The 56,359-nt window shown below is 62.9% G+C and carries 56 protein-coding genes and 1 pseudogene (1 of these 57 running past the window's edge); 38 read left to right on the top strand and 19 right to left on the bottom strand.

Features of this window, described 5'->3' with window-relative positions:
• Positions 1 to 17: 17 nt before the first annotated feature.
• The 7 genes from JQ624_RS05060 to JQ624_RS05030 are packed head-to-tail and all read right to left on the bottom strand — an operon-like array spanning position 18 to position 5,659.
• Entirely contained in the window at positions 18 to 887 is an 870-nt protein-coding gene (locus JQ624_RS05060) for a fumarylacetoacetate hydrolase family protein (protein ID WP_212417742.1), read from the bottom strand.
• Positions 887 to 1,549 (bottom strand): polysaccharide deacetylase family protein, encoded by a 663-nt coding sequence (locus JQ624_RS05055; RefSeq protein ID WP_212417741.1) that lies wholly within the window; start codon positions 1,547 to 1,549, stop codon positions 887 to 889. Before JQ624_RS05055 ends, JQ624_RS05060 begins: the two co-directional genes overlap by 1 nt.
• Before the next feature lie 11 nt (positions 1,550 to 1,560).
• Positions 1,561 to 2,361 carry an ABC transporter permease gene (locus JQ624_RS05050; RefSeq protein ID WP_212417740.1) on the bottom strand — a complete coding sequence of 267 codons (801 nt, stop codon included), beginning with the start codon at positions 2,359 to 2,361 and terminating at the stop codon, positions 1,561 to 1,563.
• Positions 2,362 to 2,368: 7 nt separating this feature from the next.
• Positions 2,369 to 3,166, bottom strand: coding sequence for an ABC transporter ATP-binding protein (locus tag JQ624_RS05045; RefSeq protein ID WP_249129392.1), 798 nt, complete (start codon positions 3,164 to 3,166; stop codon positions 2,369 to 2,371).
• Positions 3,145 to 3,897 carry an ABC transporter permease gene (locus JQ624_RS05040; protein WP_212417738.1) on the bottom strand — a complete coding sequence of 251 codons (753 nt, stop codon included), beginning with the start codon at positions 3,895 to 3,897 and terminating at the stop codon, positions 3,145 to 3,147. The genes JQ624_RS05045 and JQ624_RS05040 overlap by 22 nt, the downstream gene beginning before the upstream one ends.
• 9 nt (positions 3,898 to 3,906) lie before the next feature.
• Positions 3,907 to 4,878: an ABC transporter substrate-binding protein gene (locus JQ624_RS05035; RefSeq protein ID WP_212417737.1), complete on the bottom strand. Its 972-nt coding sequence runs from the start codon at positions 4,876 to 4,878 to the stop codon at positions 3,907 to 3,909.
• A 52-nt stretch (positions 4,879 to 4,930) separates the two neighbouring features.
• Positions 4,931 to 5,659: a GntR family transcriptional regulator gene (locus JQ624_RS05030; protein ID WP_212417736.1), complete on the bottom strand. Its 729-nt coding sequence runs from the start codon at positions 5,657 to 5,659 to the stop codon at positions 4,931 to 4,933.
• A 207-nt stretch (positions 5,660 to 5,866) separates the two neighbouring features.
• Here JQ624_RS05030 and JQ624_RS05025 point away from each other — a divergent pair, with 207 nt between their 5' ends.
• The 3 genes from JQ624_RS05025 (at position 5,867) to JQ624_RS05015 (ending at position 8,786) form a co-directional block, all read left to right on the top strand.
• A complete protein-coding gene (locus tag JQ624_RS05025) occupies positions 5,867 to 6,307 on the top strand; it encodes a MarR family winged helix-turn-helix transcriptional regulator (protein WP_212417735.1) in 441 nt (146 codons plus the stop codon).
• The gene (locus tag JQ624_RS05020) at positions 6,304 to 7,086 is read left to right on the top strand and encodes an enoyl-CoA hydratase (protein ID WP_212417734.1); all 783 of its coding nucleotides are present in this window, start codon (positions 6,304 to 6,306) and stop codon (positions 7,084 to 7,086) included. The genes JQ624_RS05025 and JQ624_RS05020 overlap by 4 nt, the downstream gene beginning before the upstream one ends.
• A gap of 86 nt (positions 7,087 to 7,172) precedes the next feature.
• Positions 7,173 to 8,786, top strand: a complete 1,614-nt coding sequence (locus JQ624_RS05015) for a GMC family oxidoreductase (protein WP_212417733.1) — start codon at positions 7,173 to 7,175, stop codon at positions 8,784 to 8,786.
• Between the two features lie 13 nt (positions 8,787 to 8,799).
• Here the strand turns inward: JQ624_RS05015 and hemE are convergent, their stop codons facing one another.
• Entirely contained in the window at positions 8,800 to 9,846 is a 1,047-nt protein-coding gene (gene hemE / locus JQ624_RS05010) for a uroporphyrinogen decarboxylase (RefSeq protein ID WP_212417732.1), read from the bottom strand.
• A 133-nt stretch (positions 9,847 to 9,979) separates the two neighbouring features.
• On the opposite strand from hemE, the gene JQ624_RS05005 reads away from it, so the two are divergent.
• Positions 9,980 to 10,201, top strand: a complete 222-nt coding sequence (locus JQ624_RS05005; RefSeq protein ID WP_212417731.1) for a hypothetical protein — start codon at positions 9,980 to 9,982, stop codon at positions 10,199 to 10,201.
• 22 nt (positions 10,202 to 10,223) lie between these two features.
• On the top strand, positions 10,224 to 10,358 hold the full coding sequence (locus JQ624_RS39270) for a hypothetical protein (RefSeq protein ID WP_283816897.1): 135 nt from the start codon (positions 10,224 to 10,226) through the stop codon (positions 10,356 to 10,358).
• A 69-nt stretch (positions 10,359 to 10,427) separates the two neighbouring features.
• On the opposite strand, the gene JQ624_RS05000 is transcribed toward JQ624_RS39270, so the two are convergent.
• Entirely contained in the window at positions 10,428 to 10,643 is a 216-nt protein-coding gene (locus JQ624_RS05000; RefSeq protein WP_212417730.1) for a SlyX family protein, read from the bottom strand.
• Positions 10,636 to 11,388 (bottom strand): rhodanese-related sulfurtransferase, encoded by a 753-nt coding sequence (locus tag JQ624_RS04995; protein ID WP_212417729.1) that lies wholly within the window; start codon positions 11,386 to 11,388, stop codon positions 10,636 to 10,638. The genes JQ624_RS05000 and JQ624_RS04995 overlap by 8 nt, the downstream gene beginning before the upstream one ends.
• Positions 11,389 to 11,565: 177 nt before the next feature.
• Between JQ624_RS04995 and ggt the strand changes: the two genes are divergently transcribed.
• The 9 genes from ggt (at position 11,566) to JQ624_RS04950 (ending at position 19,800) form a co-directional block, all read left to right on the top strand.
• Positions 11,566 to 13,152: a gamma-glutamyltransferase gene (gene ggt, locus JQ624_RS04990; RefSeq protein WP_212417728.1), complete on the top strand. Its 1,587-nt coding sequence runs from the start codon at positions 11,566 to 11,568 to the stop codon at positions 13,150 to 13,152.
• Positions 13,153 to 13,253: 101 nt separating this feature from the next.
• Positions 13,254 to 14,504, top strand: coding sequence for an FAD-binding oxidoreductase (locus JQ624_RS04985; protein ID WP_249129391.1), 1,251 nt, complete (start codon positions 13,254 to 13,256; stop codon positions 14,502 to 14,504).
• Positions 14,505 to 14,657: 153 nt separating this feature from the next.
• A complete protein-coding gene (locus JQ624_RS04980; RefSeq protein ID WP_249129429.1) occupies positions 14,658 to 15,050 on the top strand; it encodes an FKBP-type peptidyl-prolyl cis-trans isomerase in 393 nt (130 codons plus the stop codon).
• 7 nt (positions 15,051 to 15,057) lie between these two features.
• The gene (locus JQ624_RS04975) at positions 15,058 to 16,059 is read left to right on the top strand and encodes a D-2-hydroxyacid dehydrogenase family protein (protein WP_212417848.1); all 1,002 of its coding nucleotides are present in this window, start codon (positions 15,058 to 15,060) and stop codon (positions 16,057 to 16,059) included.
• Between the two features lie 154 nt (positions 16,060 to 16,213).
• Positions 16,214 to 16,738: a cupin domain-containing protein gene (locus JQ624_RS04970; RefSeq protein ID WP_212417726.1), complete on the top strand. Its 525-nt coding sequence runs from the start codon at positions 16,214 to 16,216 to the stop codon at positions 16,736 to 16,738.
• A gap of 41 nt (positions 16,739 to 16,779) precedes the next feature.
• Complete coding sequence (locus JQ624_RS04965) at positions 16,780 to 17,517, top strand: enoyl-CoA hydratase/isomerase family protein (RefSeq protein WP_212417725.1); 738 nt, start codon at positions 16,780 to 16,782, stop codon at positions 17,515 to 17,517.
• A gap of 159 nt (positions 17,518 to 17,676) precedes the next feature.
• Entirely contained in the window at positions 17,677 to 18,696 is a 1,020-nt protein-coding gene (locus tag JQ624_RS04960; protein ID WP_212417724.1) for an alpha/beta hydrolase, read from the top strand.
• Positions 18,697 to 18,853: 157 nt separating this feature from the next.
• Positions 18,854 to 19,285 carry a VOC family protein gene (locus tag JQ624_RS04955; RefSeq protein WP_212417723.1) on the top strand — a complete coding sequence of 144 codons (432 nt, stop codon included), beginning with the start codon at positions 18,854 to 18,856 and terminating at the stop codon, positions 19,283 to 19,285.
• A 26-nt stretch (positions 19,286 to 19,311) separates the two neighbouring features.
• Positions 19,312 to 19,800, top strand: a complete 489-nt coding sequence (locus tag JQ624_RS04950; protein WP_212417722.1) for a VOC family protein — start codon at positions 19,312 to 19,314, stop codon at positions 19,798 to 19,800.
• A gap of 142 nt (positions 19,801 to 19,942) precedes the next feature.
• Here JQ624_RS04950 and JQ624_RS04945 read toward each other — a convergent pair whose 3' ends face one another.
• Positions 19,943 to 21,073, bottom strand: a complete 1,131-nt coding sequence (locus JQ624_RS04945; protein ID WP_212417721.1) for a hypothetical protein — start codon at positions 21,071 to 21,073, stop codon at positions 19,943 to 19,945.
• A gap of 2 nt (positions 21,074 to 21,075) precedes the next feature.
• Complete coding sequence (locus tag JQ624_RS04940) at positions 21,076 to 21,789, bottom strand: FecR domain-containing protein (RefSeq protein ID WP_212417720.1); 714 nt, start codon at positions 21,787 to 21,789, stop codon at positions 21,076 to 21,078.
• Positions 21,790 to 22,038: 249 nt separating this feature from the next.
• Between JQ624_RS04940 and JQ624_RS04935 the strand changes: the two genes are divergently transcribed.
• Both JQ624_RS04935 and JQ624_RS04930 read left to right on the top strand, forming a co-directional pair.
• Complete coding sequence (locus JQ624_RS04935; protein ID WP_212417719.1) at positions 22,039 to 23,301, top strand: phospholipid carrier-dependent glycosyltransferase; 1,263 nt, start codon at positions 22,039 to 22,041, stop codon at positions 23,299 to 23,301.
• Positions 23,302 to 23,425: 124 nt separating this feature from the next.
• Entirely contained in the window at positions 23,426 to 25,042 is a 1,617-nt protein-coding gene (locus tag JQ624_RS04930; protein WP_212417718.1) for an ATP-binding protein, read from the top strand.
• A gap of 71 nt (positions 25,043 to 25,113) precedes the next feature.
• Here JQ624_RS04930 and JQ624_RS04925 read toward each other — a convergent pair whose 3' ends face one another.
• On the bottom strand, positions 25,114 to 25,746 hold the full coding sequence (locus JQ624_RS04925) for an OmpA family protein (protein WP_212417717.1): 633 nt from the start codon (positions 25,744 to 25,746) through the stop codon (positions 25,114 to 25,116).
• A gap of 650 nt (positions 25,747 to 26,396) precedes the next feature.
• Between JQ624_RS04925 and JQ624_RS04920 the strand changes: the two genes are divergently transcribed.
• The 6 genes from JQ624_RS04920 to JQ624_RS04895 all read left to right on the top strand — a co-directional run bounded on the left by JQ624_RS04920 (position 26,397) and on the right by JQ624_RS04895 (position 33,962).
• Positions 26,397 to 26,645, top strand: a complete 249-nt coding sequence (locus JQ624_RS04920) for a hypothetical protein (protein ID WP_212417716.1) — start codon at positions 26,397 to 26,399, stop codon at positions 26,643 to 26,645.
• 60 nt (positions 26,646 to 26,705) lie between these two features.
• Positions 26,706 to 27,878, top strand: coding sequence for a winged helix-turn-helix domain-containing protein (locus JQ624_RS04915; RefSeq protein ID WP_212417715.1), 1,173 nt, complete (start codon positions 26,706 to 26,708; stop codon positions 27,876 to 27,878).
• A 340-nt stretch (positions 27,879 to 28,218) separates the two neighbouring features.
• Positions 28,219 to 29,325 carry an efflux RND transporter periplasmic adaptor subunit gene (locus JQ624_RS04910; protein WP_212417714.1) on the top strand — a complete coding sequence of 369 codons (1,107 nt, stop codon included), beginning with the start codon at positions 28,219 to 28,221 and terminating at the stop codon, positions 29,323 to 29,325.
• A 126-nt stretch (positions 29,326 to 29,451) separates the two neighbouring features.
• Positions 29,452 to 32,592, top strand: a complete 3,141-nt coding sequence (locus tag JQ624_RS04905) for an efflux RND transporter permease subunit (protein WP_212417713.1) — start codon at positions 29,452 to 29,454, stop codon at positions 32,590 to 32,592.
• 19 nt (positions 32,593 to 32,611) lie between these two features.
• Positions 32,612 to 33,217, top strand: coding sequence for a TetR/AcrR family transcriptional regulator (locus JQ624_RS04900; RefSeq protein WP_212417712.1), 606 nt, complete (start codon positions 32,612 to 32,614; stop codon positions 33,215 to 33,217).
• Positions 33,218 to 33,338: 121 nt separating this feature from the next.
• On the top strand, positions 33,339 to 33,962 hold the full coding sequence (locus tag JQ624_RS04895) for a flavin reductase family protein (RefSeq protein ID WP_212417711.1): 624 nt from the start codon (positions 33,339 to 33,341) through the stop codon (positions 33,960 to 33,962).
• 177 nt (positions 33,963 to 34,139) lie between these two features.
• On the opposite strand, the gene JQ624_RS04890 is transcribed toward JQ624_RS04895, so the two are convergent.
• Positions 34,140 to 34,562 (bottom strand): GFA family protein, encoded by a 423-nt coding sequence (locus JQ624_RS04890; RefSeq protein ID WP_212417847.1) that lies wholly within the window; start codon positions 34,560 to 34,562, stop codon positions 34,140 to 34,142.
• 83 nt (positions 34,563 to 34,645) lie between these two features.
• Positions 34,646 to 35,344: a helix-turn-helix domain-containing protein gene (locus JQ624_RS04885; RefSeq protein ID WP_212417710.1), complete on the bottom strand. Its 699-nt coding sequence runs from the start codon at positions 35,342 to 35,344 to the stop codon at positions 34,646 to 34,648.
• Between the two features lie 230 nt (positions 35,345 to 35,574).
• On the opposite strand from JQ624_RS04885, the gene JQ624_RS04880 reads away from it, so the two are divergent.
• Positions 35,575 to 36,090, top strand: a complete 516-nt coding sequence (locus JQ624_RS04880; protein WP_212417709.1) for an SRPBCC family protein — start codon at positions 35,575 to 35,577, stop codon at positions 36,088 to 36,090.
• A gap of 174 nt (positions 36,091 to 36,264) precedes the next feature.
• On the top strand, positions 36,265 to 37,257 hold the full coding sequence (locus tag JQ624_RS04875) for a L,D-transpeptidase family protein (RefSeq protein WP_212417708.1): 993 nt from the start codon (positions 36,265 to 36,267) through the stop codon (positions 37,255 to 37,257).
• A gap of 27 nt (positions 37,258 to 37,284) precedes the next feature.
• Here the strand turns inward: JQ624_RS04875 and JQ624_RS04870 are convergent, their stop codons facing one another.
• On the bottom strand, positions 37,285 to 38,595 hold the full coding sequence (locus JQ624_RS04870; RefSeq protein ID WP_212417707.1) for a serine hydrolase: 1,311 nt from the start codon (positions 38,593 to 38,595) through the stop codon (positions 37,285 to 37,287).
• A gap of 272 nt (positions 38,596 to 38,867) precedes the next feature.
• On the opposite strand from JQ624_RS04870, the gene JQ624_RS04865 reads away from it, so the two are divergent.
• Positions 38,868 to 40,106: an SMP-30/gluconolactonase/LRE family protein gene (locus JQ624_RS04865; RefSeq protein ID WP_212417706.1), complete on the top strand. Its 1,239-nt coding sequence runs from the start codon at positions 38,868 to 38,870 to the stop codon at positions 40,104 to 40,106.
• A gap of 63 nt (positions 40,107 to 40,169) precedes the next feature.
• Here JQ624_RS04865 and JQ624_RS04860 read toward each other — a convergent pair whose 3' ends face one another.
• Positions 40,170 to 40,364, bottom strand: coding sequence for a PEP-CTERM sorting domain-containing protein (locus JQ624_RS04860; RefSeq protein WP_212417705.1), 195 nt, complete (start codon positions 40,362 to 40,364; stop codon positions 40,170 to 40,172).
• Between the two features lie 52 nt (positions 40,365 to 40,416).
• Here JQ624_RS04860 and JQ624_RS04855 point away from each other — a divergent pair, with 52 nt between their 5' ends.
• The 6 genes from JQ624_RS04855 to JQ624_RS04830 all read left to right on the top strand — a co-directional run bounded on the left by JQ624_RS04855 (position 40,417) and on the right by JQ624_RS04830 (position 48,446).
• Entirely contained in the window at positions 40,417 to 41,634 is a 1,218-nt protein-coding gene (locus JQ624_RS04855; protein ID WP_212417704.1) for a helix-turn-helix transcriptional regulator, read from the top strand.
• A gap of 220 nt (positions 41,635 to 41,854) precedes the next feature.
• The gene (locus JQ624_RS04850; protein ID WP_212417703.1) at positions 41,855 to 42,121 is read left to right on the top strand and encodes a hypothetical protein; all 267 of its coding nucleotides are present in this window, start codon (positions 41,855 to 41,857) and stop codon (positions 42,119 to 42,121) included.
• Positions 42,122 to 42,374: 253 nt separating this feature from the next.
• The gene (locus JQ624_RS04845; RefSeq protein ID WP_212417702.1) at positions 42,375 to 44,642 is read left to right on the top strand and encodes an acyl-CoA dehydrogenase; all 2,268 of its coding nucleotides are present in this window, start codon (positions 42,375 to 42,377) and stop codon (positions 44,640 to 44,642) included.
• Positions 44,642 to 45,925 (top strand): acetyl-CoA C-acetyltransferase, encoded by a 1,284-nt coding sequence (locus JQ624_RS04840; RefSeq protein ID WP_212417701.1) that lies wholly within the window; start codon positions 44,642 to 44,644, stop codon positions 45,923 to 45,925. Before JQ624_RS04845 ends, JQ624_RS04840 begins: the two co-directional genes overlap by 1 nt.
• Positions 45,926 to 45,927: 2 nt before the next feature.
• Positions 45,928 to 48,021 carry a 3-hydroxyacyl-CoA dehydrogenase NAD-binding domain-containing protein gene (locus JQ624_RS04835; protein WP_212417700.1) on the top strand — a complete coding sequence of 698 codons (2,094 nt, stop codon included), beginning with the start codon at positions 45,928 to 45,930 and terminating at the stop codon, positions 48,019 to 48,021.
• Entirely contained in the window at positions 48,018 to 48,446 is a 429-nt protein-coding gene (locus JQ624_RS04830) for an acyl-CoA thioesterase (RefSeq protein ID WP_212417699.1), read from the top strand. The genes JQ624_RS04835 and JQ624_RS04830 overlap by 4 nt, the downstream gene beginning before the upstream one ends.
• A 135-nt stretch (positions 48,447 to 48,581) precedes the next feature.
• On the opposite strand, the pseudogene JQ624_RS04825 reads toward JQ624_RS04830, so the two are convergent.
• Positions 48,582 to 48,881, bottom strand: a pseudogene (locus JQ624_RS04825) (glycine zipper domain-containing protein); the annotation flags it as partial.
• A gap of 142 nt (positions 48,882 to 49,023) precedes the next feature.
• Between JQ624_RS04825 and JQ624_RS04820 the strand changes: the two are divergent.
• Positions 49,024 to 49,212, top strand: coding sequence for a hypothetical protein (locus JQ624_RS04820; RefSeq protein ID WP_212417845.1), 189 nt, complete (start codon positions 49,024 to 49,026; stop codon positions 49,210 to 49,212).
• Between the two features lie 24 nt (positions 49,213 to 49,236).
• On the opposite strand, the gene JQ624_RS04815 is transcribed toward JQ624_RS04820, so the two are convergent.
• Entirely contained in the window at positions 49,237 to 49,692 is a 456-nt protein-coding gene (locus JQ624_RS04815) for a nuclear transport factor 2 family protein (protein WP_212417698.1), read from the bottom strand.
• Between the two features lie 229 nt (positions 49,693 to 49,921).
• Here JQ624_RS04815 and JQ624_RS04810 point away from each other — a divergent pair, with 229 nt between their 5' ends.
• The 6 genes from JQ624_RS04810 to JQ624_RS04785 all read left to right on the top strand — a co-directional run.
• Complete coding sequence (locus JQ624_RS04810; protein ID WP_212417697.1) at positions 49,922 to 50,752, top strand: DeoR/GlpR family DNA-binding transcription regulator; 831 nt, start codon at positions 49,922 to 49,924, stop codon at positions 50,750 to 50,752.
• Positions 50,753 to 51,038: 286 nt separating this feature from the next.
• Positions 51,039 to 52,583, top strand: a complete 1,545-nt coding sequence (glpD, locus tag JQ624_RS04805; protein WP_212417696.1) for a glycerol-3-phosphate dehydrogenase — start codon at positions 51,039 to 51,041, stop codon at positions 52,581 to 52,583.
• On the top strand, positions 52,580 to 53,719 hold the full coding sequence (locus tag JQ624_RS04800; protein WP_212417695.1) for an ABC transporter ATP-binding protein: 1,140 nt from the start codon (positions 52,580 to 52,582) through the stop codon (positions 53,717 to 53,719). The genes glpD and JQ624_RS04800 overlap by 4 nt, the downstream gene beginning before the upstream one ends.
• Before the next feature lie 12 nt (positions 53,720 to 53,731).
• On the top strand, positions 53,732 to 54,817 hold the full coding sequence (locus JQ624_RS04795) for an ABC transporter ATP-binding protein (RefSeq protein ID WP_212417694.1): 1,086 nt from the start codon (positions 53,732 to 53,734) through the stop codon (positions 54,815 to 54,817).
• Entirely contained in the window at positions 54,817 to 55,719 is a 903-nt protein-coding gene (locus JQ624_RS04790; protein ID WP_212417693.1) for a carbohydrate ABC transporter permease, read from the top strand. Before JQ624_RS04795 ends, JQ624_RS04790 begins: the two co-directional genes overlap by 1 nt.
• Positions 55,719 to 56,359 carry the 5' portion of a carbohydrate ABC transporter permease gene (locus JQ624_RS04785; RefSeq protein ID WP_212417692.1) on the top strand. Its footprint extends 166 nt past the window's final position, so only the first 641 of its 807 coding nucleotides appear in the window; it begins with the start codon at positions 55,719 to 55,721; the stop codon falls past the right edge of the window. The genes JQ624_RS04790 and JQ624_RS04785 overlap by 1 nt, the downstream gene beginning before the upstream one ends.

The following is a 56,359-nucleotide window of genomic DNA, read 5'->3' as shown; positions in this document are numbered from 1 at the left end:
TGTTATTACCGCTCACTTCAGGCGGCGCGTGTCGCAGCCGCCGCAACCTCGTCCTTGACCGGGTTGCGCAGCACGCCGATGCCGGAGACCTCGACCTCGACCACGTCGCCATCCTTCATCCAGAGCGGCGGCGTGCGGTAGGCGCCGACGCCGCCGGTGGTGCCGGTCACAATGACGTCGCCGGGCACGAGCTCGGTGAAGGTCGAGCAATAGGCGATCAGGGCAGGGACGTCGAACACGAGGTCCGAGATTGGTGCGGCCTGCACCTCGACGCCGTTGAGGCGGGTCGCGATGGTCTGCTTGCTGATGTCGGGGATTTCGTCCGTCGTGACCATCCACGGTCCGAACGCGCCGGTGCCGACGAAATTCTTCCCCGGCGCGAATTGGGAGGTGTGGCGCTGCCAGTCGCGGATGCTGCCGTCATTGTAGCAGGCATAGCCTGCAACATGCGCCAGCGCGGCCTCGCGCGAAATGCGGCGGCCTGCCTTGCCGATGATGACTGCCATCTCGCCCTCATAGTCGAACCGCTCGGACTCCAGCGGCCGGATCATCGGCTGACCGCCGCCCACTTGGCTGTTGGCAAAGCGGGTGAAGATCATCGGGTGCGGCGGCGTGGGATGGCCGCTTTCGGCGAGATGCGTGGCGTAGTTGACGCCGATGCAGAAGATCTTGTCCGGATCGGGAACGGTCGGCAGCAGCTCGATTTCGGCGAACGCGTAGTCCGGCCGCTCGCCTTGCAGCGCTTTCAGCGCGTCAAGCGATCCGTTCGCAAGCAGCGCCTTCAGGGTTGGCCAATGCTTCAGCCGCTTGCCGGCGTCGATGACACCGGCATTTGTCACCAGGCCGTAGGTCGCGGTCTGACCTGCCTTGAAACTTGCGATCTTCATTATTCGGTACCTTCTTCGATAGAGGACGCATAGGGTTCAATGGACCGTACGATCTCGCCCGAACGGATCGGAACGCAATCGGGCGGAAAGTCCTGATGGAAACGCGCGCCGGCTTTCCCGGCGCGGTCGATAAAGCGTTCGAGATGGTTCATCGCGCCGCTCGGCAGATCGTGCAGGACCATGAGGCTCCATGGCTGCGACCGGCATTGTCCGATGGCGCGGTCGGCCCAGCCGTCGGGATCGTCCCAGTCGCGCGGGATGGCGTTCCAGAGCACGCAGCTATGCTTGTTGCGCGTGAGATATTCGACCACGGAAGGCTTCAACAGCCGCTCGTCGAGATTGCCGCCGCCGCCGAACGGCCGGAACCAGCGCTGCGCGTGCGCGAGGTCGCCGATCGCGGCCTGCGTCCTGCCGATCTCATGCTGTGCCGCATCGGGATCACGTTGCTCCCCAAGTGGCACCGAGTGCGTAAAAGTATGATTGCCGATCCAGTGACCTTCGTCATGCGCGCGAACCGCAAGCCGGCGACGTTCGGGGTCGCCAAGCTTCTCGCCGATCACGAAGAAGGTCGTCCTGATGCCGCGTTCGCGTAAAGTATCGAGCACACGCGGCGTCACGCCGGGCTCGGGACCATTGTCGAATGTCAGCGTCAGGTCGAACACGCAGCCCTCCGTCAGGTCGCAGGCTGGATGGCGCCGGCGGTGATCTCGTCGGCGGCGCGCTGGCCGGCGCGTGACCCCGTCTGCCAGATTGCGGCCTTGCGCTCGATCCATTTGATCACGGCGTTGAAGGCAATCGCCATCGCGAGCACCAGCAGCACGCCGGCGAAGACATGCGGGCTGTCGAGAATGGTGCGGTAGCGCGAGATCAGATAGCCGATGCCGGCGGATGAGATCAGCATCTCGGACACGACAACGCCGACGATCACGAGCGCGCCGCCGACCCGCAGTCCCGACAGCACGGTCGGGATTGCCGCGGGGATAATCACGCGAACCAGCCGCTGGCTCAGCGTCGCACCCATGCTGCGTGCGGCGAGCAACAGCTGCGGATCGATGGTCTGGATCCCGGCAGCGGTGGCGAGCATCGTCGGCAGAAATCCATAGATCGAGGCGAACGCAATCTTGGATTCCGAACCGATGCCGAGCCAGACGGTGAATACCGGATAGAGGATGACCAGCGGTACCGCATAGAGGCTCGAGACCATCGGCATGATCAGGATGCGCGGTCGCGGCAAGCTGCCGACGATGGCGCCGAGCAGGATGCCGCCACCGCAGGCGAACGCCATCGAGATCGCGACCTCGTAGAGCGTCACGGCAAGGGCATGGCCGTATTCGCTCCCCTCGTTCCATCCGGCGGCGAGCGTCGAGGACAGTGAGGGCAGAAACAGCTCGGGAATGAAGCCCGTGCGCGGCAGGATCTCCCACAATGCGATCAGGCCGATCACGATCAATCTGCGAAGCGTCGCTGCGGTCATCACTGCCTCACGCCGATTTGCGGATATGCCGCCAGATGCGGTCGCGCAGGCTGCCGAAGGCGTCGCCGCTCAGCATTTCGTAGGTGCGTGGACGGGGCAGCGAGACCTGCAGATGGTCGACGATGCGGCCGGGGCGCGGCGACATCACGATCACCTCGTCGGCGAGATAGACCGCCTCCGTCAGGCTGTGTGTGACGAACACCACCGTCTTGCCGGTGGCCGCCCAGATCCGCAGCAGTTCGTCGCCCATGGTCATGCGGGTCTGTTCGTCCAGCGCGGCAAACGGCTCGTCCATCAGCAGCACCGGCGGGTCCTGCACCAGGCCGCGGGCAATCGAGACGCGCTGCTTCATGCCACCGGAGAGTTCGTGTGGATGGCGTTTTCCAAAACCGTCGAGGCCGACGAGTTTGAGCGCATCCCGCGCCTTGGCGCGGCGTTCGTTCCTGGCGACGCGGCGCAGCGCCAGCGGAAATTCGACGTTCTCTTCCGCCGTCAGCCAGGGAAACAGGCTGGCTTCCTGAAACACCACGCCGACGCGGTTCGGATCGGGCTCGGGGATCGGCGCGCCGCTGATGGTGATGGTGCCCGAGGTCTGCTGGCGCAGCCCGGCCATCATCATCAAAAGCGTGGACTTGCCGCAGCCGCTCGGGCCGACCAGCACGACGAAGCGGCCGGGCTTGACGTCGAACGAGACGTCCTCAAGCGCAACGACGTCCTGCGTTGTGGTCCTGAAGATCTGCCCGACATTGCGGACCTCGATCGCGCCGGCCGGCTTCAGCGGGGTTATGTTCGCCAATGGCTGCATCGTGTTTCCACCCATCTGACCAGTTCATTGAAGGCGATCGCGATCACGGCGATCATCACCACGCCGGCCAGCAATTGCTTCATCTGGAAATTCTCGCCCCAGGTCGCGATCTGATGGCCGATGCCGTCGCGTGAGGCGTACATTTCGGCGAGGATCACGCCGGTGAGGTTGAAGATCATCGAGATCCGCAGCGCCTCCAGCAGAACGGGGAGCATGCTTGGCAGATAGACGCGAAACGCGGTCTGCATCGGCGTCGCGCCATAGGACCGCGCCACGGTCAGATGCTCCACCTTCACCGACTCCACCGCCGTCGTGGTCGACATGATCACGATGAAGATGGTCGAGAAAAAGCCGAACCCGACCTTTTGCGCAAAGCCCACCCCGAACACGAGGATGAACATCGGCAGGAAGATCGATTTCGGGATGCTGAAGGCGAAGAACAGCAGCGGCTTCGCGACATCGGCAAAATAGCGGTTCTCCGCGATCAGGAACCCGATCAGCGCGCCGACGGGAACGGCGAGCGCAAACGCGGTCACCACCTCGGTCGCGGTGACCGCGAGATCCTTGCGCACGCTCGCCCGCTGCAGCAGATCGCCGAGTGTCGCCAGCGTGTCGAAGGCGGAGGGGAGCAGGCGCGGGTTGACGAGGCCGGTCCGCGACAGGATTTCCCATATCGCAAACAGCGCCACCACGATGGCGATCCGTGCCGCCTTTACGCCTAATCCGCGCATCGCGCCGCCTCAGGGCTTGGTCGGAACCGGCTTGAACTGCGTCGAGATGATTTCGGCGGCGGGCCCAAGGTCCTTCATGCCGCCGGCCTTGGCCATGTCGAGCGCGAGCTGGAGCTGCTCCGGAATCTTCGCACCCTCCATGCTGCCGTCGGTTTCCAGCTTCATGATCGTGTTCTCATATTCCAGCACCGCAATCTCGGCGGGAATTTCATAGAGCTCGGTGATCAGCTTGACGGAGGCTTCCTTGTTGGCGCGCATGAACATCAGCGCGCCGTACAGCGCGTTCAGCGTCTTCTGCACCATCTGCGGCTTGTCCTGCACGTATTTGTCGAGCGCGATCCAGCCGGCGGCGAGGTTCGGCGGCACCTCCTTGGAAAAGTCGAGGATGGTGCGCGCTTCGCCCGACTTGGAGATCTGGAAGCTCAGCGGCGAGTAGACCACGGCCGCATCGACATTGCCGGCGAGCAGGTTCGGCACCAGGCCGCCGCCGCCGACGGGCACGCGGGTGAATTCGATCTTCTTGTCCTGCTGGGTCCACAGCGCCAGCAGGTCGGAGCCGGAGCCCGCGGAGGTGATCGCGACCTTCTTGCCTTTCAGATCGTTGACGCCGAGCGTCGATTTCAAAAGCGTCATCAACTGCCAGCCGTAATAACCCGTGGCGGCACTGGCGAGCACCTTGGAGTTCACGCCCTTCTTGCGCCCGGCCGACACCAGCGAGGTGGCGTCGAGGATGACGTCGGCTGCGCCCGCCGCCATCGCCTCGAACGTCTCGGCGCCGCCGCGATAGATCGTCAGCTCCGCCGCGATGCCTTCCTTCTCGAACAGTTTTTGGCGCACCGCGGTTTCCGCGATCGTGGTCGGCCAGTAAGTCTTGGTGGGAAGGCCGATGCGGACAGTGTCGGCGGCTTGCGCGATCCCTGATGCGCCAAGCACGGTGGCTGCCGCGATGGCTGTCAGGATGTGGCGTCGCGTGATCTTCATTGTGACGTTTCCCTTTGTTTTTTCTTGATTGGCTTGGTCTTCGAGCGGTCGGTCAGGCGGTGTCGCCACCTCCGAGCGTTTTCGGTGTAGCGAGTTCGACGAGATGCATGGTCTTCATGAAATGCTTCGAGAGCGCCGCGACTGCGGCATCGGCATCGCGCTTGAGTGTGGCCCGCACGATGGTGGCGTGTTCGGCCTCGACGTTGCGGGATTTTTCGGTGTTGCGCCGGATCGCGAGCCTCCGGTAGCGCTCGCTCTGCTCGTGCAGCACGTCGCGAAAACCGAGCAGCCATGGCGAGCCGCAGGCACCCACCAGCGTGCGGTGAAAGACGCGGTGCCGCACCACCCATTCCTCATAGTGATGCGTCGGATCGTCGGGATAGGTGTGGGGAACGGCGCAGAGCGCCGCGAACGATTTTTCCACCGCGGCAAGCCATGTCGCGTCGCCGCGCTCGATCGAGCGCCGCAACGCCAGCCCTTCGATATCGACGCGGGTTTGCGTCACGTCCCTGAGGTCGGCGGGCGATACCGGGCTGACGCGAAAACCGCGCTGGTCGGATGCCTGCACCAACCCGTCCGCGACCAGCCGCGACAGCGCCTCGCGCACAGCAGCGAGGCTGACCGAAAACTGCTTGGCGAGACCAGCAATATGCAGCTTCTGGCCGGGCAGCAGCCGAGTCGAAAGAATATCCGCGCGCAGCCGCTCCTGAACCGCAGACGTCAGGCTTCGCGGCCGTTCGGTGCCAAGGCTTTCGCCGAAACCCAACCCGATACTGCTCATGGCGGCGCAGATTGGCGAGGGAAGGGGATGTCGTCAATCGAAAATCGATTTTCTGGCTAGCACATTGGCCATGCTCTAATTTTCTAATCCGGCCGCGGCGCCAAACGCCGCTTTCCGGGATCGGGTTCAGAAAATCATGGTGGACAATCGCCGGGTGCTGACATAGATAGTTCGCATGCGAAATAAATTCCCGGGCTCGGTTTTCGTATGACCGCGCGACGCGAGCATCGGCTGGTTTTCCTGCTCAGCGTCGCGCAGCGCCGGCTGCAGCGTTGGATCGCGGCGCAGACCCAGCAAAGCGGGGTCACGGCCGCGCAGTCCGGGTTGCTGTTCGTCCTGGGTCAGCGCGACGGCGTGCTGATGGGCGAGGCGGGCGCAGCGCTCGATCTCGGCCCGCCCGGCATCAGCGGGCTCGTTGACCGGATGACGGCGGCGAACCTGATCAGGCGGCGCGCCGATCCGGACGACGGACGGGCGTGGCGCCTGTGGCTGACGCCCGCCGGTCGTGCGGCGCTGGCACAGTCGAAGGCGGGCCTTGCCGAGGTCAATGTGCGCCTCACAGAAGGATTTACCGACGCCGAGATCGATATCGTCGCACGTTGGCTCACCAGCCTGCAGAGCAAATTTCCCAGAGGAGAAGACGAATGACCGAGCATATCAAGATCGAGAAGAGCGACGGGATTCTGAGCCTGACGATGGCGCGGCCCGACAAGAAGAACGCGCTGACAAATGCGATGTACGGCGCGCTGGCCGACGCGATGGAGGCGGCCGAAACGGATCCTTCCGTGCGTGTCCTGCTGATCCGGGGCGAGGGCGACATGTTTACTGCCGGCAATGACGTCGGCGAATTCGCCGCGATGGCGACAGGCGCTTTCCAGGGCGAGCGGCATGTCAGCCGTTTTGTGCAGGCGCTCGCAAAATGCAGCCGCCCGCTGGTCGCCGCCGTGCAGGGACGCGCCGTCGGCATCGGCACCACGATGCTGCTGCATTGCGATCTGGTTGTGCTGGCCGAGAATGCGCTGCTCTCGACGCCGTTCGTTAATCTGGCGCTCGTTCCTGAAGCGGCTTCCAGCCTGTTGATGCCGCTCCGCATTGGCTATGCGCGCGCCTACGAGATGTTCGCGCTCGGGGAAGCCGTCGATGCCAGGTCCGCGTTTGCGTGGGGACTCGCCAACCGGGTGGTGCCGCTCGATCAACTCGACGCTGAAGCAAGAGCGCTCGCGTCCCGGCTGGCGAAACAGCCGGCGGGCGCGGTCAGCACGACGAAGCGGCTGATGCGCAATCCGGAGCTTCTCATGGCGCAGATCAAGGCGGAAAGCGAGCAGTTCGCCGCGCGCCTGAAAACCGCCGAAGCGCGCGAGGCCTTCGTCGCGTTCGCCGAACGCCGGCCGCCGGACTTCTTGAAACTCGCAAAACAGCCGGCGTAACCGCTTTCTCCCCGCCTGCGACCGGGAGGCAATTGACCACCTCGGGCCGTCCCGCTACCTCTTTGGGCCGCCTGCGGGGGAAACAAATGAACAAGAACAATGAAGCTTCCGAATTCGACTACGTCATCGTCGGCGCCGGCTCGGCCGGATGTGTGCTCGCCAATCGCCTGAGCGCCGACGGCAAACATTCCGTCTTGCTGCTGGAGGCCGGACCGAAGGATACCAATCTCTGGATCCACGTGCCGCTCGGCTACGGAAAACTGTTCAAGGAAAAATCCGTCAACTGGATGTACCAGACCGAGCCGGAACCGGGATTGAACGGCCGGCAGGTGTTCCAGCCGCGTGGAAAGGTGCTTGGCGGTTCGAGCTCGATCAACGGCCTCTTGTATGTGCGCGGCCAGCACGAGGATTACGATCGCTGGCGTCAGCGCGGCAATGCCGGCTGGGGCTATGACGACGTGCTGCCCTATTTCAAGAAGGCCGAGAACCAGCAGCGCGGTCCCGACAAATACCACGGCACGGATGGGCCGTTGCCGGTGTCCGATTGGCGCCACCACGATCCGCTGTCGGAGGCCTTCGTCGTTGCCGCGGCCGAGACTGGCATTCCGACCAATCCCGATTTCAACGGCGCGACCCAGGAAGGTGCGGGATTTTTCCAGACCACGACGAGGCGCGGCCGCCGCGCCAGCACGGCGTTCTCCTATCTGCGTCCGGCGAAAGCGCGCGGCAATTTGCACGTCGAGACTTCGGCGCTGGCGCAACGCATTCTGTTCGAAGGGAGGCGCGCCAGTGCGGTCGAATACAAGCAGGAAGGCCGCGTCCGCACAGCGCGGGCGCGCAAGGAAATCCTGGTTTCCAGCGGCGCGTATAACTCGCCGCAACTGCTGCAGCTCTCGGGCGTGGGACCGGCCGACTTGTTGAAACAGCACGGCATCGAGATCGTGCTCGACGCGCCCGGCGTCGGAAATGATCTGCAGGACCACATGCAGGTCCGCCTGATCACGCGCTGCGCACAAAAGGTCACGCTCAATGATGTCGTCAACAATCCGATACGCAAGATGATGGCGGGTATTCAATACGCCGCCTTGCGCAAGGGACCGCTGACGATCGCCGCCGGCACCTCGGGCGCATTCTTCAAGACCAGCCCGCGGCTGGCCTCGCCCGATATCCAGATTCACTTCCTGCCGTTCTCGACCGACAAGATGGGCGAGAAGCTGCATGCGCTCTCGGGCTTTACCGCTTCGGTCTGCCAGTTGCGCCCCGAAAGCCGCGGCTCGCTGCGCATCAAAAGCGCGGACCCTTCCGTGCCGCCGGAAATCCGCATCAACTATCTGGCAACCGAAACCGATCGCCGCGCCTTCATCGATGGCATCCGCATCCTGCGCCGGATCCTCGCAGCGCCGGCGCTGAAGCCCTATGCGGTCGCGGAGGTCGATCCCGGCCCGAAAGTGCAGAGCGACGACGAATTGCTCGATTTCTGCCGCCGCACCGGCAGCACGGTCTATCACCCGACTTCGACCTGCCGCATGGGGAGTGACGATCTCGCGGTCGTCGACCAGCGCTTGCGCGTGCGCGGCATCGAAGGCCTGCGCGTGGTCGACGCGTCGATCATGCCGGACCTGATGTCGGGCAATACCAACGCGCCGACGATCATGATCGCCGAGAAGGCATCCGACATGATTCTGGAGGATGCGCGGTAGGCTTGCTACGAAACTAACCCTTATACGCCCGCACCCGCTTCAGCATCTGCTCGACATGGGCGATCGGGGTTTCCGGCTGGATGCCATGGCCGAGGTTGAAGATCAGCCGCCCTTGCGCGTAGTTCGCCAGCACGTCGTCGACGGCGCGATCCAGCGCCGCGCCGCCCGCGATCAGCACCAAAGGGTCGAGGTTACCCTGCACCGCGACGCGGCTTTGTACGCGCTCGCGGATCATGGAAGGCTCTGCCGCCCAGTCGATGCTGACGGCATTGACGCCGGTCGCTTCCACATAGGCCGGCAGCATGGCGCCGGCGCCGCGGGGAAAGCCGATGATTTTCGCGTCAGGCGCTTTCGCGCGCACGCCGGCGACGATGCGTTTCGCAGGCTCAATCGACCAGCGCTCGAATTCGCGCGGCGGCAGCACGCCGGCCCAGGTATCGAAGATCTGCAACGCGTCGGCGCCGGCCTTGAGCTGGCCGAGCAGGTACTGGATCGAGTTTTCCACCAGCACGTCGACGATTTCAGCGAACGCCTCCGGATGGCGATAGGCCATCATCCGCGCCGGCGCCTGGTCCGGCGTGCCCTGTCCCGCAACCATGTAGGTCGCGACCGTCCACGGCGCGCCACAGAAGCCGATCAGCGCGATATCGGAGGCGAGTTCGCGGCGCACGCGGCGTAGCGCTTCATAGACCGGCTCAAGCTTGCCGAAATCGGCCGCGCGCGCCAGCGTCGCGACTTGCTCCGGCGTATCCAGCGGATCGAGCCGCGGGCCTTCGCCGGCCTCGAAGCGGACGGAACGGCCGAGCGCATAGGGGATCACGAGAATGTCGGAAAAGATGATGGCGGCATCGAAGTTGAAACGGCGGATCGGCTGCAGCGTCACCTCTGCGGCATATTCCGGCGTGAAGCATAGATCGAGGAAGCCGCCGGCTTTGGCGCGCAGTTCGCGATACTCCGGCAGATAGCGGCCGGCCTGCCGCATCATCCATACCGGCGGCACCTTCTGCCTGCGGCCGGACAGCACTTCGAGAAAAGGTTTAACGGCGGATTTCTGGGACAACTCGAAAAGTTCCTGCGGGAGCGCTGATCTTCGCCTCTGATACACGCAGGTTCCCGCTTGGCCAAGGAGAGATAAAGCCCAGAGGCGGAACTGGCGCTGGTCCGGGACGTTATCTCGGGAATGGAGGCGCCCTATGGCTGAAAAATTCAATCCTGCGGCGCATGACAAACATGCCGCCGACCCTCGTGAAGCGGCGCGGGCCGATCGGGAAACCCACGAAAAGCTCGAGGCTGGTCTGGTTGATACCTTTCCGGCGTCCGATCCCGTGAGCGCCGCCCAACCGGCGCCGTCAAAGGCCGACGGCGATCGCGAAAACGAGTCGCTGTGGGACAAGGTGCGCGCGGTTTTCAGGTAAAGATCGATTGGCGGACCAGGCGATGAAGACCGAATTCAACCACGCCGCCAACGCCTCGCCGCGCAGCGGGAGTTCAAAGAAGATTACCCCGCTGGTTGGTGCTGCAATCGTGGTCGCGATGATTGCGGTCGCGATCTGGTTTGCCATGCACACATGACGCAATGCCTTTCACGCGTGCTTTGGATGAAGAAGCGGCCTCCCTTGCGGAGGTCGTTTCTTTGCGCCGTCAATAATGCGGCGGCGGTTCGTTCGCAGGACCCGGTGCATTGCTTTCAGCTTCCTGCAGCCGCTCTTTCAGTTCAGCCAGTTGGCGCGTTAGCGCATCGATCTGCTTCCATTGCTCGGTGATCGTCTGGTTCAGCGTCTCGATGGTCACATCCTGATAGGTCAGCCGCATTTCCAGCGCGTCGATGCGCTCGGTCAGTGCGTTGACATCACTCATCGGAGCCATCATTCGGTCGTCGCTGCCGCAGCCCGTGGCCCAGCGCCACACGTTCGTCGAATACAAAACACTCGCCGCGCCAGCGGCTCTCTTGCTCCGGCACGCCTTCGAGATAGCGCAGGATGCCGCCCTTGAGGTGATAGACCTCGTCAAATCCACGGGCGAGCAGATAAGCGCTGGCTTTCTCGCACCGGATACCGCCGGTGCAGAACATCGCGATCTTGCGGTGCTTCGCCGGGTCGAGTTTCTGGGTGGCGAATTCCTTGAACTGCCCAAAGCGCTTGATGCCGGGATCGACCGCGCCTTCGAACGTGCCCATCGCCACCTCGAAGGCGTTGCGGGTGTCGATCACCAGCATGTCGGGTGCTGCAATCAGCTCGTTCCAGTCTGACGGCTCGACATAGGTGCCGACCCGCTGCGTCGGATCGACGGCAGTATCTCCGAGCGTGACGATTTCCTTCTTCAGCCGGATCTTCAGCCGCTGAAACGGCATCTCGGTAGCGCTTGAAAACTTGAGTTCGAGATTGTCGAGCCGGCCGCCAAAAAGGGGGCCGTGCTGCAACTCGCCGACGAAGGCGTCGATGCCCTCATAGCCACCCGCAACGGTGCCGTTGATGCCCTCATGCGCCAGCAGCACGCTGCCCTTGATCCCAAGGCCGGCCGCAAGCGCGCGCAACGGCTCGCGCAGCTCCTGGAAATTCGGCAGGGCGGCGAATTGGTAGAGGGCGGCGACCTTGAGCGGCATGGCGACCGTTTATCAGGCAGGCTGGGCGGGGGAAACCCCGTAAAGCCCTGTGTATTCCGCGCATTGCCAATTCTGGATCCTTGGCATGCCAGCCATTGCCCTGCGGGGGATGAATATGCCAAGAACCGTCTGCATTCCTGCCGGATACCCAAGAAACGCTGAAAGAAAGCTCTCGCGATGAGGAATTTCCATTTCGCCGGCCGCTCGACGGTCCACGCCCAGAACGCGATGGTGGCAACGTCGCACCCGGAGGCTGCGCTTGTCGCCATCGACGTGATGCGCGCGGGCGGTACGGCCGCGGACGCCGCGGTTGCGGCTTGTGCGCTGCTCGGCGTTATCGAGCCGCAATCGACCGGCATCGGCGGCGATTGCTTTGCGCTGATCCAGCCGAAGGGCGAGGGCAAGATAACAGCCTATAACGGCTCCGGCCGCGCGCCGATGGCGGCCAAGGCCGAGTGGTACCTGGAGCGCAAGATCCATTCGGTGCCGCTGACCTCGGCCCATGCGGTGAGCATTCCCGGCGCGATCGACGCCTGGGACACGATCCTGCGCGACCATGGCAAGATGGGGCTCGACACCCTGCTGCAGCCCGCGATCAAGGCCGCTGAGGAAGGCTATGTCGTCGCGCCGCGTGTCGCCTTCGACTGGAAGAACCAGTTCGAGAAGCTGAAGAACGGTACCAACACCGAGCGCTATCTGCTGCCGCATGGCAAGCCGGCGGTGGCCGGTGACGTGATCCACCAGCCCGAATTGGGCAAGACGCTGCGCGCGATCGCCAAGAACGGCCGCGATGCGTTCTATGCCGGCGAGATCGCGGCCGACATGGTGGAAACCCTGCGCGGCATCGGCGGCCTGCACACGCTGGAAGATTTCGCCGCGCATTCGACTGAAACGACGTCGCCGATCGGCACGTTGTACAAGGGCCACGACGTCTGGCAGTGCCCGCCGAACGGCCCGGGTATCACCATGCTGGTGATGCTGAACATCCTATCCCGCTTCGACCTGACTAAATTCCCCGCACTCAGCATCGAGCGCTTCCATCTCGAGGCGGAGGCCGCCCGCATCGCCTACATGATGCGCGAACAATATATCGGCGACCCCCAGCAGGTTCATGTCGATGTCGCCGGCATCCTCGCCAAGGAATTCGCCGAGGAGCACATCAAGAACATCAAGATGGATCGGCTGCTCGATTTGCCCAACGTGGCGCCGCCGATGAATCCGTCCACCGTCTACATCACCGTGGTCGACAAGGACCGCAACGTCTGCTCGTTCATCAACTCGATCGCGCATTCCTTCGGATCGGCGATCGTTTCCAACAAGACCGGCATCCTGCTGCAGAACCGCGCCGGCGGTTTCCGGATCCAGCCCGGCCACCCCAATTGCATCGCGCCGGGCAAGCGGCCGCTGCACACGATCATCCCGAGCCTTGCGACCAAGAACGGCCGCGCGGTGATGCCGTTCGGCGTGATGGGCGGCCAGTATCAGCCGGTGGGGCAGACCCACGTGCTGACCAACATTCTCGACTATGGCTGCGACGTGCAGGAAGCCATCGATATGCCGCGCGGCCTGCATTACGAGGGCGTCTACCAGCTCGAGGACAGCGTGCCGGCCGCCATCGTCGAAGGTTTGAAGAAGATTGGCCACAAGACCACCAGCGTGCTCGGTCCGCTCGGCGGCGGCCAGGCGATCTGGATCGACTGGGACAAGGGCACGCTGACCGGCGGCTCCGATCCCCGCAAGGACGGTTGCGCGCTGGGCTATTGAGCCCTTGGGTTCTTGTTATCTCTGGAACAACAGCCCGTCGCTCTCGTTAAAGCGATGGGCCGCAGCCGTCCGCATTGCAGCGGCCGGTCGCCTGTCAGAGGTTGGTTATCAGCATTCTTGGTTCAGACGATACCGAACAGGCCGACCTGCGCGGCGGCCGTTCGCCGTGGTTTGCGACATCGTCACATCCGCCCCGCCGCGACCTGGGCGAGAACCTCACTTGCGATGCGCTGATCGTCGGCGCCGGCATTACGGGGGCGCTGGTGGCCGAACGTCTGACGCGCCAGGGTCTCGACGTCATTATCGTCGATCGCGAGTTGCCGGGACGGGGCAGTACGGCTGCTTCCACGTCCATGCTGCTGTGGGAAATCGACCGGCCGCTGCGCGAACTGAGCGAGGTCTACGGCTTCGAGCGCGCCTCACGCACCTATCGCGCCAGCCGCGCTGCAGTCGCGGGCCTTAAATCGCTGGTCTGGCGGCTCGGCATTGCCTGCGACATGCGCGACAAGAATTCGCTGTATCTTGCGGCGGACGAGGGCAGCGCCTTCCTGATGGAAGAGCATCGCTGGCGGGCACGCGCCGGCTTGCCCGGTGATTTTTTCGACCATGCCGTGCTGCTGGATCGCTTTGGCATCACCCGTGCCGGTGCGATCGTCTCGTCGGGTGCGGCCGATGCCGATCCCATGAAACTGGCGCACGGGTTGCTCAGGACGGCGCTTGCGCGCGGTGCGCGGTTGTTTGAGGCAGATGCCGTGGCGTTCGATGCCGCCGGGCACTCGGTCAATGTCCGCGTGGCCAACGATCGCGAGATCGAGGCGCGCTCCGTCGTGCTCGCCACCGGTTATGTGATGCCCGATATCGTTCGCTCCACCGTGCACGCGGTGTCGTCGAGCTGGGCGATTGCGACCGTGCCGCAGCCGCACAACATCTGGAACGATGGCGCACTGATCTGGGAGGAGGCGGAGGATTATCTCTATGCGCGAACGACGCGGGCGGGGCGCATCATCATCGGCGGCGAGGACAGCACGGAGATTGTCGAACCAGAGGCGCGCGACCGCCTTATCCCCCAGAAATCGCGCGCGCTGGTGCAGCGGCTCGCGGCGCTCTGGCCGGCTGCGAGACCCGATATCGAATTCCGTTGGTCGGGGACATTCGATACAACGCATGATGGATTGCCGCTGATCGGTCCGGTCCCCGGCGCCAAAGGCGTCTATGCGGCCTACGGCTATGGTGGCAACGGCATCACCTTCAGTTTTCTCGCCGCGCGCCTGATCGGCGACCTGATCGCCGGAAAGACTTCGCCATTGCTGGGCGACTTCGCCATCGATCGCGATGATCGCAAGACGGGCTGAAACATGGCTGGCTGCTGAAAAATGGCTATGGAAATGGCTCACCTTGGGCTAGAGACGTCGGTCTCCCGAACGAGGTGTACTGAGATGCGATCTTCCCGACGCACGATCATCCGGACCGCATGTGCCGCCGTGGCGGCCGCGGTCGCCACGCCGATGGCCATGCCCAAGCTGGTCCTGGCCCAGACCGCAGGAAAACCCATGACCACAGCTTCAGGCTTGCAGATCATCGACAGCAAGGTCGGCACCGGCGCCTCGCCGAAGACCGGCCAGACTTGCGTCATGCATTATACCGGATGGCTCTACGAGAACGGCCAGAAGGGCAAGAAATTCGACTCCTCCGTGGACCGCAACGAGCCGTTCGAGTTTCCGATCGGCCAGCGCCGGGTGATCGCCGGCTGGGACGAGGGCGTCGCCTCCATGAAGGTCGGCGGCAAGCGCACGCTGATCATTCCGCCTGAACTCGGCTATGGCGCACGCGGCGCCGGCGGCGTCATTCCGCCGAATGCGACGCTGATGTTCGACGTCGAATTGCTGGCAGTGAAGTGATCGCGCACTGACAGGGGAGGCGCATCGTGAAGGTCTCTCGATCCTCGACGATTATTTCGACACGCTGCGCACCCTCGACTGCTTCGGCAAGCTGGCCGGACACGACGTCACCATCTGGAACGATCACGTCCAGGATGTCGACGTGCTGGCGGAACGGCTGCGCGATACCGAAGCGCTGGTGCTGATCCGCGAACGCACGCACATCCGCACGCCACTTCTGGAGCGGCTGCCTAAACTGAAACTGATCAGCCAGCGCAGCGTCTTTCCGCATATCGACATCGATAGCTGCGCCCGGCTCGGCATAGTCGTGTCGTCCAGCCAGCACGCCGGTACGCCGTCCTATGCGACTGCCGAATTCACCTGGGGCCTGATCCTGGCGGCGATGCGCGCCATCCCGCAGCAGATGGCGGCGCTCAAGGCCGGCAAATGGCAGATCGGCGTCGGCCACACCCTCCGCGGCAAGACGCTCGGCATTTATGGCTACGGGCGGATCGGCGCCGTCGTCGCCGGCTACGGCAAGGCGTTCGGCATGAACGTGCTGGTATGGGCGCGCGAGCCGGCGATGGCGAAGGTCCGTGCCGACGGATACGAGACCGCCGCCAGCAAGGCTGATTTCTTTGAACGATGCGACGTGCTTTCGCTGCATATGCGCCTGGTCGATGCCACCCGCGGCATCGTCAAGGCGGAAGACCTCGCGCGTATGAAGCCCTCGGCGCTGCTGGTCAACACCAGCCGGGCGCCGTTGATCGAGCCGAACGCGCTGGTCAATGCGCTGCGCGCCGGCAGGCCCGGCATGGCGGCGATCGATGTCTATGAAAAGGAACCGCTCCGCGACGTCAACGATCCCCTGCTGACCATGGACAACGTGGTCTGCACGCCGCATCTCGGCTACGTCTCGCGCGACGAATACGAAATCCAGTTCACGGATATTTTCGACCAGATCCTGGCCTATGCTGCGGGCACGCCGACAAATGTCGTCAATCCGGATGTGATGTCCAGACGGCGCTGATGCGCAGCAAGCGCGAGGTCATGGACGGGCGAGGGACGCGCCCGGCCATGACGAAAACCGGGGCGCCCATGCGCCGCGGGCTCCCTCAATCTTCTGGTTTGCGGCCCCGGTTTTCGATACCGTTCGGACCAGCGATATTTTGAGAAGGCGCCCAATGACCGGCACGCACGACCACACCCATTCCCACGATCACGATCATTCGCACGGCGATGACGAACGCTGGAAGCATGACGGCGTCCGCGTCATCCCCGGCAACCAGCTCGATCCGAACGTCCCGTCAACCGCGGGCATGGACCGCAAGGCCGCCATCAATTTCGCCCGCGTCGGCGCGCAGAAATTGTGGGCGGGCACGGTGACGATCCGGCCCGATGCCAAGACCGGCGCGCATCATCACGGTCATCTCGAAAGCATCATCTATGTCGTGAAGGGCAAGGCGCGGATGCGCTGGGGCGAGCACCTGCAATTCACCGCGGAAGCCGGTCCCGGCGATTTCATTTTCGTGCCGCCCTACGTGCCGCATCAGGAGATCAATGCCAGCCGCGACGAGGTGCTGGAATGCGTGCTGGTGCGCAGCGACGGCGAGGCGGTGGCGATCAACCTCGACATCGAGCCGGTGGAAAAGCCGGAGACCGTGCTGTGGGTCGATCCGGTGCACCGCGATCCCGCCGAGAAGAAGTAATAACAAACGCCGCCTTCGTGCGGATGTCGCGAGGGAATCCCATGACGCTTGTTCGTTACGAGAGCGCGGGCCACGTCGCTACCATCACCATGGATCGTGCCTCGGCACACAACGCACTCAATAATGCGTTGTGCGACGAGCTGCGCGCGGCCTGGCTCCGCTTTCACGAAAGCGACGACCGAGCTGCGGTGCTTGCGTCGTCCGAAGAGAAGTATTTTTCGGTGGGCGCCGACGTCAGGGATCTCCCCGTCAACATGTGGCACGCTGTCCCCGGTCTTGGCGTCGAACTTGACAAGCCGGTCATTGCCGCGACGTCCGGATGGGTCGTCGGCGGCGCCTTCGTGCTGGTGCAGATGGCGGACATGTGCGTGGCGTCGGAGACGACCCGCTTCATCTATCCCGAGGGCAAGATCGGCACCACCGCCGGCGGCATCTCCTCGGTGATGGCGCGGATGCCGCACAAGATCGCCATGGAGTTTTTGCTGGTCGGCGAGGAAATGTCGGCGGAGCGTGCCTACCAGATCGGCTTCGTGAACAAGGTCGCGCCGAAGGGACAGCATGTTGCACTCGCCCAGGAGATGGCGGCCAAAATCGCCGCCAACGCGCCGCTGGTGGTCCGGGCGCTGAAGAAACTGGCCCGCGATGCCATGCCAAAGGGGCCGCTGGAAGGCGTTGCCGAGGTGCGCCGGCTGCTCGATGTCATCAGGGACAGTGAGGACCTCAAGGAAGGCGTCAAGGCGTTCGCTGAAAAGCGCAAGCCCGACTTCAAGGGCAAGTAGCCGGTCGCGGGGCGCATTCGCGCGACGCGCCTGATCGCGCGATCGTGTTCGCACGGCGCGGCGCGCACCTGCTTTCAGAACGGATATCCGCTGCTACACTTCGCCCAAGAAAAATGTGACGCAAAAATGTGACGCAAAATGTGGCGCGGGGAGGAAGCGATGACGAACTCCGAAAATCGGGTGGCGCGGCGCACGGTTCTCAAAGGCCTCGGTCTTGGCGTGGCAGCGACCGCCGCGATGCCGGCGCAGGCTGCGACGGCGGTTCCTTTCGAAGGCGGCGAGATCTGGAGCAGCGAATACTGGACCAAAAAGGGCGACATTCCCTTGTGGATGTTTCGCAAGCGGATCGGCGCGCCCAAGGCCGGCGAGCCGGCGCGGCCGGTCGTGTTCTTTGTCCATGGTTCGTCGGTGACGTCGCGGGTGTTCGATCTCAACGTGCCGGGCAAGGGCGAGTATTCCGCGATGAACGAATTCGCGCGCTACGGCTTCGACTGCTGGACCATGGACCACGAGAATTACGGCAAGTCCGGCCGGACCTCGGGCAATGCCGATATCGCCAGCGGCGTCGAGGATCTGAAGGTCGCGGTCGAACTGATTGCCCGCGAGACCGGGCAACAGAAACTGCACTTCGTCGGCGAATCCTCGGGCGCGCTGCGCGCCGGCGCCTATGCGACGGTCATGCCCGAGCGCATCGATCGCCTGGTGTTCGCGGCTTTCACCTACAAGGGCGAGGGATCGCCGACCCTGACCAAGCGGGCCGAGCAGCTTGACTATTTCCGCACCCACAACATGCGCAAGCGCGACCGCGACATGATCCGCTCGATCGCGACCCGCGACAAGCCGGGCACGTCAGATCCGGCCGCGATCGAGGCGCTGGCGGATGCCGAGATGCAATTTGGCGACCAGATCCCGACCGGCACCTATCTTGACATGACCGCCAATCTGCCGGTCGTGCATCCGGAGAAAGTGCTGGCCCCGGTGCTGCTGGTGCGTGGCGAATATGACGGCATCGCTACCGTGGCCGATCTCGAGGAATTCTATAACAAGCTGCCGAACGGCGACCGCCAGTTCATCATCCTGCCCGGAACCGCCCATTCGGTGGCGCTGGCGATCAACCGGCAATTGTTCTGGCACGTGACGCGGGCGTTTCTCACCATGCCGACCCCGATCGCGACGTAACGGGTCCGGGGGCGTGTGGCCGCTGAATTCGTCATGGCCGAGCTAGCCCGGCCATCCCACGTCTTAGTGTTCCGATAGCTAAAAAATCTCAAACGGCGTGTCGGCTCGCCGCCCGTCCGTTCGTCCTCGGGACGAACCTCGCGAAAAGGAGCCCATTATGGCCAAAATGATCTTCGTCAACCTGCCGGTCAGCGACCTCGCCCGCTCGACCGCCTTCTATCAGGCGATCGGCGGCGAAAGGAACCCGCAATTCTCCGATGACACGGCGTCCTGCATGGTGTTTTCCGACACCATCTACGTGATGCTGCTGACCCACGACAAGTATCGGCAGTTCACCACGAAGAAGATCGCCGACGCCAAGGCCACCAGCCAGGTCCTGATCTGCCTGTCCGCCGACAGCCGCGACGCAGTGGACGACATGGTCGGAAAAGCGCAAGGCGCGGGGGGCGGCGCGGATCCGGGCCCGAAGCAGGATTACGGCTTCATGTATGGCCGCAGCTTCGAAGATCCCGACGGTCACCACTGGGAAGTGATGTGGATGGATGTCGCGGCTGCAACCGCTGCACAATCCGCCACGGCCGCCTGCTGATCGTTCACGACAACCGGAGTCTATCCATGTCCAAGATTTCTCCCTGCCTGTGGTTCAACGGCGAGGCCGAGGAGGCGGCGAACCTCTATGTTTCACTGCTGCCGGATTCCCGGATCGAGAAGATCCAGCGCAATCCCATCGACGGCCCGGCCGGAAAGGCCGGCACCGTGCTGGTGGTCGACTTCACGCTGGCTGGCCAGCGCTTCATGGCGCTGAACGGCGGCATGAAGATGGAATATACGCATGCCGTTTCCTTCATGATCGACTGTGCCGACCAGGCCGAGGTCGATCGGCTCTGGAATGCGCTGCTGGCGAACGGCGGCAAGGCCGACCAATGCGGCTGGCTGAAGGATCGCTACGGCGTGTCGTGGCAGATCGTGCCGACCGTGCTGCCAAAATATCTCGGAGGCGCGGATAAGGCCGGCGCGCAGCGCGCCATGCAGGCGATGCTCGGCATGGTCAAGCTCGATATCGAAGGGCTGAAGCGCGCGTATGAGGGCAAGAGCGCGGCGTAGCGCGGGTTTCGTAGGGTGGGCAAAGCGACTTGTCCGCCGTAGCTCAACGAGCGAAGGCGGAAGCGTGCCCACCATTCATGATAACGATGCCGAGAGATGGTGGGCACGGCGCTATCGCGTCTTTGCCCCACCCTACACCCATCTAATAACTGATCCGCAACCCCACGCCGCCGTGAAGCGTGTTGCCGACCGGCTGCGGGCCGGCGGTGCCGTTGAGGAAGAGATCGGCGACCCAGCCCCTGGTGATGCGGAAGCCGAGCCGGCCGCCATATTCGAACCAGCCCTGGTTGCCGATTGTCGGCACGATCGTGCCGTCGCCGGTCACGCTGGCGACGATGCCGGATTGCGTCCCGAAGGATTGCACCCACCCGCCGTTGATGTTGGCTTCGACACTTGAGCCGAACAGGTGCGTCCACTGTCCACCGACCTTGACGAGGTTGGTGCGGTCGGTGCCCGTGGCGATCGAGGCGTCGAACGGATTGAAGGCTGTGGCGGGGTCCGTGTAGCCCTTCACCCGCTGCCATAGCTGCCAGACCTCGACGGAGGCCGCCACTTCATCGCGCGGCGACAGCCGGCTCATCCAGCCGGCGCGGCCATAGACGGCGTAGTTCTCGCTTGTGGTCGAACTTTCGAGCGATACCGCGCCGAGGCTCGTCGTGTAGCTGCGCGCGTAGCGTACCTTCTGGAATGGCGACAGGATGGTGCCGATATCAAAGAACGGCCGCGACGATCCCCAGTCGACAAAATCATAACGCAGCGCGAACGCGCCGATCGGCGCACTGGTGACGTGGTAGCCACCTTCGTTGTACTGCGTATAGGCGATACCGGCGAGCAGCGACAGGTTGGGCGTCAGGTTCTTGCGGCCGTGAATGCCGGCCGAAAACGAACCCGCCGAACCGAACGCGCTGACGCAATCGTTGCAATTGACCTGCTCGTTGACCCCCAGCAGCACGTTGCCGAGCACGCGGTTGGTGATCATTTGGTTGAAGCGTTGTCCGGCCAGGTCGTTGATCGATCCAGCGCTCGAACCGGGCACGGTCGCCGGGGGCGCGTTGGTGCTTGGCGTCGATGTGGGGCTTGGCGTCGGCGAAGCCGACGGCGTTGGCGTGGGGGATGGGCTCGGCGTTGGGTTCGGCGGATAGCACTCGACACATTCTTCCGGCGGTGTCGGCGAGGGCGAGGGCGACTGCGCCCACGCAGGCGACGATTGCGCCGTGAGCAGCGCGACAAAGAGTGTTGCGGGCAACAGAACGCTGCGGGTGGAATTTTCCATGATCAGCGCCCGCACAGCATGCCGGTGGGATCGCTGCCGTCATCGACGATGACAGGGGCCGCGTCGGCATATTGCGTCTTGCTGCAAAGCCCCGCCGCGGCGCTGCAGGTTGCGGCAAAGGTCCAGGGCGGATTGTTGGTCTTCTTGATCGTCGATCTGCCGCCGCCGCCCGAGGTGATGATGGCGGTGTCGCCGGGGCGGGTGAGCTGGATGCATTCAAACGTGACCGTGCAGACCGAGGCCGCGCCGTCCTGAAGATTGACGATGGTCTGGCCGCGCTGCGACAGGATATCGAGCGTGGTGCCGCGCACGCCGATGGTTGCCAGCGGCGTCGTGATCTTGTAGGCGGCCTTGTCCGAATGGCCGGTGACGAAACGAAACGCGCCCGACGTCATGCGCACCGCGACTTCGCGATAGTGATGCTCGTCGTCGAAAACGGTGCGGTCGAGCTTGAGCGTCGCGTTGGGTCCGAGCGAGAGGTTGGTGCTGTCGGCCATCACCAGCCGCGTTGCGCTGTCGATCCCGGTGCGCACGGTTTCGTCGCGGACCAGTCCATCGCCGACCTTGATCTGGGTGGTCGAAGGTCCGGCAACGCGGAGCACTTCATTCTTGACGACGGCCGCTTCACCGACGCGCGTTTGCGCATAGGCGGGAGCAGCCAACGCAGTTACCAGGCCAATTGCAAATAGCGAACGAAAGCAGTTACAGAAATTCATTTCAAAGCCGATCGATTTATCCCGACATCGTACCGGATCGCGCGCGCGTGCGATGTGGCAGAATTATCACTCGCGTGGCCTACTCGCCCGTCGGTTAGTGATTGCGGAATCGAAATTCGTTCAATGCGATGGACATAAAAATCCGGAGCCATCACACTCAATTTTGCCGCAATGTCATCTAGTCCCTGATTCCGTGCCAGATTGTCCGTGAAGCCAGCAGTCCCATCACATTCCGTTCTGCCCGGTTCGATGATGCGTACGGGCATGATCGCGGCAGTCGTTTTTGTTCTCGCGCATTTCGCGATGCTGATCGGCGTCACCACGCCGGAGAAATTCTATTTCGACGAGGTGCATTACGTGCCGGCGGCGCGGCAGATGCTCGAGCCAGTAATGCCACAGCCGATGCTCAATCCGATGCATCCGCCGCTCGGCAAGCAGTTCATCGCGCTGTCGATCCATTCGTTCGGCGACGGGCCGCTGGGCTGGCGTTATCCGGGCGTACTGTTCGGATCGCTCGCCATCGTCGCGGTGTATCTGTGCGGTCTGGCGCTGTTCGCGTCGCAGGGGCCGGCCATTGCAGCGAGCCTGCTCGCCTTTTTCAACCAGATGCTGTTCGTGCAATCGCGGATCGCGATGCTGGATATTTTCGCGCTCACCTTCAGCCTGTTCGCGATCGCGGCGTTCATCCATGGCTTTCGAAGAGAGCGGCCGCATCTGTGGTTCGCGCTTGCCGGGATCGGCGTCGGCCTGTCGATCGGCTGCAAATGGAGCGGGTTGTTCGTGCTTGCGGTCTGCATCGTCATCGTCACCATGGTCCGCCTGATGCAAAGTTGGCGCACCCAATTCGCCGATGCCCGGCCCGAAGATTGGTACCGGCCCGATCTCTGGCCCGATTTCAGGTGGTGGCATTTCGCCATCTGCTTCGTGGTGATCCCTGCGGCCGTCTATCTTGCGACGTTCATTCCGCTTTACGGTTTTTCGTTCCCCGATATTCTGCAAGCGCAACGGCGGATCTTCAGCGACAACACCACGACCGCGATCGCCGGCCACACCTATATGAGTTCATGGCCATCCTGGCCGTTCCTGGTGCGCCCGGTCTGGTATCTGTTCGACAAGATTGGCGACGATCGGATCGCAGCCGTCGTCTTTCTCGGGAACCCGCTGATCCTGTGGCCGGCGCTGATTGCGGTCGCGATCTGCCTGCGCGACTGGATCGTGACGCGGCGGGTCGATGCCTTCCTGGTATTGGCGTTCTATTTCGGCCCCTACCTCGCATGGGCGTTGCTGCCGCGGACGCTCGGATTCATCTACTACTACCTTCCGGCGGCGACCACGGCGAGCTTTGCGCTGGTCTATGCCTTGAACCGCGGCGGCATGCCCCGTTGGTTGCTGTGGGTCTACGTTGCGGCCGGTTTTGTCGGCTTTGCCGCAATGTTGCCGATATCGGCCGCGTTCATAGGTACTTCGATGGCGACGTTCAGCCGCCTGATGATCTTCCAGAACTGGATTTGAGGCGGCCATCGCACCGATCGCCCAACGGGCAATCCAATGACGGGTCCACTTGTCCGGGTTGTGGGCTGGCCGTAGATTCATCGCGTATGAGTCGGTCGAATCCCCGTTTTAAGGAACGAACGGCATGTGGGCCTTCTTCGAACGTCTGCTCGATTCATCGATGTTCGCACCGCACGGAATATGCCTGCTGTGGGAACCGCAACTGATCTGGCTCCACGTCGCGTCGGATGTCGTGATTGCCGCAGCCTATTTCTCGATTCCCGTGGCGCTGTCGATCTTCGTCTCGAAGCGCCGCGATGTCGATTTCGGATGGGTGTTTTGGGCGTTCGCGCTCTTCATCATGGCGTGCGGCGTCGGCCACGTGATGTCGATCATCACGCTTTGGTATCCGGTCTATGGCATCGAAGGCATCGTTAAGGCGATGACGGCCGCGGCGTCGATCGTGACGGCGGCAATGCTGTGGCCGCTGTTGCCGAAGGTGCTTGCGCTGCCCTCGCCGTCGCAGCTTCGTGCCGCCGAAGTGGCCCTGGCGCAGGAGGGCATGTACCGGCGCGAGGCCGAGGACATGCTTCGGCAGTCGCAGAAGATGGAGGCGATCGGACAATTGACCGGTGGCGTGGCGCACGATTTCAACAATCTGCTTACGATCATCAGCGGCAATCTCGAGATCGCCGACCGCTGCCTGCAGACGTGGAGCGAGGCCGCGCGCGAGCGGTTGACGCGGGTGATCGCCAACGCCGCGAATGGCGCGCAGCGCGCGGCGATGCTGACGCAGCGCTTGCTGGCGTTTGCGCGGAGGCAACCGCTCGATCCCAAACTGACCAACGTCGGTCAATTGATCGCCGGCATGTCGGATTTCTTCAGGCGCACTCTTGGCGAAAACGTCGAGCTCGAAGTCGTGGAGGGAGCCGGCCTGTGGCAGATCGAGGTCGATCCTAGTCAGCTGGAAGCGGCGATTCTCAATCTTGTCGTAAACGCCAAGGACGCCATGAATGGCAGGGGCGCGATGGCCAACAGCGGCAGATTGACGATCGAGACCAGCAACGTTTCCGTCGACGAGGGCTATCGGCAACAGAATGCCGGCGTGCCGGCCGGGCACTATGTATTGATCGCAGTGAGCGATACCGGTTCCGGAATGCCGCGGGAAGTTCAGGAGAAGGCGTTCGACCCGTTTTTCACGACCAAGCAACCGGGGCAGGGCACCGGCCTCGGATTGAGCCAAGTCTATGGCTTCGTCAAGCAATCCGGCGGCGAGATCAAGATATACAGCGAGGTCGGGCAGGGAACGACAATCAGGATCTACCTGCCCCGCGCCGCTGCCGCTCCCGAAACCGTCGGACAGAGCGAGGCGCCCCTGATCGGCAGTTCGGGGAGCGAGACCGTTCTGGTGGTTGAGGACGAATGCGATGTGAGGTCGTATCTGGTCGAAACGTTAAAGGACCTGAACTACCGGGTTCGCGAGGCGGCGAACGGGGCGGCCGCGCTGGCATTGTTCGACGCCAATCCGTTCCGGATCGATCTGTTGCTGACCGACATCGTGATGCCTGGCCTCAACGGCCGCGAGCTGGCCGATCAGCTGCATCATCGCCAATCCGGCCTGAGGGTCTTGTTCATGACCGGCTATTCGCGGGATGCGATCGTGCATCAGGGCCGGCTGGATGTTGGCGTGTCACTGCTTCAGAAGCCCGTCACCCAGGCTTTGCTGGCGGCAAAGATCAGGGAAATTCTCGACAAGGCGTAGAGCCAGACAGCCGGCGCGTCCGCAAGAGAAATCCGCCTTCCGCAAGCGGCAGGCGGATCGCGTTCAAGACCTCACTTCGACGCGGTCTTGGTGTCCATGTTGACGACCTGAACGCGGCGGTTGGCCGGGTCCATCGGCGCATTCGGATCTTTCGGTTTGGTTTTGCCGTAGCCGACGGTCACGAGATTGGAACCGGTGATGCCGTACTTCTCGGTCAGGTACTTCTTGATCGTATCGGCGCGGCGCTCGGACAGATCCTGGTTATACGCCTCGCCGCCGATCGCGTCGGTATGACCGGCAACCACGAAGGTCGAACCTTTCAGGCTCGAATCGGAAAGCGCCTTACCGAGCTCCTGCACCGCGCTCACCGAGCCCTTACTGATGTCGGCCGAATTGTAGTCAAATTGGATTTCGAGATCGATCTTTGGCTTGGTCGCGGCAAGTTCCGCAATTTCCTGGCGCTCGCCGAGCGACAGCGATCGCGTCTTGCGATTGCGCAGCGTGTTGACGAAGCTGACTTCCTTGGCCTGGGTGGCGGCGTCCACCGGCTGCTGCGGGCCGGTCGAAAGGCCGCGGGTCGCGCCCGGCTTCGGCTTCAGGGCATCCAGGATTTTGTCGGCCGAGACGGTGTCGCCGGCGACAGCCAGGCCCGCCGTCATCGACAGCGCGGCGCTGATAGTCATGATCGAAAGAAAGCGGGTCATTGTCTTAATCCTCACTGTTAACGCCCTGCGAACTGGCGTGCATGACGTTTTGATGCTGCGACGATAGGACGGGTTCAAAGCGGACTATGTGATTCAGATCACACTGGTAAACGCCGGCTTTCCGCGGTCCGGCTTTGAACCGGCATTGCAGGGGTGTTTGAGACCGATACGGCGACATTTTGCGTGTCGGGCCGTCTTCCATGGATTGATCATCCAACATTGGGGGCGTGATATGAATCACCCTTTCGATCGGCGACCCGGGCGAACAGGGCTTCCAGCGAGTTCGATGGCTACTCGCGCTATGGGCTGTCCGAAGCGCGGCGACCTCAATGCCCGGCAGGGACAACGCACTGCACTGACAAGACGGTACGAGCGGGTAGCATCCGACGCCTTGCGGGAACAACGGACCACTCCGTCACTTCCGGCCGCTGACTTCAGAAAAGAAAAAAGCGCCCGTCGCGCCAGCGCCGATCTGTGGACAACAAATCGGCCAGATGCGCGTCTAGCAAAACGTCTCGCAAAAAAATCTGAAGAAGAATTGGTTCGGAGCAACCAAACGGGCGGGGCGGGTGTTACAGTCAGTCAAGCGTCAGCGTGAGTACCAGGGTTATCGTACCAGCGCATCGGAGCCTGCTGGTTCCGGAAGTTCAATGCCAACACTGATCGGCGCGGCGATGATCGCCGCTGCAATTTTGCTGTCGACGCTGATCAACGCGCTCGGCAGCCGCTATGCCGGGTTCGAAAGCCCGACGGAAGAGAGCGCGTGGCTGGTCGATCGTCTCACCGGCACCGTCTACAAATGCAGTGCTCCCCAGCCCGGCCGCGCCTCCTGCGAGGCCGAGATCGCAACCGGCAGCGTTGGGGAGCGGCAGAAGCGGAGGGGGGACCCCGGTCCGTAGGGGCCAAGATCCCCGAATCCGGGCTCGTCACGTCAGCGAATCCGATTACATTGCCGCGCGATGCCCCGCGCGACTGAACCCCATCCCCTGACCAAAACCGAGGCCCGGCGAATCTGGCTGCATGCCCAGCGGCTCGATACGAACGAGCCGTTCGGCGCCGGACCGCAGGCGGTTGCGGCGGCGGTGGACCATCTCGGCTATGTGCAGATCGACACCATCCACGTTATCGAGCGCTGCCATCATCACATTCTGTATAGCCGCATCCCGGCCTACGTCCGCGCGGACCTGCGCCAGGCGCAGAGCGTCGACAAGAGCGTGTTCGAATACTGGACGCATGCGCTGTCTTACGTTCCGGCGAAGGACTTTCGCTATTTCGTTCCGGCGATGCGAGAACACCGGCGCGAGGGGCACCGATGGTTTGCTTCCGTCAAGCCCGAGGACACAAGGAAGGTGATGCGGTTGTTGCGGCGCGACGGCGCGCTGACCATCCGCGACATCGAGGACGACGTTCTGACGGAGAAGGAACATCTCTGGCAGAGCCGCAAACCCTCGAAGCGGGCGCTGCAGCTTGCCTTCTACACCGGCGAGGTGACGATCTCCGAACGCACCGGCATGCTCAAGACCTATGAGCTGATGACGCGGCATTTCGGCTGGGACAAGGTGCCGAAGCCGGCGACGCTGGCGGAAAGCACCGCCTACCTGCTCGACCGCGCGTTGCGTTCGCAAGGCGTCGTCAGCCTCGATTCGATCTGCCATCTCGACGCGCCGAGCAAAGGGGCGGTGCGGCGCCTGATCGAGGCGCGCGTGCGGCGCGGGGAATTGGCGCCGGTCGCACTCGAAGGCGCCGGCAAGCAGGAACATTGGGCCCGGCTGGAAGTGCTGGAGCCGAATCGGTCGGCAGAAGCGGGCGATGGCCCGGTGCACATTCTCTCGCCGTTCGATCCGCTTGTTATCCAGCGCAAGCGCACCGAATTGTTCTTCGATTACGGCCACCGCTTCGAGGCCTATGTGCCGAAGGAGAAGCGCCTGTTTGGCTATTTTGCGCTGCCGGTCCTGGTCGGCCAAGACATCGTCGCCGCCATCGATCTGAAGACCGATCGCCAGAACAAGAAATTGCTGATGCAGAAATGGAGCTGGGTCGGCAAGGGCGCGGCGCGGGCCGCGCGCAAGGACTACAAGCGCCGCATCGAGGAAGAGCTGGATCGTTTCGAGCGGTTTCAGTTGGCGGAGTAAGTTTTGGGAACCGTCTCCGGCGGGCTGGCTTTCCTCGGCGGGCACGAAACCAAAACGGAGTTCGCGGGCACGAGAAGCCGCGATGCGCACTCTCTATCCGTCGACCCGCGCTCGCGGGAGCCCGTACGCCGCGGCCTTGGCAATGGGCATGCGGGGGGATGTCCTTCTCATTATCGGCATCGATGGTTACCGGTCTCCGCGCTCGCGGGACGACGATTTGAGGGAAAAGCAATTACCTCTTAACCCCATTTCCCATCACGAAATGATGACCACTGACGAATATTGACATTCGTCAATGAACACTCAATACTTTTCATCAAGCCTTACGATGGAGAGTCTGATGTTCGCCAGTTCTATTTTCTCTAGCTATTACAGGCTCTTGACCGGAGCGTCGTTGGCATTTGCGGTGTTCGCCTTGACCGGTTGCAATGAGAAAGCCGCCGAAACGGCCGCGCCCGGACGCCCGGTTCTGGTCGCCACCGTGCATTATGCGGCCGAAACCCCGGAGCGCAGCTTTGTCGGCACCATCCGGCCCCGGATCGAGACTGACATGGGCTTCCGGGTCCCCGGCAAGGTCGCGAGGCGTCTGGTCGAGGTCGGCCAGACCGTCGATATCGGCCAGCCGCTGGCCACCCTCGACGAGGTCGACCTGAAGCTGCAGGCCGAACAGGCCGAGGCCGAGTTCCGCGCCGCCACCGGCGTTCTGGCGCAGGCGAGCGCGTCCGAGCAGCGCGCCAAGGATCTGCGCGCCAAGGGCTGGACCACCGATGCGCAGATGGACCAGAGCCGCGCCGCCGCCGATGAGGCGCGCGCGCGCCTCAACCGCGCCGAGCGTTCGGTCGAACTCACCAAGAACTCGCTTTCTTATGCAACGCTGCTGGCCGACAGCCGCGGCGTCGTCACCGCGACCCTGATCGATCCCGGCCAGGTCGTGGCCTCCGGCCAGACCGCGATCCGCGTCGCGCGCTTTGCCGAAAAGGAGGCTGTGGTCGCGATCCCCGAGACGCTGGTCGGTCGCGCCAAGTCCGGCACCGCGACCGTGACGCTGTGGTCGGATGCGGAAAAGAAATATGCCGCGAAGCTGCGCGAGATCGCGCCCTCGGCCGATCCGGCGACCCGGACCTATCTTGCAAAATTCTCGCTGCCGGAAGCCGACGACAAGGTCTCGCTCGGCATGACCGCGACATTGACGCTCGCGGATGCCGCCACCGAGCGCGTGGCAAAACTGCCGCTGTCGGCGCTGTTCAGCCAGGGCAGCAACCCCTCGCTCTATACCGTCGATGATGCCGGCGCGGTGAAGCTGCAGCCGGTGGTCGTGAAATCCTACGAGAGCAATTCGGTCGTGATCGCAGGCGGCGTCAACGAGGGCGCCAAGGTGGTCGCGCTCGGCGTGCAGAAGATCGATCCGGCCCAGAAGGTCCGGGTGGTCTCGTCGCTGTCGTTCTAGTCCCGTCATTGCGAGGAGCGTACGCGACGAAGCAATCCATACTTTCTTCCCGTGGCTGGATCGATTGCTTCGCTTCGCTCGCAATGACGGTGGAAATGCAAACAGATTTCGAAGTTGGAGAGTGACATGAAGCGCTTCAATCTCTCGGGCTGGGCGGTGAGCCATCCGACCCTGATCCTGTTCCTGATGATCATGCTGGGCGCTGCCGGTTTCTTCTCCTACCAGCGGCTTGGCCGCGCCGAGGATCCGTTCTTCACGGTGAAGGTGGTCAACGTCTCTGCGATCTGGCCCGGCGCGACCGCGCAGGAAATGCAGACCCAGGTCGCCGACCCCATCGAGAAGAAGCTGCAGGAACTGCCGTTCTTCGAGAAGGTGCAGACCTATTCAAAACCATCGTTTACGGCGATGCAGGTCACGTTCAAGGATTCGACCCCGCCGAAGGACGTGCCGTATCTGTTTTATCTGCTGCGCAAGAAGCTCGCCGACGTGCAGGGCCAGTTGCCCGCAGGCCTGCTCGGGCCGACCGTCAACGACGAATTCTCCGACGTCGATTCCATTCTGTACATGATGACCGGCGACGGCGCCGACTATGCGCAGCTGAAGAAGGCCGCCGAAGGCATGCGCCAGCGGCTGTTGAAGGTCACCGGCGTCACCAAGGTCAATCTCTACGGCAGTCAGGACGAACGCATCTTCGTCGAATTCTCGCATGCCAAGCTGGCGACGCTCGGCATCACACCGCAGGCGCTGTTCGATTCGCTGGCCAAGCAGAACAACGTGACGCCCGCCGGCACGGTGGAAACCTCCTCGCAGCGCGTGCCGCTGCGCGTCACCGGCGCGCTCGACGGCGCCAAGGCGGTTGCGGAGACCCCGGTCGAAAGCAACGGCCGCGTGTTCCGGCTCGGCGATATCGCGACCGTCACCCACGGCTTCGTCGATCCACCGACCTTCATCGCCCGCCAGGAAGGCAAGCCTGCGATCGGCATCGGCGTGGTCACCACCAAGGGCGCCAACATTCTCGAACTCGGCAAGGACGTCGAGAAGGCGACCAACGATTTCATGAAGGCCGTGCCGCAGGGCATCGAGGTGGAGCAGATCGCCGACCAGCCGAAGGTGGTCGAGCGCGCGGTCGGCGAGTTCGTGCATTCCTTCATCGAGGCCCTGGCGATCGTGCTGTTCGTCTCGTTCGTGGCTCTCGGCTGGCGCACGGGCATCGTGGTCGCGATGTCGGTGCCGCTGGTGCTCGCCATCGTCTTCATCGTCATGAACGCGATGTCGATCGACCTGCATCGCATCACGCTCGGCGCGCTGATCATCGCGCTTGGCCTATTGGTCGACGACGCCATCATCGCCGTGGAAATGATGGTGGTGAAAATGGAACAGGGCTGGGACCGCGTCCGCGCGGCGTCCTTTGCCTGGGAATCAACTGCGTTTCCGATGCTCACGGGGACGCTGGTCACGGCCGCTGGATTCCTCCCCATCGGCTTTGCCAATTCGGCGGTCGGTGAATATGCCGGCGGCATTTTCTGGATCGTGGCGATCGCGCTGGTCGCCTCCTGGTTCGTGGCGGTGATCTTCACGCCCTATATCGGCGTCAAGCTGCTGCCAAACATCGTCGTCCACCATAACCACGATCCGCACGCGGTCTACGAGACGCGGATCTACCGCATCCTGCGCTCGATGGTGCAGTGGTGCGTCGACCACCGGGTCAAGGTGGTGCTGGCGACCGTTGGCGTGTTCGTGCTCTCGATCGTGGGCTTCGGCCACGTGCAGCAGCAGTTCTTCCCGCTGTCAGAGCGGCCTGAACTGTTCCTGCAGTTGCGCCTGCCGGAAGGCACCGCCTTCAACGTCACGGAAAAATCCGTGAAGAAGGCCGAGGCGCTGCTGAAGGACGACAAGGATATCGCGACCTACACCTCCTATGTCGGCCAAGGCTCGCCGCGCTTCTGGCTCGGCCTCAATCCGCAACTGCCGAACGAGGCCTTCGCCGAGATCGTGATCGTCTCCAGGGATGTTGAAGCCCGCGAGCGGATCAAGGCGCGGCTGGAGAAGGCGGTCGCCGAGGGCGATCTGTCCGAAGCCCGCGTGCGCGTCGACCGCTTCAATTTCGGCCCGCCGGTCGGTTTCCCGGTGCAGTTCCGCGTGATCGGCCCTGACGCCAACACCGTGCGCGACATCGCCTACAAGGTGCGCGACGTCATGAAGCAGAATCCCAACGTCGTGGAGCCGCAGCTCGACTGGAACGAGCAGTCGCCTTACCTGAAGCTCGTGGTCGACCAGGACCGGGCGCGGGCGCTCGGCCTGACCCCGCAGGATGTCTCGCAGGCGCTCGCCATGTTGATCTCGGGCGCGCAGGTCACGACCATCCGTGACGGCATCGAGAAGGTTGGCGTGGTCGCGCGCGCAGTCCCGTCCGAACGGCTCGACCTCAAGAGCGTCGGCGACCTCACTGTGACGTCACGCAACGGCGTTGCCGTGCCGCTGCAGCAGATCGCCAAGATCGAGTATTCCCATGAGGAGCCGATCATGTGGCGGCGCAACCGCGACATGGCGATCACGGTGCGCACCGACGTGGTCGACGGCGTCCAGGCGCCCGATGTCACCAACCAGATCTGGCCCAAGCTGAAGGAAATCCGCGACCATCTCGAGCCGGCCTACCGGATCGAGCCGGGCGGCGCGTTCGAGGAATCCGCCAAGGGCAATGCCTCGATCTTCGTGCTGTTTCCGCTGATGGTCATGGTGATGCTGACGCTGCTGATGATCCAGCTCCACAGCTTCTCGCGGCTGTTCCTGGTCTTCCTGACCGCGCCGCTCGGCATCGTCGGCGCCTCGCTCGGGCTCAATGTCGCCAACCAGCCGTTCGGCTTCGTGGCGCTGCTCGGCCTGATCGCGCTGGCCGGCATGATCATGCGCAACGCGGTGATCCTGGTCGACCAGATCGAAGCCGACGTTTCCCAGGGCCTGACGCGCAAGGAAGCCATTGTCGAGGCTACCGTCCGCCGTGCCCGCCCGGTGGTGCTGACCGCGCTGGCGGCGATTCTGGCCATGATTCCGCTGTCGCGTTCGGCCTTCTGGGGCCCGATGGCGATCACCATCATGGGCGGCTTGTTTGTTGCAACCTTCCTGACCTTGCTGTACCTGCCGGGTCTTTACGCCCTGTGGTTCAGGAAGAGCCTGGAAGAAAGCGGCCAGGCCGAGCAGCCTGATCTTGCGCCGCAACATCAGATCAAGGGCCCGCACGCAATTCCGCTTGCCGACGCCGCAGAATAATTGAACATTGAGAGCTGACATGACGCTGATTTCGGAACACATCGAGACTGACACCCGGGAAAGGATTCTCGTGGTGGCGGAGCGTCTGTTCCGGCAGATCGGCTACCAGAAGACCACGGTCGCCGACATTGCCAAGGAACTGCGGATGAGCCCCGCCAACGTCTATCGCTTCTTCGATTCGAAGAAGGCGATCCACGAGAGCGTGGCGCGAACCCTGATGGGCGAGGTCGAGGTCGAGGCGCGTCGGATCGCGGCCCAGCCCGGTCCCGCGAAGCCTCGCCTGCGCGAGTTGCTCAAGACTGTCAATCGAATGAACACCGAGCGCTATGTCGGTGATTCCAAGCTGCACGAGATGGTCGAGATCGCGATGCAGGAGGATTGGGACGTCTGCGTCGTCCATATCGAATGCGTCACCGGCATCATCGGCGAGGTGATCGCGCAGGGCTTGGCGTCCGGCGAGTTCGAGGCCCCTGATCTGCCTTTGGCGGCGCTCTGCACCTGCACCGGCATGATCCGCTTCTTCCACCCGCAGATGATCGCGCAGGCAATCAACAAGCCCAGCGCAACGATCGACCAGATGATCGATTTCCTTTTCCGGGCCCTTGAGCCCCGTAAGGCGAATTGATTCGTTCACTACTTGACACCATCGTCATTGCGAGCGAAGCGAAGCAATCCATTGGCTCCGCGCGACGCGGCATGGATTGCTTTGTCGCTATCGCTCCTCGCAATGACGGAAGAGTCCCGGCGTGACCACCAAAGACCTGCATTTCTACGAGCCGAAGAACGGCCACGGCCTCAAGCACGATCCCTTCAACGCCATCATCGCCCCGCGCCCGATCGGGTGGATTTCCTCGCGCGATGGCAGCGGCAACATCAATCTGGCGCCCTACAGCTTCTTCAACGCCTTTTGCTATCACCCGCCGATCATCGGCTTCTCCTCGACGAACTGGAAGGACAGCGCCGGCAATATTCAGGACACCGGCGAATTCGTCTGGAATCTCGCCACCATGGATCTGGCCAAGCAGATGAACGCGACGGCAGCGCATGTTGCCCGTGATGTCGATGAGTTCAAGCTCGCGGGGCTTACCGCCGCGCCCTGCAGGCTCGTCAACGTGCCCCGCGTGGCGGAAAGCCCGGTCGCGTTCGAATGCAAGCTGACGCAGATCATCCAGTTGCAGGGGGCCAATGGCGACAAGGCGCAGGCTTGGCTGACGCTGGGCGAGGTCGTCGCCGTGCACATCGACAAGGCCTTTATCCGGGACGGCGTCTACCAGACCGGGCTGGCTCATCCGATCGTCCGCGCCGGCCGCCGCGGCGACTATTTCGAGATCAAGCCGGAAAACATGTTCGAGATGATCCGGCCGGATTGAATTCCTCAATGTAGCCCGGGTGGAGCGAAGCGACCCGGGGTCTTTCTCCAGACGAATCTTCCCCGGATTGCGCGGAGCCTGTCATCGGGCCGCGCTTTGCGCCGACCCGTTGGCTCCATCCGGGCTACGCCGCTGAAAGGCCGCCCTTCTCGGGCGGCCTTTCTTCTTACCGGTTGATCATTCCGCGACAGCTTCCCCGGAACCACCCAATTCGGCGGGAAAATCCTTGAGCTTTGGGAGGCCGTCCCGCATGCGCAGGATCGTTTCGGCGTAATTGACGTGAACGCCCGGCTTAAAATCCAGGGTCGGAATCGTCGCAGCAAACACGTCAACCAGTCCGAACGTCGGGTGATTGGTCATCAAGTGACCGCCGCACTTCTTGCAGTATTTGCGCTCACTCACCGGCGTCTTCTGAAAAGTCGCAATATGCTCGCCTCCTGATTCGATCTCGACCGCATCCGGCTTCCATAGGCTGAAGGCGTTGACCGGCCCGCCAGACCACGAGCGACAGGAACGGCAGTGACAATAACCCATGGCCTCGGGCGCACCCCTGACCACGAGCCTGACGGCTCCGCAAAAGCAGCTTCCTGTGTGATCCATCTGTTTCCCTTTCGAAGTTGAACACATCATTTCAACTATCAGGAAGTTTTGGGCTGCCTCCAGTTCCGGAACTGTACCGGCAGTCAGCTCGCGAGTTTTTTCTCTTTTGCAAACGGACTGAGCCCGAGCCAGGTCTGCATGGCGGAAGCGATGCGGCGGTCGCCGGTCAAAATCATGCGCTTGCTTGCCACGGCGGCGCGGACCGTATCAAGCCCCATCCAGATCGCGGTCATGGTTCGCAGGTCGACGGACACATAGAGGTCTACGTCGAATCCGGGATCGACTGAACAGAGATCGACGTCGTCCTTGGGGTCGACGATAAGCCACCAGGATCTCTGCGTGGCGGGCAGTTCGGGATAAACGAACTGAACGACGTTTCGCCCCTGCGGCATTGGCGTCGTGTTCAGATTCCGACGCATGTCCCACATCAGGAGTTGAACGTCGAGATGCTGGAGCGACAAGTCGGCGTCGATGCGGCGCTGGCCCCAGATTCCAAATGCCTCGACGATCGGTTCAAGTTCTCGCCCCGACGCCGTCAGACGATACTCGAATGCACCGGACTCTGAGCGCGACGCCTCGCGAGCGACAATTCCTGCGGCTTCAAGATCCTTGAGCCGCCGTGACAGCAACGCCGGCGACATCCGTGGCACGCCGCGTCGCAGTTCGTTGAAGCGCGTCGATCCGGCGACGAGTTCGCGGAGCAAGACAACGGTCCAACGCGTGCAAAGTACTTCTGCAGCCATCGCCACCGGGCAGAACTGCCTGTAGCTACCCTCGGCCATGCTTCTCTCCCTCTCGCTGATGCGCAAAGCCTAGTAAGGAAAGCCCGCCGTTTCCAGTTCAGTTTCTGTACCAGGACAGATTCATTCCGTGAACTGGCCGCCCGCAAGTCCGCTTGGTAACTCGCCGGAATGCGGGCTCGGGCTCGCCTGAACCTGGCCCTTCCTCTCGTCGCCGCTCGCGCCGAAAGGCGTTGAGCCGCAGATTTAACCCCCAATGATAAGGACCTTCCATGAGAAAATTTTCGAGCGATCCGACCGTTCTGCTGACGTGTCTTGCGGTGCTTGGCGCAGCGGTGCTTCTGAGCGTCGGCATTGCACCCGCTTTTGCGGCTACGATTTCGCGTAGCGCCGACGTGAAAGCATCCGCCGCGGCTGTATGGTCGGTGATCGGACCGTTCTGCGCGATCAAGAACTGGTTGCCGCCGGTAGGCGAATGCATCGAGGACGGCAAGGCGCCACCGACCCGCGTTCTCGTGACCAGGGACGGCAAGGCCGCGTTTGTGGAAACGCAAACGGCGCGGAACGATAATGAACACAGTTACTCCTATGCGTTCGTTTCGAGCCCGCTACCGGTCTCGAACTACAAGGCGACGATCAAGGTAACGGCCAGAGGTGATGGGTCTTCGACGATCACATGGAGCGGTTCCTATACCCCGGACGAAGGAAAGGAAAAGGCAGCCAGCGAGGCGCTGATTGGCGTCTACGAAGCCGGCTTGACCGAGATCAAGGCCAGACTCGCGAAGTAAAGGCGGCTGCCTCGTCCGCCTTGAAGCCCTGCCAGCCGGCCGCGAACTTCGCGTTCGTGGCCGGCCGATGCTTGAAAACGTCCAACTACGCCGGCGGGAATTTCGTCTGCCTGCTGCGAACGCGGAACTCCGATCCGCCCAAATCCTTATTAGAACGTATTTCGGAGATTGCCGATGATCCGCCTGTTTGCCGGAATGATGGTGCTCGCCTGTCTCGCCCCTCCGGCCTTCGCAGGCCTCGATGCGGCGGCGGTCAACAATGCGGAATTCAAGGGCAAGCCACCGGCCGACGACAGGATCAATCCCGCAATCGTCAAGGCGCAGGTGCTGCTCGACCGCGCCAGTTTCTCGCCCGGTGAGATCGACGGCAAGCTGGGCGAGAACGCGGAAAAGGCCCTGAGGGCATTCGTCGAATCCAAGGGCCTCGCCGTGGCCAAGCAGCTCCTCACTTCGGAAGTCTGGGGCGCCTTGCTGGCCACCGGTCAGGATCCGATTGTCGTCGAATACAAGATCACGGAGAAGGACGTCAAAGGGCCGTTCCTGACGAAGTTGCCGGCCAAGATGGAAGACATGAAGGGCCTGAAATCGCTGGACTACACCAGCCCGCGCGAGGCCATCGCCGAAAAGTTTCACATGAGCGAAGCGCTCCTGGAAGCTCTCAATCCCGGCCGGAAATTTGAGGCCGGTCAAACGATCTCGGTAGCGAACATCCTGATGAAAGAGACCAGGCCGACGGTTGCGCGTGTCGAGGTCGACAAGACCGCCCAGACGGTGAAGGCGTTCGGGAAGGCCGGCGAACTGATCGCCTTCTTCCCGGCAAGCGTTGGAAGCGACGAGAAACCGACCCCAAGCGGCGTGCTCAAGGTGACTTCGATCGATGCGCGACCGAACTACCGCTACAATCCGGACTACAAGTTCAAGGGCGTCAAATCCAGGGAAGCCTTCACGATCAAGCCCGGCCCCAACAACCCTGCAGGCTCCCACTGGATCGGGCTCTCAGCCGAAGGATATGGCATTCACGGGACTTCCAACCCGTCGAAGGTCAGCAAGGCGGAGTCGCACGGCTGCGTCCGTCTTACCAACTGGGACGTCGACAAATTGGCAAAGCTTCTGAAGAAGGGCACGGAAGTGTCATTCATCGAGCGCGCGGCGGCGAACCGGAAGTGATTCCCTTCCAGGCGCAATGCTGCAAGATCAATCGGTCGTGGCGAATGCGTCGTAGACCAGTTTCTTGAACGCGGGTGTGATGCGTCCACGTTCGTTCTGGGTCTGCTCAAGCAGGATGTAAATCATGTCCAGCTTTGGATCGACACCGAAGTAGGTGCCGCTGCCGCTATCCCATTTGAGTTCGCCGATCGAGCCTGGCGGCGGCGGTCTGGCATTTCCGGGATCGGTGCGCACCGCAAAGCCATAGCCGTAGCCAAAGCCATCGCCGGGAAAGTAGTAATAATCCCGCGCAACGCCGGATCCAGGCCCGATATGGTCTGACGTCATCGACTTGAATGCGGCCGGGCTAAGGTACCGTTTGCCATCGAGTTGCCCGCCGTTGAGGACCATCTGGGCAAAACGGGCATAGTCGGTCAGGGACGAGACCAATCCGCCGCCGCCGGACTCCCATTCCGGATGAGCGCGACGTTGAGCCTCCGCGAGTTTCAGGATGGTATCGCTGGGCAGCGGCTCCGCCATCCGCGCGCGTTCGTCGGCACTTTCCAGCACGAATTTCGTGCTGGTCATGCCGAGCGGATCGAAGATGTGCTGCTTCTCGAATTGATAGAGCGTCTGTCCGGAGACGATCTCAATGATGCGCCCAAGGACGTCGGTTGAATGTCCGTAACGCCAAAGCGTGCCGGGTTGCCGCGCCAAAGGCAATCTGGCGATGCGATCGGCAAACACCTTGTTGTTGTAACGCCCATCGAAAAGGCCTGATTCCGAGTAGGCCTTCATGATCAGCTTGCCGCCGATATAATCATACGTGATGCCTGACGTATGGCGCAGCAGGTCCATAATGGTCACCGGCCGATCGGCCGGGACAAGCTTTAGAACGTTCTGGCCGTCAGGAGTGCCTGAACCGACGCCTACTTTCGCGTCGGAAAACCCGGGAATGAATTTGAATACGGGATCGGCGAGCGAGAGCTTGCCTGCGTCGATCAACATCATCGCCGCGACGCTGGTGATCGGCTTCGTCATCGAATGAAGCGCAAAGATCGTGTCTGATGTCATCGCAACCTTGGTCTCGACATCCTGAACGCCAAAACATTTCAGATAGACCGGCTTGCCATGCTGCTGGATCAACACGACGGCGCCGGGCAACTTCCCGGTCGCAACCTCATTGTTGAAAAATTCGGTGATGCGTTCGAGCTTGTTCGGCAAGGGGGCGGGGACGTTGGTCGCCTGGTTGGCCGCGGTCGCGTTGGTCCAGATCGCCAATGACAAGGCCGCCGCAAGAAGTCGGCCGGCGCGTGATACCACGGTGCAATGCAATATCCGTTGAGTCCGCGTCTTCATTGCTGGTTTGTCCTGCGGACAGATTGAATTGCGGAGAACTCGGAGAGCCGGGGAGTGACTAACATGTCGCCCACTCTGTCGCCACGTGGGCAATTGCCCCAAGCGCACCGATGGCGGAGCCTCAGACATGCGTTGGACGAGGTAATGCCATTTTCGACTGCCAGCTGAACCGGGAGCTGAATCGAAAGCAGCTCTCGCAACCGGACGCGGTCCGGATTAACCTCAGGTTGCCAGGCCCGATCAACGGCCGGTGAACACATTGGGAGGATGCGATGACATGCCAGGAGCGGCACGATCCACAACAGCGCGATCCAGAAACCACGATATCGCGACGAACGCTTGTCCACGGCTTGGCCGCCTGCGCCGGCGCCACCGTAGCGGGAGCAAGCGGCGCGCTGGCCCAGAGCGGCCCCGTGGCGCCGCCGTCGACGATCACCAGCCCGCCGCGCGATTTCAGTCCGCGCGGCGCCCCGACCACCTATTTCTGGGACCCCGACATTATCGCGGTCGACCCGTCCTTCAACGACCTCGCCCAGCCCAACACGGCGATCAAGCGCCTCCACACCGGTGTGTTGTGGGCCGAAGGCCCGGCCTGGAGCGCGCAGGGACGCTATCTGCTGTGGAGCGACATTCCCAACAACAGGCAGATGCGATGGTCGGAGGATGACGGTCATGTCAGCGTCTTCCGCACGCCGTCGAACAACTCAAACGGCAACTCGTTCGACTTTCAGGGCCGCCAGCTCTCCTGCGAACATCTCACCCGCCGCGTGGTGCGTTATGAGCATGACGGCACCGCGACCGTGCTGGCCGATTCCTACAACGGCAAGAAGCTCAACTCACCCAACGACGTCGTCGCCCATCCCGACGGCAGCTACTGGTTCACCGATCCGCCCTATGGCGGCCAGCTCTATGAGGGCGAGCCCGACGTTGCGGGCGGTCCGAGCAATTCCGGCGGCAAGCTCAATCCACGGATCGGACAGCCGGCCGGCTTCGTGCCGGGCAAGCGCGAATTGCCGACCAATTGCTATCGCATCGATCCCTCCGGCCGCATCGACCTCGTGGTGACCGAGGATCAGGTGCCGGATCCCAACGGCCTCTGCTTCTCGCCCGACTACAAGAAGCTCTACGTCGCCTCGACCGGCAAGGGACCGGGCGATACCGGCGCCGGCGGCAAGGGCGACATGTTCGTGTTCGATGTCGGCACCGACAACAAGCCCACCAACCACAAGCGGTTCAGCGATTTCATGGTCGATGGCGTGAAATGCGGACCGGACGGCGTACGCTGCGACGTCAACGGCAATGTCTGGTGTTCGAGCAATGCCGGCCGCGCCGTCGGGTACAGCGGCGTGACGGTATGGTCGCCGGAAGGCAAGCTGCTCGGCCGCATCCGGCTGCCCGAGGTGTGCGGCAACGTCACCTTCGGCGGTCCCAAGCGCAACCGCCTGTTCATGGCCGCGAGCCAGTCGCTCTATGCCGTGTACACCGCCACCCAAGGTGCAGGACCGGGCTGACGCCTCGCTCTGCACATATCTCGATACAGCCATCGAGCGCCGGCGCAACCCGCCGGCGCTCGATCATTCGGAGAGGTTGGTCCGCAGCGGGCCTTGCGTGGCCTGCGGCTTCTCAATTCTGGGCCTGACCCAGTCAAACCGCTTCGAGCGCCGGCTGCTCTTTCGCCGATGCCTCATGAAGCCAAGGCCGGTGAAGCCGGGGATCATCAGGGCCCTGGTCGAGGGCTCGGGGACGCCTGACGAGGCCAGGTACTTCATTTCCTGCGGAGCTCCAGTCTGCGCGCGTGGCGGTGTCTCAGTACCGTAAAATTTGCTGCGCGTTCTTTCGGCGCGCGCTTTTCCAGCCGCAAAACGGGGCTCGGCGCTTGCTCCTTCGCTAAACTCAAGCAGACTGGTTCGGCCGGTCGACAGAGTTTGTGAGGGTGGGAATTTGTTTGACGTTCGAAAGCTCGAAAACGCCGGCAAGCGCCTCGGTGATGCCGTCCTGGACCCATTGGTCTGGACCGAACTGATGGAGGACATATGCCAGGCTGCCGACGCCAAGGGCGCAGCGATGCTTCAAAGCGACGTGCGAACCGAGGACATTCCAAGGACCGAAGCCGTCTCCGAGTTTTTCGACAACTACTTCCATCACAAACTCCATGTGGCGGACGTCAGGGCCGCACGCGGCGTCCCGCTTCTTCAGGCCGGCGCTGACGTGGTTACGGATGCCGATCTGTTCAGATCGGAAGCCGAGATGCTGCGCGATCCGCTTTACGCGAATCTCGCCGGGTATGGATTGAAGTGGTTTGCGGCGATCGGCTTCAAGGCCGGTCCGGCGCTGTGGGGGCTATCGATTCAGCGTACCCCCAAGGAAGGAATGTTCGAACCCGACGAGGTGAGGGCGCTGTCGCAGCTTTCGCATAGGCTTACCGAAGCGGCCACGCTTTCTACCGCGGTTGGACGGGCTGCCATCTTGAGCGTGACGAACGCCCTTGACCTCATGCAACGACCTGCATTGGCGATTGATCGTCATGGAATACCGCTTGGCGTAAACCGACAGATGGAGGCTTATATCGGTCGCGAAATCCTCGTCCGAAACAATCGGCTGGTACTTCATGACAGCCGCGCCGATTCCGAACTGTCCGAAGTCATCGATCGACTTAAGGAGACGTCAGACGTGCAAGCCTGTCGCCTCGATCCGGTGATCGTGAGGCGGGAAGGCAAGCGACCTCTGGTGCTAAAGGTGCTACCCGTTCCGCCGGCGGCGCGAAGTCCGTTTCTCGGAGCGCGCGCCGTGCTGGTCCTCAACGATCTCGAAGGCACTGCAGCCGTCAATCCGGATATGTTCGGGAAAGTCTTTGAGCTGACGCCGGCGCAAGCCAAGCTCGCCGGAAAGCTCGCGACAGGCAGTTCTATGGAAACTGCCGCGGCCGAAATGGGCGTCACCACGGAAACAGCCCGAAGTCATCTCAAGGCAATTTTCAACAGAACCGGCACGCATCGCCAGGGCGAACTCGTGGCGCTCCTTAACAGGCTGTCTCGTTAGTCCATTTTTCATTCTGAGTTCTTCGTCAGCTTTGGCGGGACTCGAAAGGAATTTCCGTCAGACGCCGACGTTCACCGTAATCCGCGGCGGTTCATTAAAATTCGTCACAAAGTGGCAACCGGCAGCCAACCGTTTGGGCAAAAGGTGGGCGCCCCTAAACCCGGCTTTTATGGCGCGTGGTGCACCGTCCTTTTCCAGAAAGGGAGAGGCTTGTGTATCAATGCCCGTATTCAAATATTTTACCTACGTAGGATCGACGCTGCTCGTATTATTGTTTATTTCGAACGCTTATCTCACCGACGACGAGAGCAATTTGCGGTTTGACGGATCGTTGTACGGCAGCGCGCTTTACGCGCCTCGCGTGGAGGAAACCCGGACGACGGCGGAGCGTCGCTTTACCCGCGATGTCACGCCTGCCGTTCGCGTTAGGGAAGTGTTTGCCGTGTTCGTCCCCAATGAGCGGCGACGCAACAAGCGGGATTCGTAACGCCGGTGTGTCCGCGGTTGAAACCGGCGGGCGCTCCAGACGGCAACCATCCGGTAACGTCGCCAGTTTCTAAACGCCGGATAATGCAGGCGTTTTGGAACGGTCCGGGGCCTCCGCCATTTTCTCCTGGTTTATTAATTTCGCTTCAATCCCGGTGCGAACCATCCCCGAAACCCGTGCGTTTCAGCTAGAATAAGCCGTCGTTTGGCCCAGGTGAGGCGCGACGTCGCGCCGCAGACCAGGAGAGTTCGCCATGAGCTTCCGCCGCGATTTCATCAGCAAGCCGATCTTCGCTTTCGCGCGTGGCGCCATGCCCGCGATGTCCGATACCGAGCGCGAGGCGCTCGAAGCGGGCGATGTCTGGTGGGACGCCGATCTCTTCACCGGCAATCCCGACTGGTCGAAATTGCTGGCTGTCGCGCCGGCCACTTTGACTGTAGAGGAAAAAGCCTTTCTCAACGGCCCCGTCGACGAGCTCTGCGCCATGCTCGACGAGTGGAAGATCAATTGGGAGTGGCGCGATCTGCCGCCGGAGGCGTGGGCCTTCATCAAGCGCCACAAATTCTTCGGCATGATCATCCCCAAGGAATTTGGCGGGCTCGGCTTCTCGCCCTATGCGCATTCGGAAGTGGTGCGAAAACTTTCCTCGCGCTCGCTGACCGCGGCTGTCACCGTGATGGTACCGAACTCGCTCGGGCCCGGCGAACTCCTGATGCGCTTCGGCACCAAGGAGCAGCAGGACAGGTGGCTGCCGCGGCTCGCCGAGGGCACCGACATTCCCTGCTTCGGCCTGACCAGCCCGGAAGCCGGCTCCGACGCGGCCTCGATGGTCGACACCGGCATCATCTGCAAGGGCAATTTCGAAGGCCGCGAAGTGCTGGGCTTGAGGCTGAACTGGCACAAACGCTACATCACGCTCGGCCCGGTCGCGACGCTGCTCGGTCTCGCCTTCAAGGCCTATGACCCCGATCATCTTGTCGGCCAGCAGGAAAATCTCGGCATTACCGTCGCGTTGATTCCGACCCATCTGCCCGGCGTCGAGATCGGCCGCAGGCATCTGCCGGCGATGCAGGTGTTCCAGAACGGCCCGAACTGGGGCCGCGACGTCTTCATTCCGATGGACTACGTCATCGGCGGGCAGGAGCGGCTCGGGCAGGGCTGGAAGATGCTGATGACGGCGCTGGCCGCCGGCCGCGGCATCTCGCTGCCGTCGCTGTCGGCCGCCGGTGCCGCCTATGCGGCGCGTACCACCGGCGCCTACGCCCGCATCCGCGAGCAGTTCGGCATTTCCATCGGCAAGTTCGAAGGCATCGAGGAGCCGCTCGCCCGCATCGCCGGCACGGCCTATCTGCTCGACGCCGCGCGCCGGCTGACCTGCGCCGCGCTCAATCAGGGGCATCATCCCGCCGTGATTTCCGGCATCATGAAGCTGCACGCCACCGAGCGGATGCGGACCGTGATCGACGACGCCATGGACATCCACGGTGGCAAGGCCGTGATCGACGGACCGCAGAATTACATGGGCAACCTCTATCGCGCGGTGCCGGTCGGCATCACCGTCGAGGGCGCCAATATCCTGACGCGCAATCTCATCGTCTTTGGCCAAGGCGCGATCCGCGCTCATCCATTCCTGCTTGACGAAATGAATGCACTGGGTGAAGCCGACCGTGCCAGGGGCCTCGATGCCTTTGACAAGGCGTTCTGGAATCACGTCGGCCACAGTTTTAAGACCATGTTCCGCGCCTGGGGACGAAGTTGGAGCGGCGGCCTGTTCGCGCCGGCACCCGATGCGGGAGAGGCGACGCGGTTCTATCGCCAGCTCTCGCGTTACTCTTCGGCGTTTGCATTATGCGCCGACATGGCGCTGCTGACGTTGGGCGGTGCACTCAAGCGCAAGGAAATGCTTTCCGCCCGGTTCGGCGACATTCTTTCCGAACTCTATCTATTGTCGGCGGCGCTAAAACGCTGGCAGGATGAGGGACGGCAGCGGGCCGATTTCGCCGCGCTCGAATGGTGCATGGCGAGCGGCTTCCGCACAATCGAGAACCGCTTTGCCGAAATCCTCGCCAACCTGCCGAACCGGTTCGTGGCGGTCATCCTGAAATTCCTGATCCAGCCGTTCGGCGCAAGGGTGACCGGTCCGTCCGACCGCGTCGTGCATCACTGCGCGCAGCTCGTGCTGGAGCCGTCGGCGGCGCGCGACCGGTTGACATCAGATCTTTCCGCGGTCGACGATGATGGCGGCATCGCCCGCCTGGAGAAGGCGTTCCTTCTGGTGACGGCGGCAGAAGATATTTCCAAACAGATGCGCGCGGCGCGCCTGCATGACTGGAAGGAAGCAGTCAAGAAGGGCGTCATCACGCAAGCCCAAGGCGAGAAGCTTCAGGCCGCACATGAGGCGGTTGCCAAGGTGATTGAGGTCGACGATTTCGCAGCCGAAGCATTGTCGCCGATTTACAGGAAGGCTGCCGACGTGCATCAGTTCTTCCAGGAACTGGGTGAACAGAGGGCGGCAAGCTGATGGCGCGACCGGTCTTTATCGTCGACGGCAGCCGGACGCCGTTCCTGAAAGCACGCTCCGGTCCCGGCCCGTTCACCCCGGTCGATCTCGCCGTGCAATGCGGCCGGCCGCTATTGGCGCGGCAGCCTTTCGCGCCTGACGCCTTCGATCAAGTCATCCTCGGCTGCGTCAACGTTATCGCCGACGAGATGAACCCGGCCCGCGTCGCCGCGCTGCGGCTCGGCATGGGCGAGAAGATGGTCGCCTTCACCGTGCAGATCAACTGCGGCTCCGGCATGCAGTCGATCGACACGGCCTATCGCTACATCCGCGAAGGCGTCTCAGACCTCATTCTGGCGGGCGGCGCCGAGGCGTTAAGCCACGCACCGCTGGTATGGCCGCAACAGGGCGTGCGCTGGTTCGCAGGCCTTGCGGGAGCCAAGGGCATCGGCGCAAAAATCATGGCCGCGCTGAAGGTGAAGCCGAGCTATTTCAAGCCGATCATCGGGCTCGAGCGCGGGCTCACCGATCCCATCACCGATCTCAACATGGGCCAGACCGCCGAAGTGGTTGGGCATCTCTTCGGCATTACGCGCGTGCAGTCGGATGCCTATGCCGCCGAAAGCCACAAGCGGCTGGCAAGAGCGCAAGTAGAAGGCTGGCTCAAGGGCGAGGTCGAGACGGCGTTTGCGCGCGACGGCAAGTTCTATGATCACGACGATGGCGTGCGGCCGGACTCGACGCCGGAGAGCCTGGCGAAACTGAAGCCGGTGTTCGAACGTCCCTGGGGCAAGGTCACCGCCGGCAATTCCTCGCAGATCACCGACGGCGCGTCCTGGGTGATCCTCGCTTCCGAAGAGGCCGTGGCGAAGCACGGGCTGACGCCGAAGGCGGTCATTCTCGACAGCCAGTGGTCGGCGCTTGATCCCGGCATCATGGGCCTCGGGCCGGTGTTGTCCGCGACGGAGCTGTTGAAGCGCAATGAGCTGACGCTTTCCGATATCGAGACCTGGGAATTGAACGAGGCATTTGCGACGCAGGTGCTGGGCTGCCTCGCCGCCTGGAACGACGAAAAGTTCTGCAAGGAAATTCTCGGCCTCGATGGCGCGGCCGGCGAACTCGACCAGACGAAGTTGAATGTCGATGGCGGCGCGATCAGCCTTGGCCATCCCGTGGGCTGCAGCGGCAACCGTATCGTGCTGCACCTTGTCAACGCCATGAAGCGATTGGGCACACGGCGCGGCATCGCCACCGAATGTATCGGCGGCGGGCAGGGCGGCGCGATGCTGATAGAGACGGTGTGAGCATGGATAGCCAGATCATGAACGTTCTCGGCGATCGCGTGCTCGAACTGGGGCCGAAGCCCGCCGCCGATGGGCTGTACAAGAACTTCAAACTGACCCGTGATGCCGACGGCGTCGCCTGGCTGTTGTTCGACCGCGAGGGCACCAGCGCCAATACGCTCTCGGCGGATCTGATCGAGGAACTCGATAGGGTGCTGGCGGAGCTGGAAAGCCAACGTCCCACCGGCCTCGTCATCCGTTCCGCCAAAAAGTCCGGCTTCATTGCCGGCGCCGACGTCAATGCGTTTCGCGGCGCGACCGATTCGAGCGCCGTCGAGATCGAGATCGGCCGCGCGCATGCGGTGATCGACCGGCTCGAGGCCCTGCGGGTTCCGAGCGTGGCCGTGATCCACGGCTTCTGCCTCGGCGGCGGGCTCGAAGTGGCGCTCGCCTGCCAGATGCGGATCGCGATCGAGGATGCGCGGTTTGGTTTCCCTGAGGTGATGCTCGGCCTGCATCCCGGCCTCGGCGGCACTGTGCGGTTCACGCAGCTGGTCAATCCGATGCAGGCGATGCCGCTGATGCTGACCGGCAAGACCATCGATGCGCGGAAAGCGAAATCGCTCGGGCTGGTCGACGCCGTGACGCAGGAGCGGCATGTTCGCAATGCGGTGAAGGACGCCGTATCCGGCCGTCTGAAGCGCGCGCGGCCCGGGCTGCTCAACAATGTTCTTAGCCTCGGTCCCGTCAGGGGCTTCCTCGCCGGGCGCATGCGAGGCGAGACCGCCAAGGCCGCGCCGGAAGCGCATTACCCCGCGCCTTACGCGCTGATCGAACTCTGGGAAAAGCATGGCGGCGACCGTGCGGCGATGCTCAACGCCGAGAAGGCGTCTTTCGCCAAATTGATGGTGACGCCGACCGCGCAAAACCTGATCCGCGTCTTCTTCCTGCGCGAGCAGATGAAGAAGCTCGCCGGCAGTGGCAATAAGATCGAGCACGTCCACGTCATCGGCGCCGGCGCGATGGGCGGCGACATCGCCGCCTGGTGCGCCGGGCAGGACATGCGGGTGACGCTCGCCGACATGAAGGCTGAGCCGATCGCGAGCGCGATCAAGCGTGCCGCCGATCTCTACGGCAAAATCCTGCGCAAGCGTACTTCTGTGCGCGACGCGCTGGACCGGCTGATGCCAGACATGCAATCCGAGGGCGTCCGCAACGCCGACCTCATCATCGAGGCGGTGCCGGAAAAGCTGGAGCTGAAGCAGAAGGTCTATGCTGGCCTCGAGCCGAAGATGAAGCCGGGCGCGATCCTCGCGACCAACACCTCCAGCATTCCGCTGCAGGACCTGCGCACCACCCTGCAGAAGCCCGAGCGGCTGCTCGGGCTGCACTTCTTCAATCCGGTATCGCGGCTGCAACTCGTCGAGGTCGTCAGCCATGATGGCACGGACGCGCAACTGCTGAAGGAGGCGCTGGCCTTCGTCGGTGCGATCGACCGGCTCCCGCTGCCGGTAAAATCCTCGCCCGGCTTCGTCGTCAACCGTGCGCTGACGCCGTACATGCTGGAAGCGATGCTGATGCTGGACGAGAAGGTCGACAAAACGGTGATCGACGCCGCCGCGAAAAAGTTCGGCATGCCGATGGGGCCTATTGAATTGGCCGACCAGGTCGGCCTCGATATCTGCCTCGATGTCGGCGACATGCTGCGCTCGAAGTTCGGCGACATGTTGCCGCCGACGCCGGCCTGGTTGCGCGACAAGGTCGCCAACGGCGAACTCGGCCGCAAGACCGGCAAGGGCTTTTACACCTGGAGGGACGGCAAGGCCGACACCGGCGGCATGTCCGTGATCTCGGAACCATCGGCGGAAATGATCGACCGGCTGATCCTGCCGATGTCGAATGTCTGCGTCGCCTGTTTGCGCGAGGGCATCGTCGACAATGCCGATGTGGTCGACGGCGCCGTCATCTTCGGCACCGGCTACGCGCCGTTCCGCGGCGGTCCGTTGAACTACGCGCGAACCCGCGGCGTAGAGAACGTGGTCTCGACGCTGGAGGCCCTGACCGACAAGTTCGGCGGCAGGTTTACGCCGGATGCCGGCTGGGAGACTTTCAAGTGAACGAAACGCAAGTGCACGCGCCGGTCTCAACTGAAACCGAGCCGCGGGGCGATCTCTGCATCCGCACGCTGGCGATGCCGGCCGATACCAACGCCAATGGAGATATTTTCGGCGGCTGGCTGTTGAGCCAGATGGATATCGGCGGAGGCGTGTTCGCTTCCAAGATCGCCAAGTCGCGCACTGTAACGGTAGCGATCGAGGCGATGAATTTCCGCAAATCCGTCTACGTCGGTGATCTCGTGTCCGTCTACGCCAATCTGGTGCGGGTCGGGCGTACCTCGATCACGGTCCATCTCGAAGCATGGGTGGTGCGGCGCAAAGAGTTGCAGTCGATCCTGGTGACCGACGGCAACTTCACCTACGTTTCGATCGACGACAACGGCCGTCCGCAGCCAGTGAGCCCGGACGGCGTGATAACGACCTGAAGCTTACGGGCAGGGACGCTCGTAGCCGTCACGGCCAATGAACGTGCCACGGCGCGGATTATAGCTGGGTGAGCGCATGCAGCGCGGCGTGTCGTCATAATACCGCGGCGGCGGTGCGTATTGCGCCTGGACACCGCAATAGCGCGGCGGAACTTCCTGCCAGCCGCCGGGCTGTTCCACGTAGCAGCCGCCTTGATAGTAGCGATAACCACCGGGCCGCGGCTCGCCCTGGGCGCCGATCGCGGCTCCCGTCGTAGCGCCCACGATCGCGCCGACCGCGGCGCCGCGGCCGCCGCCGAGCGCGCCGCCGACGATGGCGCCCGCGGCGCCGCCGAACAGCGCGCCCCCGAGCGTGCTTTCCTGCGCCGCCGCCTCCTGGAGCGGTGCGCAAACCGCAAGGGCAACCAGCATCGAGAACGCGAATTTCGGCATCATGTCAGTTCTCCGGCCATTTGAACGATTCGCCAGCTATTCCGCAACCAGCTTTGACATAGGTTGGCCGTGCGGCGCAACGGTGGGCGAGGAACAATTTGCCGTGCAACCCGTTGTAAGCCCGGAAGAAATCACAGGCTGGGCCATGTCGGACACCTATATCATCGAAGTCGGCTCGCAGCCGGCAGGGATTATTGTGCGCGCTCCAGGCGGCTATCGGTTCTTTGCCGCCTCGCACCGTTTCAACCGGCTGGAAGGGCAGATATTCCGCAACGCCCGCGAGGCCGAGCGCGCGGCCCGGCGTCTTGCCAGCGGGATGCCGCTGGCGGCGTGACCGCCAGCGACCGTCTTTCAGCGGTCAAAGCTTGGTGGCCGACCGCGACAGCAGTTTCCAGTCCGAGCCCTGTTTCTGCCAGTTCATCAGGATGTGGAGGTTCTGCGGCGTCTTCTTGCCGTCGGTGAACTCCTGCTCGCCGACGAAGTTGAAGCGCACGATGGCGGCCGGGCCGACGACACGGACCGTGGGATCCTTGTATTCGAGCGACGTCCATTTGTAGTTGGCCTTGGTGATGCCGTCGAGAAGCGACGCCTTGGTGTCGACCTTGGCGTTCGAGTGGCTGTAGCTCAGCTCTTCCGCGCAGAGTGAGGCGACCCCCTCGGCATTGCCAGCTGCCTGCGCCGCACGGAAGGCTTCGACGTTCTTCGCGACGGCATCCTCGTCCGCACCGGCAAAAGCGGGGACGACGCTCATGAGCCCAAGTGTCAGCCCAAGTGCGAGTACGGGCAAGGCGAGCTGGCGGCGATCGATGTTCATGGTTTCCTCCATTCGTTTCTGGTTGTGATCACAGTGTTGCAGCCACAAATTGCGTTGTCGAGCACCGCTGGTGCGGCCCGTATGGCTTCCGGCGCGGTCGCCTTAACCAGATTCGTTGTTTCGGCCGGCCAATTGCGCTGCGGCCGATCTCCCTCGTTGACCGCAGCCTCAATCAGCCGCACCATAACGGCAACTTTGTGCCCCCACTCCATATCTCAAGGGCGCCGCCATGGCCGGACTGTCCCACCGCCAGACTGAAATCCTCAACATCGCCCGCGCCTTTGGCCGGGTGATGGTGGAAGACCTCGCCAAGCGTTTCGAGGTTTCGGCGCAGACCATCCGCAAGGATCTCAACGACCTCTGCGACCAGCGCTCGCTGACCCGCATCCATGGCGGCGCCATCATCGCCTCTGGCGTTGAAAACCTCGCCTATGAGGCGCGGCGCTTCGTGGCGGCGGAGGAGAAGCGGGCAATCGGCATCGCCGCGGCGTCGCGGATTCCGAACGGCTGCTCGCTGTTCATCAACATCGGCACCACGACGGAAGAAGTCGCGAGCGCGCTGACCTCGCATGAGGATTTGCTCGTCATCACCAACAACCTCAACGTCGCGATGCTCTTGTATCGGCACCCGCGCATCGAGGTGATCGTGGCGGGTGGCGCGGTGCGCCGCGCCGACGGCGCGGTGATCGGCTCGACCGCGATCAGCCTGATCGGCCAGTTCAAGGTCGATTACGCCATCATCGGCGCATCCGCGATCGACGAGGAGGGCGCGCTGCTCGACTTCGATTATCGCGAGGTGCAGGCCGCGCAGGCGATCATCGCCAACGCCCGCAGCGTCATGCTGGTCGCGGACTCGACCAAACTTCGGCGCAGCGCCCCGGTGCGCATCGCCCATCTCAGCCAGATCCAGACCTTCGTGACCGATGCGCCGCTGCCGGCGGGCCTTGCCAGCATCTGCCACCATCGGGGCATCGAAGTGGTCGAGGCGATGGACAAGCCGGCGGCGGATATCGACGAGCCGAACGGCGAGTCGGCTTCGACGGTGGTGCGGTTGAAATAGCGCGCCGACCACGGGCCGAGACACCGCTGCGCGGCTCCTCACCATGAAGATCCGGCATTTCGTCCTCGTCAAAGGTGCCAGACCTCAGAGGCGCGAGGCGCCGTCTTGATGGATGAAAGTCCCCACGATCTCAACGCCCGGGGCTCGAAGCGGATTTGCCCCCAAAAGTATGTCCCCAATAACGCCCGAGCTCCTCTTTCGTCTTGCTTTCGTTTTTGTTTGTGATTAACTCCAAACCGAAAGCGAAATCGCCGAAGTGAAGAGGCGGTCGCCGGGGAAGCGTTTGGTGGACAGGGTATTCGACCTCGCCATTATCGGAGGCGGCATCAATGGCTGCGGCATCGCGCGCGATGCGGTGGGCCGAGGCAATTCCGTTTTCCTTTGTGAAATGAATGACTTGGCGAGCGGAACGTCGTCCTGGTCGACCAAGCTGGTGCATGGCGGGCTGCGCTATCTCGAATATTACGAATTCCGGCTGGTCCGTGAGGCGCTGATTGAGCGCGAAATCCTCTGGCAGATCGCGCCCCACATCATCAGGCCGTTGCGTTTCGTTTTGCCGCACCACTCCGGATTGCGTCCGGCCTGGCTGCTCAGGCTGGGGTTGTTTCTTTATGACCATATCGGCGGCCGTCATCTGCTGCCGCCGACCCGCTCGGTCGATCTCGCGCGTGACGAGGTAGGCAAGCCTCTGATTGCCAACCGCTACACCAGGGGCTTCGAATATTCCGACTGCTTCGTCGATGACGCGCGCCTCGTTGTGCTCACCGCACGCGACGCCGCCGATCGCGGCGCCGAAATCCACACCCGCTCGCGCGCGGTCGAGATCCGTCAGGTCGACGGTATCTGGCAGGTCACCGTCGAGAACACCATGAGCGGTGAGCGTACTACCATTCGCTCGCGCGCGTTGGTCAACGCCGGCGGCCCTTGGGTCGAACAGGTGCTCTCGTCGGGTTCGGGCGTCAACGCGCGCGCAAAAGTGCGGCTGGTGCAGGGCTCCCACATCGTGGTGCGCAAGCTCTATGCGCACGACCGCGCCTACATGTTCCAGAACGCCGACGGCCGCATCATCTTCGTCATTCCCTATCAGGACGATTTCACCCTGATCGGCACCACCGATCGCGATTACGACGGCGATCCGGCCAAGGTGAAAGCCAGCCCTGAGGAGATTCAATATCTCTGCGCGTCGGCCAGCGAATACCTCAAAAAGCCTGTGCTGCCTGCGGATGTCGTCTGGACCTATTCCGGCGTGCGGCCGCTCTATGATGACGGCGCCAGCGAAGCGAAAGCTGCGACCCGCGATTACGTGTTCGAACTCGATACGCCCGGTGGCGCGCCGTTGCTGTCGATCTATGGCGGCAAGATCACGACCTATCGGCGGCTCGCCGAGGAAGCGCTGGAGCGGCTCTCGCCATACTTGCGCAGCGCCAAAGCCAAGGAAGGCTGGACCGGCAAGTCACCGCTGCCCGGCGGCGACATGGATGTTTCGGCGGTCGCCGCGCTGACGGCGGAACTGATGCGGGAATACCCGTTCCTCGATAAGGCGCATGCCAACCGGCTCGCGCATGCCTATGGCACGCGTGCGACAAAATTGCTCGGTAACGCGAAATCATTGGCCGATCTCGGCCAGTCGTTCGGCGCCACCTTGACGGAGAGCGAAGTCAGGTACCTGATGTCGAACGAATGGGCCTGCACCGCCGATGATGTGGTATGGCGAAGGTCCAAGCTCGGGTTGCGGCTGTCGCCAGACGAAATTGCCGCGCTCGACGAGTGGATCAAAACCCATCGCACCCCCGGCGAGCGTCCCTTGCGTGAAGCGGGAGGGCGACCGTGAGCGTCACGCTCGAACATGTCACGCGAACCGTGGACGGCATCCCGACCATTCGCGATGTCTCGCTGACGCTCGAACGCGGCACGCTGAGCGTGCTGCTCGGACCGACGCTGTCGGGCAAGACATCGATCATGCGTCTGCTCGCCGGTCTCGACAAACCTGCGAGCGGCCGCGTGCTGGTCGATGGCAAGGATGTCACGGCTGTGGACGTGCGACAACGCTCGGTCGCGATGGTGTATCAGCAGTTCATCAATTATCCCTCGCTGACGGTCTATGAGAACATCGCCTCGCCGTTGCGGGTGCAGGGCAGGCCGCGCGAGGAGATCGACCGGCGCGTCCAGGAAGCCGCAAAACTGCTGCGGCTCGAGCCCTATCTGAAGCGCACGCCGCTGCAGCTTTCCGGCGGCCAGCAGCAGCGCACCGCGATCGCGCGTGCGCTGGTCAAGGGCGCCGACCTCGTTCTGCTCGACGAGCCGCTCGCCAATCTCGACTACAAGCTGCGCGAGGAGTTGCGTACCGAACTGCCGCGCATCTTCGAGGCGTCGGGGGCGATCTTCGTCTATGCGACCACGGAGCCCTCTGAAGCCTTGTTGCTCGGCGGAAATACCGTTTGCATGTGGGAAGGCCAGGTCTTGCAGGCGGGCGATACGTCAAAAGTCTATCGCCAGCCCGATACGCTGCGGGTGGCGCAGGTGTTCTCCGATCCGCCGCTCAACATCGTCGGCATCGAGAAAAAGAACGGCTCTGTACAATATGCCGGCGGCATCCAGGCGCCGGCCACCGGCCTCTACGCATCGCTCGCCGACGGCCCCTATCGCGTCGGCTTCCGCGCCCATCAGCTCGAAGTGGCCAACGGCATCGCCGGCCGCCATGCGTTCCACGCCACCGTGACGGTGACCGAGATCACCGGCTCCGAGAGTTTCGTGCATCTCAACCGCGACGCTTCCAATTGGGTCGCGGTGCTGCAGGGCGTGCATGAATACGAGCCCGGCCATGTGCTCGATGCTGTGCTCGATCCCGACAATGTTTTCGTGTTCGACGCCGCCGACCGCCTGGTCGCGGCGCCGAATGCAGCGTTTTCAAGCGAAGTGCGTAGCGGTTCGCGTGAAGAAAACGCGTCAAAAAATAAAAGCAATTGAGGGAGATGCGACATGGCCCGCATTGACCTCGTTGATCTCGCGCACTCCTACGGCGGCAATGACGCGCCGGTGGAATCATTTGCGCTGAAGCCGGTGACCATGACCTGGCGGCAGGGCGGCGCCTATGCGCTGCTCGGCCCGTCCGGTTGCGGCAAGACCACGCTGCTCAACCTTATTTCCGGCATCGTTACGCCGTCGCGCGGAAAAATCCTGTTCGACGGCGCCGACATCACACCGCTGTCAACCCAGAAGCGCAACATCGCGCAGGTGTTCCAGTTTCCGGTGATCTACGACACCATGACGGTCGGACAGAACCTCGCATTCCCGCTGAAAAACCGCGGTGTGCCGAAAGACGAGATCGACGCGCGGGTGAGGCAGATCGCCGATCTGCTCGACCTCACGTTCTATCTCGACCGTAAAGCGACGCGCCTGACGGCTGACGCCAAGCAGAAGATTTCGCTCGGCCGCGGCCTCGTCCGCTCCGACGTCGCCGCGGTGCTGTTCGACGAGCCGCTGACGGTAATCGATCCCGAGCTGAAATGGCAGTTGCGTTCAAAACTCAAGGCGCTGCACCGCGAGCTTGACCTGACGATGATCTACGTCACCCATGACCAGACCGAGGCGCTGACCTTCGCCGACACCGTCGTCGTCATGCATGACGGCCGCGTGGTGCAGAGCGGCACGCCGGCGGAGCTGTTCGACAAGCCCGAGCACACTTTTGTCGGCTACTTCATCGGTTCGCCCGGCATGAACATCGTCCCTGCCGTGGTGAGCGGACACGAGGCGCGCATCGATGGCCACGTTATCGGCCTGCACCGCAATTATGGCGTGCTGCCGGCGGGCGCCAGGATCGAGATCGGCGTACGGCCGGAATTCGTCAACGTCGCCGCTCCCGCATCCGGCCTGCTGTCGGCCACGATCGAGCGCATCGACGATCTCGGCCGCGTCCGCTTCGCCCGCGTTCGCATCGGCGATGCAAAATTCGCCGCCCGCGTGCCGCCGGGATTTTCCGTGCCCGACAACTCGGTCGGGCTCGTGTTCGATCCCGCCCATGTTCACGTCTATGCCGACAGCCGTCTGGTCGAGGGGGTAGCCTGATGGACAAGACCATCAACCAGAAAGCCTGGTTCCTGGTGCTGCCGGTATTCCTGGTGGTCGCGTTCTCCGCGATCCTGCCGCTGATGACGGTCGTGAACTATTCGATGCAGGACACGTTCGGCAACAACCAGTTTTTCTGGAACGGCGTCGGCTGGTTCAAGGAGTTGCTCGATCCCTCGACCGATCTCGGCGGGCGCTTTCTGGCCTCGCTCGGCCGCAACCTGCTGTTCTCCGCCATCATCCTGGCGATCGAGGTGCCGCTCGGCATCGTGGTGGCGCTGTCGATGCCGCGCGAGGGCTGGACCGTCGCCGTATGTCTCGTGATCCTGGCGCTGCCGCTCTTGATCCCGTGGAACGTGGTCGGAACGATCTGGCAGATTTTCGGTCGGCCCGACATCGGCCTGCTCGGCTATACGCTCAACGGCCTCGGCTTCGATTACAATTACGTCTCCAATGAGTTCGATGCCTGGGCCACCGTCATCGTGATGGACGTGTGGCACTGGACCAGCCTCGTGGCACTGCTGTGCTACGCCGGGCTGAAGTCGATCCCCGACGCCTATTACCAGGCGGCGCAGATCGACGGCGCCTCGCGCTGGGCGGTGTTCAAGGCGATCCAGTTGCCGAAGATGAATCGCGTGCTCCTGATCGCGGTGCTGCTGCGTTTCATGGACAGTTTCATGATCTACACCGAGCCGTTCGTGGTGACCGGCGGCGGCCCCGGCAACTCGACCACCTTCGTTTCGATCGAGCTGGTCAAGATCGCGCTCGGGCAGTTCGACCTCGGCAAGGCCGCGGCACTGTCGCTGGTCTACAATCTGATCATCCTGATCGTGTGCTGGATCTTCTACACCGTGATGACCAACGCCGGGGCCGAGCGTCCCGTCAAGCCAGGGGGCGCGTGATGAATTCGATTCCCGGCCGCCGCCTTATCATTTCGCTGTTCCTGATCTTCCTGCTGTTGCCGATCTACTGGCTCGTCAACATGAGCTTCAAGACCAATACCGAGATCGTCACCACCATGACGCTGTGGCCGCACCAGCCGACGCTGGAAAACTACAAGCGCATCTTCACCGACGAGAGCTGGTATTCCGGCTACACCAACTCGCTGACCTATGTGCTGATCAACACCGTGATCTCGATCGCGGTGGCGTTGCCGGCGGCCTACGGCTTCTCGCGCTACCGCTTCCTCGGCGACAAGCATCTGTTCTTCTGGCTGCTGTCGAACCGCATGGCGCCGGCGGCGGTCTACGCGCTGCCGTTCTTCAATCTCTATTCGGCGATCAATCTGTTCGATACGCCATGGGCGGTCGCGCTCGCGCATTGCATCTTCAATGTGCCGCTGGCAGTCTGGATCCTCGAAGGCTTCGTCTCCGGCGTGCCGCGCGAGATCGACGAGACTGCGTTCCTCGATGGCTATTCGTTCCCGCGCTTCTTCGTCAAGATCCTGGTGCCGCTGATCGCGAGCGGTATCGGCGTCGCCGCGTTCTTCTGCTTCATGTTCTCCTGGGTCGAGTTGCTGCTGGCGCGCACGTTGACCTCGGT

It is taken from the genome of Bradyrhizobium sp. AUGA SZCCT0283, assembly GCF_018130385.1.
Lineage (GTDB): Bacteria > Pseudomonadota > Alphaproteobacteria > Rhizobiales > Xanthobacteraceae > Bradyrhizobium.
Note: the sequence above shows the minus strand (reverse complement) of the source record. Positions and strands in the feature narration are given on the sequence as shown.

Coding starts and splice junctions, on each gene's coding strand:
- JQ624_RS04795 (WP_212417694.1), top strand. CDS start 53,732: ATGGCCCGCATTGACCTCGTTGATCTCGCGCACTCCTACGGCGGCAAT.
- JQ624_RS04925 (WP_212417717.1), bottom strand. CDS start 25,746: ATGACCCGCTTTCTTTCGATCATGACTATCAGCGCCGCGCTGTCGATG.
- JQ624_RS04965 (WP_212417725.1), top strand. CDS start 16,780: ATGACGCTTGTTCGTTACGAGAGCGCGGGCCACGTCGCTACCATCACC.
- JQ624_RS05015 (WP_212417733.1), top strand. CDS start 7,173: ATGAACAAGAACAATGAAGCTTCCGAATTCGACTACGTCATCGTCGGC.
- JQ624_RS04920 (WP_212417716.1), top strand. CDS start 26,397: ATGCCAACACTGATCGGCGCGGCGATGATCGCCGCTGCAATTTTGCTG.
- JQ624_RS04930 (WP_212417718.1), top strand. CDS start 23,426: ATGTGGGCCTTCTTCGAACGTCTGCTCGATTCATCGATGTTCGCACCG.
- JQ624_RS04950 (WP_212417722.1), top strand. CDS start 19,312: ATGTCCAAGATTTCTCCCTGCCTGTGGTTCAACGGCGAGGCCGAGGAG.
- JQ624_RS04870 (WP_212417707.1), bottom strand. CDS start 38,595: ATGAAGACGCGGACTCAACGGATATTGCATTGCACCGTGGTATCACGC.
- JQ624_RS04835 (WP_212417700.1), top strand. CDS start 45,928: ATGGATAGCCAGATCATGAACGTTCTCGGCGATCGCGTGCTCGAACTG.
- JQ624_RS04915 (WP_212417715.1), top strand. CDS start 26,706: ATGCCCCGCGCGACTGAACCCCATCCCCTGACCAAAACCGAGGCCCGG.
- JQ624_RS04820 (WP_212417845.1), top strand. CDS start 49,024: ATGTCGGACACCTATATCATCGAAGTCGGCTCGCAGCCGGCAGGGATT.
- JQ624_RS04885 (WP_212417710.1), bottom strand. CDS start 35,344: ATGGCCGAGGGTAGCTACAGGCAGTTCTGCCCGGTGGCGATGGCTGCA.
- JQ624_RS04955 (WP_212417723.1), top strand. CDS start 18,854: ATGGCCAAAATGATCTTCGTCAACCTGCCGGTCAGCGACCTCGCCCGC.
- JQ624_RS04860 (WP_212417705.1), bottom strand. CDS start 40,364: ATGAAGTACCTGGCCTCGTCAGGCGTCCCCGAGCCCTCGACCAGGGCC.
- JQ624_RS04840 (WP_212417701.1), top strand. CDS start 44,642: ATGGCGCGACCGGTCTTTATCGTCGACGGCAGCCGGACGCCGTTCCTG.
- JQ624_RS05035 (WP_212417737.1), bottom strand. CDS start 4,878: ATGAAGATCACGCGACGCCACATCCTGACAGCCATCGCGGCAGCCACC.
- JQ624_RS04945 (WP_212417721.1), bottom strand. CDS start 21,073: ATGGAAAATTCCACCCGCAGCGTTCTGTTGCCCGCAACACTCTTTGTC.
- JQ624_RS04790 (WP_212417693.1), top strand. CDS start 54,817: ATGGACAAGACCATCAACCAGAAAGCCTGGTTCCTGGTGCTGCCGGTA.
- JQ624_RS04865 (WP_212417706.1), top strand. CDS start 38,868: ATGACATGCCAGGAGCGGCACGATCCACAACAGCGCGATCCAGAAACC.
- JQ624_RS04900 (WP_212417712.1), top strand. CDS start 32,612: ATGACGCTGATTTCGGAACACATCGAGACTGACACCCGGGAAAGGATT.
- JQ624_RS04850 (WP_212417703.1), top strand. CDS start 41,855: ATGCCCGTATTCAAATATTTTACCTACGTAGGATCGACGCTGCTCGTA.
- JQ624_RS04935 (WP_212417719.1), top strand. CDS start 22,039: ATGATGCGTACGGGCATGATCGCGGCAGTCGTTTTTGTTCTCGCGCAT.
- JQ624_RS04905 (WP_212417713.1), top strand. CDS start 29,452: ATGAAGCGCTTCAATCTCTCGGGCTGGGCGGTGAGCCATCCGACCCTG.
- JQ624_RS04845 (WP_212417702.1), top strand. CDS start 42,375: ATGAGCTTCCGCCGCGATTTCATCAGCAAGCCGATCTTCGCTTTCGCG.
- JQ624_RS04815 (WP_212417698.1), bottom strand. CDS start 49,692: ATGAACATCGATCGCCGCCAGCTCGCCTTGCCCGTACTCGCACTTGGG.
- JQ624_RS04940 (WP_212417720.1), bottom strand. CDS start 21,789: ATGAATTTCTGTAACTGCTTTCGTTCGCTATTTGCAATTGGCCTGGTA.
- JQ624_RS04995 (WP_212417729.1), bottom strand. CDS start 11,388: ATGCCGCTCAAGGTCGCCGCCCTCTACCAATTCGCCGCCCTGCCGAAT.
- JQ624_RS39270 (WP_283816897.1), top strand. CDS start 10,224: ATGAAGACCGAATTCAACCACGCCGCCAACGCCTCGCCGCGCAGCGGG.
- JQ624_RS04875 (WP_212417708.1), top strand. CDS start 36,265: ATGATCCGCCTGTTTGCCGGAATGATGGTGCTCGCCTGTCTCGCCCCT.
- JQ624_RS04880 (WP_212417709.1), top strand. CDS start 35,575: ATGAGAAAATTTTCGAGCGATCCGACCGTTCTGCTGACGTGTCTTGCG.
- JQ624_RS04970 (WP_212417726.1), top strand. CDS start 16,214: ATGACCGGCACGCACGACCACACCCATTCCCACGATCACGATCATTCG.
- JQ624_RS04810 (WP_212417697.1), top strand. CDS start 49,922: ATGGCCGGACTGTCCCACCGCCAGACTGAAATCCTCAACATCGCCCGC.
- JQ624_RS05000 (WP_212417730.1), bottom strand. CDS start 10,643: ATGAGTGATGTCAACGCACTGACCGAGCGCATCGACGCGCTGGAAATG.
- JQ624_RS05040 (WP_212417738.1), bottom strand. CDS start 3,897: ATGCGCGGATTAGGCGTAAAGGCGGCACGGATCGCCATCGTGGTGGCG.
- JQ624_RS04980 (WP_249129429.1), top strand. CDS start 14,658: ATGGCCATGCCCAAGCTGGTCCTGGCCCAGACCGCAGGAAAACCCATG.
- JQ624_RS05025 (WP_212417735.1), top strand. CDS start 5,867: ATGACCGCGCGACGCGAGCATCGGCTGGTTTTCCTGCTCAGCGTCGCG.
- JQ624_RS05050 (WP_212417740.1), bottom strand. CDS start 2,361: ATGACCGCAGCGACGCTTCGCAGATTGATCGTGATCGGCCTGATCGCA.
- JQ624_RS05030 (WP_212417736.1), bottom strand. CDS start 5,659: ATGAGCAGTATCGGGTTGGGTTTCGGCGAAAGCCTTGGCACCGAACGG.
- JQ624_RS05005 (WP_212417731.1), top strand. CDS start 9,980: ATGGCTGAAAAATTCAATCCTGCGGCGCATGACAAACATGCCGCCGAC.
- JQ624_RS05045 (WP_249129392.1), bottom strand. CDS start 3,166: ATGCAGCCATTGGCGAACATAACCCCGCTGAAGCCGGCCGGCGCGATC.
- JQ624_RS04910 (WP_212417714.1), top strand. CDS start 28,219: ATGTTCGCCAGTTCTATTTTCTCTAGCTATTACAGGCTCTTGACCGGA.
- ggt (WP_212417728.1), top strand. CDS start 11,566: ATGAGGAATTTCCATTTCGCCGGCCGCTCGACGGTCCACGCCCAGAAC.
- JQ624_RS05060 (WP_212417742.1), bottom strand. CDS start 887: ATGAAGATCGCAAGTTTCAAGGCAGGTCAGACCGCGACCTACGGCCTG.
- JQ624_RS05020 (WP_212417734.1), top strand. CDS start 6,304: ATGACCGAGCATATCAAGATCGAGAAGAGCGACGGGATTCTGAGCCTG.
- JQ624_RS04960 (WP_212417724.1), top strand. CDS start 17,677: ATGACGAACTCCGAAAATCGGGTGGCGCGGCGCACGGTTCTCAAAGGC.
- JQ624_RS04890 (WP_212417847.1), bottom strand. CDS start 34,562: ATGGATCACACAGGAAGCTGCTTTTGCGGAGCCGTCAGGCTCGTGGTC.